This is a genomic window from Halorhodospira abdelmalekii (assembly GCF_016583625.1).
Classification (GTDB): domain Bacteria; phylum Pseudomonadota; class Gammaproteobacteria; order Nitrococcales; family Halorhodospiraceae; genus Halorhodospira; species Halorhodospira abdelmalekii.
In genome coordinates, this window is sequence record NZ_NRRN01000007.1 from 1 (window position 1) to 57,671 (window position 57,671).

The window sequence follows — 57,671 nt, forward strand, 5'->3', positions numbered from 1 at the left end:
ATACATGCCAAAGACAGGAGACAAATGGATGCCTTGCAGCCTGCTTGAGCCGTGTGCGGGGAAACTCGCACGCACGGTTCTGAGGGGGCGGGGAACCAGCGATGGTTCCCTGCTACCCGGCGGTGCTTGGGCGGTGGAGGCCCCGACGCGGCAGATCAAGCCCTCACAGACCTGCCACGCCTGCGGGCAGCAGGAGAAGAAACCGCTCAGCCAGCGCTGGCACAGCTGCCCTTGCGGCGCGTCCTGTTCACGGGACGAGAACGCCGCTCGGGTGCTGTTGGCTTGGCTGGAGCGGAGTTTATCCGGTCGGGAACCGGCCGATGCGTGGAGGGAGGTCAGACCGGGTCATCCTCTGGATGAATCGGCACTCCCGTCGAAGCGCGAAACTCACGCCATAGCGTAAGCTTGGCGGGAGTAGTTCATGCCGGCAGCGAGGCGCGTGAGCAGCGGGGGATCCGCATCCAGCCGTGGCGCTCGGCGATGCTCGAGGCGTAGCCCATCACCGCTGGCTCCGTAGCAGTCGCAGGCCGAGAGACCGAGAGACCGAGAGACCGAGAAGCGCTACTCGTGCAGGACAGCTCCGCGGAGCTGCGCAACCTGGTCCATGCCCCCAAGAGAGGTGCGTCTGGTACACGGCGAACCAGGGGCGCAAGCGGAACTGAAGGCGGCGCTGCTGCAGGCGCTGCCAGCGGTGGGGTTTTGATTTGCCGCTAGTAACTCTGAAAGAAACCAAAAATACGCCAGATTCAGAATTTTCCCACTTCAATTCAGGAACTTTCCCTATAGGCAACACCCGGGTGTGCGCGTAACCTCGCACTTGCATTCGGGGCATGGAAGCCACCCCACTGCAGCAGCAACAAGCGCCGGAGTGCGCAACAGCCAGCAACGCTACATGGAGGTAGCGGGCACGGCTAGTTCAAGGGCAAGGAAGCCTACGGCACGGAAGCCGGCTGCAGCGGGGAGCCGACAGACAGGGACAAGGCCAGGGACAAGGCCAGGGACAAGGCCAGGGAAGGTTGGAATGGCCAAGGAAGGACTGAGCCGCCAAGGAAGGCCCAGACGGCCACGGAGGGCCTGAACGCCAAGGATGGCAAACGGCTACGGAAGGCCCAGATGGCCATGGAGGGCCTGAACGCCAAGGATGGCAAACGGCCACGGAAGGCCCAGATGGCCATGGAGGGCCTGAACGTCAAGGATGGCAAACGGCCACGGAAGGCCCAGATGGCCATGGAGGGCCTGAACGCCAAGGATGGCAAACGGCCACGGAAAGGCCAGCTGCCATGGAAGGTCCAAACGGCCATGGAAAGGCCGAAGTCACGGCACGAATGCAGTGCAGTACCGCGATACCGGAGTACAGTAGCGTGGGGGGTGGGCTTAGATCCGCCCCCCTTTCTCTTATCTGCCCGTTAAGCCATAGCAGCGGACTGGGAGAGCGGACTGAGAAGCGGACTGGGGACAGGCACTTTTTCCTCTTTTTCCTCCCCTTTTTCCTGGCCGGGCACTGTTCCTGTTTTCCTCGAACGGACTCAGACCGCTTAGGGACAGATTTGAAATCTGTCACCAAACTCACGAACGCTCTCCTCGCGGCTCATGCTAGATTGACAAACACCGTTGATGAACACCGTTGATGAACACCGTTGATGAACCCAGTCGCTAGCTGTACGGAGTCTTGTGATGCCCGCGCGAACCATTGAGCGCTTCTTTAACAACGCCGGTCCGACCAAACCGGAGGATCACTATCACATCGATCCACTGGCGAGGGTCGATTGGGACGAGATTCAGCGGTTGATCGATCAGAAGCGCTACTTCGTACTCCACGCCCCGCGCCAGACCGGCAAGACGACCACACTGCTGGCGATGATGAAGACGCTCAACGAGCAGGGGCACTACGTCTGCGCCTACGCCAACATCGAGGGGGCGCAGGCGGCCCGGGGGGATGAGACGAAGGGGATTCCGGCGGCTTGTAGCGTCATCGCCCGCAGCATCGAAGACTACGCAGGCGACCCTCGAATGACTGCCTGGTGGCGCAGTGAGGGGCGTTCTGGAGAGCCGCAGGATCAGCTCACTCAGATGCTGCGGTTGTGGAGCAAGCAAAATGATCGCCCTACCGTTCTCTTCCTCGACGAGGTCGATGCCTTAGTCGGCGATACCCTGATCTCGCTGCTGCGCCAGATCCGCGCCGGCTACGCGCAGCGCCCCGAAGCCTTCCCGCAGTCGATTGTGCTGTGCGGGGTCCGTGACGTCCGCGACTACCGGATGCACCAAGAGGGAAGTGAGGTGATCACCGGCGGCAGCGCCTTCAACATCAAGGCCGAGTCGCTGCGGATGGGCAACTTTTCCCAAGCGGAGTGCGAGGCGCTGTGGCGGCAGCACAGCGAGGCGACCGGGCAGCCGTTCGATCCCGCCATCTTTCCCGAGCTATGGGAAGATACCCGCGGTCAGCCGTGGCTGGTCAATGCGCTGGGCTATGAGCTGACGTGGCGCCACAAGCCGGCCCGCGACCGCTCACAGCTGCTGACTCTGGAGGCGTACCGCGCCGCCCGTGAGCGGTTGATCCAGTCGCGGGCGACCCACCTCGACCAACTCACCGACAAGCTGCGCGAGCCACGCGTCTGCCGGGTGATCAAGCTGCTGCTGGCGAGCGAGGAGAGCGCGCAGCGGCTGCCAGTCGATGACTTACAGTACGTCGAAGATCTTGGCCTGATTGAACGCACCCCAACGCTGCGCATCAGCAACCGCATCTACCAAGAGGTGATCCCGCGCGATCTGACGTGGACGACGCAGGCGACGATGGTCGAGGAGCCGGCGTGGTACATCACCGCTGAGCACCGCCTCGACATGGCGAAGCTGCTGGCCGCCTTCCAGCAGTTCTTTCGCGAGCACGCCGAGAGCTGGCTGGAGCGGTTTGCCTATAAAGAAGCGGGGCCGCAGCTGCTCATGCAGGCCTTCCTACAGCGCATTGTCAATGGCGGTGGCCGTCTCAGCCGCGAGTACGGCCTCGGACGCAAGCGCACCGATCTGCTGATCGAGTGGCCGCTCGACGAGGCGCAGGGCTTTAACGGCCCGCTGCAGCGGGTCGTCATTGAGCTGAAGATCCAGCACCAGGGCCGGACGGCGACGGTGGCTAAGGGGCTGGAGCAGACCGCCGACTACGCCGACCGGGTCGGGGCCGACGAGGCCCACTTGGTGCTCTTCGACCGCCGCCCCGAGGTGAGCTGGGAGGAGAAGATCTGGCAGGGGGAGGAGCAGTACGGCGGGTGGCGCATCACCACTTGGGGGGCGTAGTGGCGTATTGAAACAATGGGGGAGCAGATTATGCCGGTGAATATGCGGCATCAGGGCAGCGCTGTTTAGCTGCGTGCAAGCAGAAGCTGACTGTCCTCACGCTCGTGCCCTCACGCCCGTGCCGCAGTTCCCCCATGTTGCGCTTGCGGCGACTGCTCTGAGGATCGCTCATGCACAAGCTCCCCGCCCGCGCGCGGTTAGGAGACGTAGTGGAGGAATCAGAGATGTACACCTTTTCACAGTCGGCTGCGTTCGGAAAACTAGAACGAGACTCCAGCGGGCAGATCCAAGCTTGGCATCCGCTGCTCGATCACCTCATTGACGTAGCGTTTTGTTTCGTGCGCCTGTGCCAGTGTCGCGGCATCCGCCGAGCGCTCGAGCGCACCGCCGGTCGCCGCTTGAGCGCTCAGGACTTGGAGCGACTGGCTGTGCTGGTGTTTCTGCACGATCTCGGCAAAGCCAGCAGCGGCTTTCAGGCCAAACGCTGGCTGGCGGAGCAGACACCCACCGGTTGGCCGCACCCCACCGGACACGGCCGCGAGGCGATGCGGCTGTTCGAGAATGAGCCTTTCCTGCAGGCGCTGGTGTCAACGTTGCCCGTTGACGAAATCATGACCTGGGGCGAAGCCGTAGAGCCGTTGCTCAAGGCCAGCATCAGCCATCACGGTCGCCCGATTATTGAGGACTCGCACGATTGGGTGCGCGCCATCTGGCGACCCGTGTGCGGATCTGACGGCGGGGTACGCTACGACCCGCAACCGGTGCTGGCGCAGATCGGCCAAGCGGCGCGCGATCTCTTTCCGCTCGCCGTCGCCAGTGGCGGAGAACCGCTGCCCACTGCCGCGCCGTTCGGCCATCTCTTCGCCGGCCTAGTGCAACTGGCTGACTGGCTCGGCTCCGATACCCGATTTTTCCCGTTCTCCCTCCCCGGTGAGGTGCGCGCTACCACCGCTCCAGCATGTGCCGAACGGGCCGTGCACGCTCTAGGGCTGGATGCCGAAGCGGCACGCGCCCCGATTACGCGCGAGCCGCCGGCGTTTGCTGCGATATTCGACAACCCGCCCTACCCGAACCAGGCCGCGATGGGGGATGTGGTGCTGGGGCCGCTGGTGATTCTGGAATCGGAGACCGGCAGCGGCAAGACCGAGGCAGCGCTGTGGCGCTTCGCACAGCTGTTCGCTCAAGGTGCGGTCGATAGCCTCTATTTCGCCCTACCGACGCGCGTCTCCGCCTCTCAACTCTACGAGCGCTTGCGGATCGCAGTAGACCGTCTCTGGCCCGGTGATCCGCCGCTGACGGTTCGCGCACTGCCCGGCTATGCCAGCGCCGATGGCCATGAACCTCGAGCGCTGCCCGATTTCCGGGTGCTCTGGCCAGATGAGCCGGAGGATGCGCAGGCCCATCGCCGCTGGGCGGCGGAATCGACTAAGCGGTTTCTGGCTGCACCGCTCGCGGTTGGCACCATTGACCAAGCACTGCTGGCGGCGCTGCAGGTGCGTCACGCCCATCTGCGCCACGCGCTGCTAGCGCGCAGTCTGCTAGTGGTTGATGAAGTGCACGCCTCAGACCCATACATGACGGTACTGCTGGAGCGGTTGTTGCAGATGCACCTTGGTAGCGGCGGACAGGCGCTGCTGCTGTCGGCAACCTTGGGTTCGCGAGCACGGGAGCGGTATCGGGCGTTGTGTGCGGATGGACCCTTCGCGCCGCCTGACTTCGCTACCGCCTGCGCCCTGCCTTACCCGGCTTTCTGTGACGGGTCGAAGCTACACGGCCTAGCCTCAACCATGCCGCCCAAAAACCTGTCATGGACGCTGCTCGACGCCATCGACGACCCTGAGCGCATTGCGCACTTAGCGTTGGAGGCTGCGGCAACCGGGGCAAAGGTGCTCATCGTGCGCAATACGGTGCCGGCGGCGCGAGCCGTGTTTCAAGCCGTGGAGGCACTGGAGCCTGAGCCCGACTGGCTCTTTTGCGTCAATGGGGTGAGCACGCTCCACCACAGCCGCTTCAGCCGCGAGGATCGCCCGCTTTTGGATGCAGCGATCCAAGCGCAGTTGGGGCGCGAGCGCCCGCGTGGGCCGCGGATTGTGATCGGCACCCAAACGCTGGAACAGAGCTTGGATTTAGATGCCGATCTGCTAATCACCGATCTCTGCCCGATGGACATACTGCTGCAGCGCATTGGGCGCCTACACCGCCACCCACGCAACCCGGCGCAACGACCTGAAGCGTACCGACATCCCCAAGCCTGGGTGCTGACGCCACCTGAGCATGACTTGACTCCACTGCTGAAACAATCCCGCCACGGGCTAGGACCCTTCAGAAAAGATGGCGACGGTATTTATCCCGATCTGCGCGTTATTGAGGCCACGCGCCGCCTGATCGTCGAACACCCTACACCAAGCATACCCGCCGACAATCGCCGACTGGTTGAGGGGGCAACCCATGAGGAGCGCCTGCGGGAGATCGAGGCACAGGGAACAGAGTGGTGCGCGCTCGGTCAACTCATTGAGGGCAACACCGGCGCGCAGCGTACCATAGCGCATCTGCACGTCTTGGACTTCGAGAAGCCCTTTGACGAACACCCTGCCTTCCCAACCGACCTAGACATCGCCACCCGTCTAGGCGAGCGTGATCGTCTGTTGACCTTCGACCCCGCACCGCCCGGCCCCTTTGGCGAGCCACTGCTGCACCTGCCGGTGCGGCACTTTCTGGTCGCGGGGATCGATCCGGAGACACAACCAACGGGGGTGACGCTGACAGAGGGTGCTGTGCAATTCGAACTGGGCGGAACACATTTCCGTTATGGCCGGGTTGGGCTAGAAAAAGTTTGATCGGCTTCCCGTCTCTGCTACCTTCCGTAAGCTCCCTGAACGCTGTCAGGATTCTAGGGCGCTCTCTCGACCAGCAACGCTCTCTTTTCCCCCGCAGCCCTGCGGGGATAGGCCCGTGAGGTGTTTGCTGTCCTAGCAAAGACAATTTTTTCCCCCGCGCTAGCGGGGACTTGCTGGCGTGCAGAGCGCTCTTCTCGGCTGCGACTTTTTGCCTACCTGCCGATCAGGAGAGCCAGGGGGCGCGCATGCTTGACATCACTCTTCATATACAAGCGGTCGATCACGGGGGGAAGCTCGGACTTGACAGCAGCAAGGAGATTGCCTAGCTTCATCGGCATACAAAATCTCTAAACGTGAGATGTTTTCAACATTGCAGGATGCAGAGCATGCCGTTAAGTCTCTCGATGCTTGATGAACCCCTTGTCGGTGCTCGCTTGGCCAGTGATCGCTCACATATGCTCTTTACCTTACCGGCCCTCTTTGCTGCACTCAGCGAGGACCGAGTTCTCGATTTTCCTGCGTTACGGCCACACCAGCGCCACCCTTGGCACGCCTTTCTGGTGCAGTTGGCTGCCATCGCCCTGCATCAAGCCGGCCACCGTCAACCCTTTAGCGATGCCGCCGAATGGAAAGCCGCACTGCTGGCGCTGACGCCGGAGGATCCCGACGGAGCGGCTTGGTGTCTGGTGTCTCCGCCGGATCGCCCAGCTCTGTTGCAGGCGCCAGTACCCGAGGGGAGCTTGACGGCGTGGAAAAACCAGCTACAGGCGCCCGATGAGCTGGACATGCTGGTGACCTCGAAGAACCACGACCTGAAAGCTGCACGCATGCGACAGGCGGCACCCGAGGACTGGCTCTTTGCGCTGATTAGTCTGCAAACACAGGAGGGTTTTCTTGGTGCGGGAAATTACGGCATCTCGCGGATGAATGGTGGCTTTGCCAGCCGCCCCGCGCTGGGTGCGGTTCCACTAGGTGGCTGGGGGCGGCGCTGGGCGCGCGACCTCAGCCGTCTGCTTGATTCGCGCGCGGAAATCGTCCGCGTCATGGAGTTGCGCGATCAAGGCGGCATCGCTTTAGTCTGGCTGTCGCCTTGGAGCGGCAACGAAAGTCTCGCCTTCTCCGCGCTCGACCCCTTCTACATCGAAATCTGTCGGCGTGTCCGCCTGACGGCTACGCCCTCGGGCTTGGTAGCTTTGGCGACTGGCAGCAAGGTAGCACGCATTGAGTCCAAGAGCCGCAACGGGATCACTGGCGATCCGTGGATGCCGATCGACCTCAGCGCCGGCAAGGCACTGACGATCACTGCCAAGGGCTTCGATTATAAGCTGGCCGCTGATTTGCTCTTTAATAAACAAAAGTACCGACCGTCGATTGCGCAAGCCTTGGCTGCCGAAGACGGCCAGCAAGGCATTGTGGTGCTCGCCCAGGGGGTCACACGCGGTCAGGGCAAGACCGAGGGCTACCACGAGCGACGCATTCCGCTGTCGCCGAAGGTACGACGCTTCATGAGCGAACAGCAGACCGACACCTTAGCTAAGATCGCCGCCGAACGGGTCTCCGCCATCAGCAAGATTCGCGGCGTCCTTTGGACGGCGCTGGCTACGCTGTTTGAAAACGGCGAGGCAAAGGAGAAGTTCAGCGACAGCGCCAAAGACAAAGCCAATCTGTTCAGCAAGCGCTTCGAACAGGATGAAGACCGCCGCTTTTTTGATGGCGCACTAGGGCTGAACGACGAGGTCGAGGCCGAGGACCACGAAGCGATTCGCCTGCAGTGGTACCTCGAAATGGTTGATCGCGCTGAGGCTATCCTAATCGACGCCTTTGAAACCGGGCCGCGCAGTGGTGAGCAGCGCTATCGTGCCCGCACCGCCGCGCTGCGTCGGCTGCACGGCGGACTGCGCAGCCCCAAGACCTTACCGACCCTGGCGCACCACTACAAAACCCAACAGAACCCCCAGGAGAGCCCCGATGTCCACCTCTGACGCCACCGCCGATTCAAAGCCGGAATCATCCGCCATCGGCAGGCTCGCCCACGTGATCGGCCAGGCCGCGCGCTTCGAGGGCGATCTCCACGGTCTAGGCAAAGGCGAGCGTGCCGCCTTAGCCCGTCTGGACCCCGAGGGCGAGCTGCGCCCGCACCAAATCGCCGCACTGGCGCGGGCGGTGGTGCAGGCTGGTCTCGAACCAGAGCACTGGGGGCCGGAGTGTTGGCGGCGCTGGGCACTGATCGCGCATGGTATGGCGCTCACCGGACAGGGCAAGGGCGCCTTAGGCGTGCAGCTGCATGCCGCCGGCGTCTCCGAGTCCCGCGTTACCAAACTCTTGACCGCACGGGGTCTGGCCTTCCGTCAGCTGTTGCCGCGTCTACTGCGCCTGCTCGCCTCTCGCGAGGTCGCCCCGAACTGGTATGAGCTCGGCGAGCTGATTCGCCATGAAAGCCGCAACGAGAAGAAAGCCGAAGAAATTCGGATGCGCATCGCCGCACGTTACTTCTCTGCCGCCGAGAAATCAGCCGCCGAGCCTGCCGCTTGAACCACCCACTAGGAAGCCGACCCATGCCCCATCAACCGCGTTTTATCCAGATTCACACCCTGCACAGCTATCCCGCCGCGCTGATCAATCGCGATGATGCTGGGTTAGCCAAGCGTTTGCCGCTGGGCAATGCCACACGCACCCGAATCTCTTCGCAATGCTTGAAGCGACATTGGCGCACTGCCGAGGATCGCTTCGCCCTGTCGGAGCTCCAAGTGCCGATGGCGGTGCGCTCGCGCGGCACCCTAGAGCTGATCCGTAAGCGGCTGGTCGAGGCTGGCACTACTGAGGCGCTGGCCCTAGCGGCAGCGGAGGCGCTGCGCGATGGCGGACTGGTCGATAAAGCAGGCAAAGACAAGAAAGGCGAAGAGGCGCTCAAGACCGGCCAAGCGGTGCTGATGGGATACGCTGAGATTGATTACTTGGTACGTCGCTGTGGCGAATTGGCCAGCGAGGCCCCGGAAGAGAAGGCGCTCCGCGCTGCGGTGGCCAAGATGCTCAAAGCCGAGAAGAAGAATATTGAGGCCCTTAAGCTCGGTTCCGGTCTGGAATCGGCCCTGTTCGGGCGGATGGTCACCTCCGATGTGCTGGCCGGTCGGGATGCCGCCGTCTATGTCGCGCATGCCTTCACCGTGCATGCCGCCCAAGTCGAGAACGACTATTTCACCGTCGTCGATGATCTGCTCCAAGAAAGCGGAGAGCTGGGTTCAGCGGGAATCTTCGACACCGAACTGGCCTCCGGGCTGTATTACGGTTACGTGGTGGTCGATGTTCCGCAACTGGTCGAGAATCTAGAGGCGATTGAGCGGGAGAATTGCTTTGCTGCTGAGACCTCCCCGGAGCAGCGGGCACTGGCCGCTCAGGTGGTCGAGCATCTGCTGCATCTGATCGCTACCGTCAGCCCCGGGGCCAAGCGCGGCTCGACCGCTCCGTTCGATTGGGCATCGTTCCTCCTGGTGGAGGCCGGCGACTGGCAGCCACGCAGCCTAGCCGGCGCCTTTCACGACGCATTGCCCACAGTGACCTCTGGAAGTGAGACTACGCCCTTGCGCCAGCGCGCTGTGCAGCGCCTCGGCGAAGAGATCGGCCAGCTGGATGCCGCCTACGGGGCGAGCTTGGCGCGTCGATTCATGTCACTCGATGCGGTGAACATTCCCCAAGCTGAGCGTCTTGATCTGGGCGCACTGGCGAGTTGGACAGCGGACGGCATCAAAGCGGGAGCCTGCTGAGATGACGCGTCACCTGCTACTGCAGCTACAAGCGCCGCTGATGGCGTTCGGCGGAGAGACCATCGACAACTTTGGGGTCATTCGCGAGTTTCCGGCACTGTCGATGGTTGTGGGTTTACTGGCTAACGCGCTCGGTTGGGGGCGTGAAGAGAGCGCCCGGCATGATCGACTCCAGGAACGGCTGGTACTGGGGGCGCGCATTGACCGCCCGGGGCGGCGGATCCAAGACAATCAAAACGCTCGCTTGGCAAAAGAGGACAAAGGCTGGACGACTTGGGGGCAACCCGAAGAGCGCGCCGGCGGTGCCGCCACCTATGACAGCCCGCACCGGCGTTTTCGCGACTACCACGCTGATCGAGCGGTGCTGATCGCGCTGCGTCTGGAACCGACCGACGAAGCGCCGACGCTCGACGAGCTGGCGGCCGCACTCGACCGCCCTGCCCGCCCGCTTTTTCTTGGGCGCAAGCCCTGCTTACCCAGTGCGCGTCTCTTTGCCGGCTGGCAGCCGGGGGAGAGCGTTCTGGCGGCGCTCCAAGCCGCACCTAGCCCCTCAGAGGCACTCCAAGCTGGACCCAACCCCGGAGAGGTATACCCGGAGGAGCCTCATGTGCTCCTGCAGTGGCCCGATGGCGAGGGCACCTTGCCGGGAGATCGGCTCCTTGAGCTGTGCGACGAGAGACGGTGGAGCAGCGGTGTGCATGGCGGCTGGCGAGGGGTTCGCGAAGGGCGACTGCCGAGGGAGGGGAGCACGATATGAACACACTGTCGTTGCTGCATTGCGCCCCAGATGGACAGGCGCTCGCTACTTGGGCGACCCGGCATCGCCTGCTCTCTCCCGATGGTGATTTTGGCTATGCCCTACATGCGCTGCTGGCGGCAGCCTTTGGCGAACTCGCACCCACCCCGTTTCGCTATCTGGATGCGCGCCAAGGGCTGCTGGCCTACTCTGATCAGCCACCGGAACGCCTACGCGAGCAGGCGGCGCTGGCCACACCGGATGTAGCACAAGCCTTAGGCCTCGACCATTTCGCGGCGCGGGCATTTCCGAGTACTTGGCGCACCGGGCAAGAGTTGAGCTTCGAGGTTCGGGTGCGTCCGGTGCTGCGTACCAAGGATGGGCGCGAGCGCGATCTCTTTTTGCATGCGGTTGAAACACGTTCAGAACCGGATACGCGCCTTCAGCGCGAGACACTGTACGCCGAGTGGCTACGCGCGCGTATGGCCAATCCACAGGCGGCGGAGTTGATACAGGTGGGTCTTACAGCATTTCGCCTCAGCCGCGTAATTCGGCGCACGGGTCCTGATGCCGAGGGTCAGCGCAAGCGCCGGGTGGTCTCGGGACCGGACGCAATCTTCAAAGGCCAGCTTCGGGTTCGCGATGGCGAAGCTTTCAGCGGTCTGCTCTCGCGGGGTATCGGCCGACACCGTGCATTTGGTTTTGGAATGCTACTGCTCAGACCGGTGCGCGCATGCTAAAAGGACGCTTGGGCCTTGAACACTCGCGGATGCCACATGCGGATCGCCATGGGTTGATCTGGTTTGAGCGCGGCGAGCTGTGCGTGATTGATGGGTGTCTGCACTTTTTTCAGGGCAAGGACTCCCCTACACCCTACTCAGTCCAAGTCCCGCATCAAAGCGTTTCAATGATTCTACTTGGCCCGGGCAGTACCGTGACGCACGACGCGCTGCGTCTTCTGGCGCGTCACGGTACCCTGATGGCCGCTGTCGGCGCAGACGGTGTCCGCTGCTACACCGCACCGCCACTGCTGCCAGACCGCTCTGACATTGCACGCCGACAGGCGGAGCTCTGGGGGAATCCGCGGCGGCGTATCAGCGTAGCACGCAAAATGTATGCGCTGCGACTCGGTGAAGTGCTACCGCATCGCGACCTAGACACCCTGAGAGGGATTGAGGGCTCCCGGGTCAAGGCAACTTATAAGCTAATGGCGCAGCGCTACAAGATTGAGTGGAAAGGGCGTCACTACGACCGCAACGATCCCAGCGCGGCAGACCTTCCCAATCAGGCCATCAATCACGCCGCCACCGCCGTGCAAGCAGCCGCCGTCATTGCTGTACAGGCCGTAGGAGCGATCCCTCAGCTGGGCTTTATTCACGAGGATTCGGGGCAAGCCTTCGTCCTCGATATTGCAGACCTGTTCCGCGACACAGTGACGTTGCAAATCGCCTTCACTGTCGCCAAGCGAGCCGAAACCGATGGGCAGACGATCGATCGGCTGGTCCGACGCGAGGCCGCCCAAGTATTCCGCAAGCAGGACGTTATCCCTACAATGATCGACCGCATCAAGCATGTGATTCGAATGGAGGAAGCCCATGCCGCTGGTCATGATCGTGACACGTGATGTAGCGGATCGATATCGCGGCTACCTAGGGTCGATCATGCTGGAAGTTGCCCCTGCTGTCTATATCTCGCCGAGGATGAGCCAAGGTGTTCGTTCGCGTACTTGGACTGTTCTGTCGCATTGGCATCAGACCGAACCTAGTGGAAGCGTGGTGATGGTGTGGCGCGATGCAAACGCTACAGGTGGTATTGGAATTGCCACACTTGGCACGCCCCCGCGTGAGCTCGTCGATGTGGATGGATTGTGGCTGGTAAAGAAGCCCCTCTCACCTGATCTTTAACAATCGATTGTTCACTTTTCCCTTGTAGGTGATGGCCTTAACCACAAGGGGTTCCCCCGCGCTCGCGGGGATAGGCCCTCACCACCACCGATAGCAAGAAGTTCGCCTCCGGTTCCCCCGCGCTCGCGGGGATAGGCCCTGCAGCGGCATGTCGGGCTCGTCGTTGTTCTCGGTTCCCCCGCGCTCGCGGGGATAGGCCCTACAAGAGACACCAGATTCAGCTTAACCGGGTGGTTCCCCCGCGCTCGCGGGGATAGGCCCTCACCACCACCGATAGCAAGAAGTTCGCCTCCGGTTCCCCCGCGCTCGCGGGGATAGGCCCCATCGTCATCGACACGGGTGGCCGGGCGCTCGGGTTCCCCCGCGCTCGCGGGGATAGGCCCAATGGCTGATCTGAGTCGCACCGTCGCAATCAGGTTCCCCCGCGCTCGCGGGGATAGGCCCTCGACTTGGCTAATCCTGTCCGCCCAGCGATCGGTTCCCCCGCGCTCGCGGGGATAGGCCATCCTGATCATCCCGCGGGTCAAGGTTCAGCCCGGTTCCCCCGCGCTCGCGGGGATAGGCCCATGACGGTCACGTTGCGGATGCCTCGCACGATGGTTCCCCCGCGCTCGCGGGGATAGGCCCCGAATCACCCGAGGCCGTTGCCGTCGCCTATGGGTTCCCCCGCGCTCGCGGGGATAGGCCCTGGCGCGCGCATCCCAAGGTGTCCTAACCCATGGTTCCCCCGCGCTCGCGGGGATAGGCCCAAGCCGATCAAAAGCGTTATTTTTCTGTTCACGGTTCCCCCGCGCTCGCGGGGATAGGCCCGACACAGCCAAGCAGCTTACCGTGCTGAAAAAGGTTCCCCCGCGCTCGCGGGGATAGGCCCTACCGTGGGGCGCACGGGAGGTTAAGCCTGTGGGTTCCCCCGCGCTCGCGGGGATAGGCCCTTGGTTATCCGTTGCACAGGGCTCAATCTCATGGTTCCCCCGCGCTCGCGGGGATAGGCCCAGGATCGCTCACTGCGGTTGTCGCGGTGGCGAGGTTCCCCCGCGCTCGCGGGGATAGGCCCCTTCTTGCGGGCGCTTTCGGCTCGCTTTTGGGGGTTCCCCCGCGCTCGCGGGGATAGGCCCTCGCTTGCACCAGGCCTCAGCGCCGCCGTGGTGGTTCCCCCGCGCTCGCGGGGATAGGCCCTGCGGACCCAGGTCCGCAGTTTCCACCCACCCGGTTCCCCCGCGCTCGCGGGGATAGGCCGCGGACATCTCGAGCGGAGTTGCTGCGCATGAAGGTTCCCCCGCGCTCGCGGGGATAGGCCGCGATCACCTGATTGGCGATGCGGTTTGAGCCGGGTTCCCCCGCGCTCGCGGGGATAGGCCCTCCAGCGTAGGCTGATACTCAGCCACGTTAGGGGTTCCCCCGCGCTCGCGGGGATAGGCCTCGCTCACCGCGTCCACATCCGCCGGCTGTAGAGGTTCCCCCGCGCTCGCGGGGATAGGCCCGGGCTGTCAATCCCGGCGCTGGACTGTGCCAGGGTTCCCCCGCGCTCGCGGGGATAGGCCCAGCCCTTGTTCCATCTGGATTCGGTAGAGCTCGGTTCCCCCGCGCTCGCGGGGATAGGCCCTCGCGCGGCTGTCCGGGCAGCCAATCCTCTCTGGTTCCCCCGCGCTCGCGGGGATAGGCCGTCGGAGCCCTTCGGCGGCACCGGCCCATACCTGGTTCCCCCGCGCTCGCGGGGATAGGCCCATCGTGCCCGCTCTCGTGAAGGCGCAGCGTGAGGTTCCCCCGCGCTCGCGGGGATAGGCCCTCCTGCGTGATGACGAAAGACGAGCGCCGCGCGGTTCCCCCGCGCTCGCGGGGATAGGCCCAGAGTCCGAGTGGGCTGGACGCTCAACACTTCGGTTCCCCCGCGCTCGCGGGGATAGGCCGTACGCGCAAGAGTCGGCCAAAGCGAAGGATGAGGTTCCCCCGCGCTCGCGGGGATAGGCCCCCGCACTTCCGATCTGACTACGCGAGTCTGCAGGTTCCCCCGCGCTCGCGGGGATAGGCCCAGGCCATCGAAGAGATTGAAGCCGATCTTGCCGGTTCCCCCGCGCTCGCGGGGATAGGCCCCTTATGGCCTATCCTAGCAATGACATCAGCAAGGTTCCCCCGCGCTCGCGGGGATAGGCCCTCGATGCCGCGTTTGTCCCATTTGCTCATGCCGGTTCCCCCGCGCTCGCGGGGATAGGCCGCTGTCGGCGGTACTCGATCTGCGTCTTCTCTGGGTTCCCCCGCGCTCGCGGGGATAGGCCCCATGTCTGCGGCACATTCCCCTTCTTGAACTGGGTTCCCCCGCGCTCGCGGGGATAGGCCGCGATTCATCGCCGAGACGCTCAAGCTGTGCAAGGTTCCCCCGCGCTCGCGGGGATAGGCCCGAGAGCGGCGCAGCGAGCGACATCGACGGTGCGGGTTCCCCCGCGCTCGCGGGGATAGGCCTCCGAAGGCCGAATGAGCCTCCCGACTTTCCGAGGTTCCCCCGCGCTCGCGGGGATAGGCCCGCACGAACCCGCTCGCCGCGGTCGACGCATTTGGTTCCCCCGCGCTCGCGGGGATAGGCCCTAATGGCGGCCGCTCCACGCGCACGCAGCAAAGGTTCCCCCGCGCTCGCGGGGATAGGCCCAGCTCGGCGTACCGCAAAACACCGTTCGCGACTGGTGTGTGGTTCCCCCGCGCTCGCGGGGATAGGCCCGGCGATCTGAGGCACGGCAGGCGCACTCACGGGGTTCCCCCGCGCTCGCGGGGATAGGCCCTTGCTCGCACCAGGTCTCAGCGCCGCCGTGGTGGTTCCCCCGCGCTCGCGGGGATAGGCCCCGCGTGCGGCCCAGAATCGCCTCGGCTGATACGGTTCCCCCGCGCTCGCGGGGATAGGCCCCCCCTTGGCGCCCCCCTCCGGCGGTCATTTTCGGTTCCCCCGCGCTCGCGGGGATAGGCCCCTCAGATCGGTTGCCGCGCTCATGGCGACACGGGTTCCCCCGCGCTCGCGGGGATAGGCCTACCTGCTCTGGGAGCGGCGGTCGGCACCGACGGGTTCCCCCGCGCTCGCGGGGATAGGCCCTGCGCATCAAAATCGCCGGCCATCTTGATCGCGGTTCCCCCGCGCTCGCGGGGATAGGCCATACCGCGCGATCACCGCAGCAAAGAAGGGTGCGGTTCCCCCGCGCTCGCGGGGATAGGCCGTTTCTATCGCACCCGCCGCCGCCGCCGGCAATGGTTCCCCCGCGCTCGCGGGGATAGGCCTCAAGAGAGGGCCGCATCATGAATATCACCCCGGGTTCCCCCGCGCTCGCGGGGATAGGCCCATTCACGTTCGATAAGAGGTAGACGCAATGGGGGTTCCCCCGCGCTCGCGGGGATAGGCCCCTTCCGCGTGCGCTGGCAGCCTGCCCTTGGGCGGTTCCCCCGCGCTCGCGGGGATAGGCCCTACGATGGCCCTTTTCAGCATCCACTTACCCCGTTTCCCCCGCGCCTGCGGGGATAGGCCCTCGGTTGACGCGGTCACCACTAATGTCGACCTGTTTCCCCCGCGCCTGCGAGGATAGGCCCACAGTGGACGATGCAATCAGCACCGTCGAAACGTTTCCCCCGCACCCGCGGAGATAGGCCCCCGACACGGAGCCACTTCACGGACTGGGGACAGGCACTTTTCCTCTGTGCTTTTCCTCTTTCCTCGCCTGGTAACAGGTTCAGCGCTCTCCTCCCGCTCCTCCCGGCTCATGCTAGATTGACAAACACCGTTGATGAACCCAGCCGCTAGCTGTACGGAGTCCTATGATGCCCGCGCGAACCATAGAGCGCTTCTTTAACAACGCCGGTCCGACCAAACCGGAGAATCACTACTACATCAACCCATTGGAGCGGGTCGATTGGGACGAGATCCAGCGGCTGATCGACCAAGAGCGCTACTTCGTTCTCCACGCCCCGCGCCAGACCGGCAAGACGACCACACTGCTGGCGATGATGAAGGCGCTCAACGAGCAGGGGCGCTACGTCTGCGCCTACGCCAACATCGAGGGGGCGCAGGCGGCCCGGGGGGATGAGACGAAAGGGATGCCGGCGATTTGCGATGCACTGATCGACGGTATTGCGCGGAGCGTGGAGGTGGCAGCACTCAGGGTTTGGTATCGCGAGATACGCCGTGAGGTGGCACCGCACCATCTACTCTCAAGCCTGCTGGCCCGGTGGGCGGAGACAAGCGACCGCCCCACCGTCCTCTTTCTTGACGAGGTCGATGCCTTAGTCGGCGACACCCTGATCTCGCTGCTGCGCCAGATCCGCGCCGGCTACGCTCAGCGCCCCGAGGCCTTCCCGCAGTCGATTGTGCTGTGCGGGGTGCGTGATGTCCGCGACTACCGGATGCACCAAGAGGGCGCTGAAGTGATTACCGGCGGTAGCGCCTTCAACATCAAGGCCAAGTCGCTGCGAATGGGTAACTTTTCCCAAGCGGAGTGCGAGGCGCTGTGGCGGCAGCACAGCGAGGCGACCGGGCAGCCGTTCGATCCCGCCATCTTTCCCGAGCTATGGGAAGATACCCGAGGTCAGCCGTGGCTGGTGAATGCGCTGGGCTACGAACTCACATGGGAGACTAAATCTGCCCGCGACCGCTCACAGCTGCTGACTCTGGAGGCGTACCGCGCCGCTCGCGAGCAGCTGATCCAGTCGCGGGCGACCCACCTCGACCAACTCACCGACAAGCTGCGCGAGCCGCGCGTCTGCCGAGTGATCAAGCTGCTGCTGGCAAGCGAGGAGAGCGCGCAGCGGCTGCCAGTCGATGACTTACAGTACGTCGAAGATCTTGGCCTGATTGAACGCACCCCGATGCTCCGCATCAGCAACCGCATCTACCAAGAGGTGATCCCGCGCGATCTGACGTGGACGACGCAGGCGACGATGGTCGAGGAGCCGGCGTGGTACATCACCGCTGAGCACCGCCTCGACATGGCGAAGCTGCTGGCCGCCTTCCAGCAGTTCTTTCGCGAGCACGCCGAGAGCTGGCTGGAGCGGTTTGCCTATAAAGAAGCGGGGCCGCAGCTGCTCATGCAGGCCTTCCTACAGCGCATTGTCAATGGCGGTGGCCGTCTCAGCCGCGAGTACGGCCTCGGACGCAAGCGCACCGATCTGCTGATCGAGTGGCCGCTCGACGAGGCGCAGGGCTTTAACGGCCCGCTGCAGCGGGTCGTGATTGAGCTGAAGATCCAGCACCAGAGCCGGGCGGCGACGGTGGCTAAGGGGCTCGAGCAGACCGCCGACTACGCCGACCGGGTCGGGGCCGACGAGGCCCACTTAGTGCTCTTCGACCGCCGCCCCGAGGTGAGCTGGGAGGAGAAGATCTGGCAGGAGGAGGAGCAGTACGGCGAGTGGCGCATCACCACCTGGGGGGTGTAGCGAAATAAGAATCGGCGACGACCGATTGGGGACAGATGTCAAATCTGTCCCCGGGCGCACTACACAACACACCTAATCGAACTGCTCTAGGCCTCCTTTGGCCCGCAGTACGCGCAGGATTGCCTCAACCGACTCCTCGACCCCTTGGTGTGCGGTGTCGATGTGGACCTCGGGGTGCTCGGGCGCCTCGTACTCGATGTCGATCCCGGGGAGTCCGCTGATCTCGCCGGCGGCAGCACGCGCGTAGATCCCGTCGGAGTCGCGCTGCTGGCACAGCGCCAGGGGGGCATCGACGTGGACTTCGATGAATTCGCCGGGCTCAAGGCGCTCACGCACCATGGCGCGATCGTCGCGATAGGGCGAGAGGGCGGCGCAGACGACAATCAGGCCGGCATCGACGAACATCGTCGCCGTCTCGGCGATGCGGCGAACGTTCTCGGCGCGGGCGTCGCGACTGAAATCGAGATCGTGGCTTAAACCGTGCCGCACGTTGCCGGCGTCGATCAGGTAGCTGTGGTAGCCCTGCCGAAAGAGGGCTTGCTCTAGGGCGTTGGCCAGCGTCGACTTGCCGGAGCCCGACAGCCCGGTCAGCCAGACCACGCAGGGGCGCTGCCCCTTTTGCGCCGCCCGCTGCGCCTTGCTGAGCAGGGGCTGACGGCGCGGGACCTCGGTATCGGCGCCGGCACGCTCAGTCGCCGCCCGGGTGATCATTCCGGCCCCGACCGTATGGTGGCTCATCCGATCGATGACGATAAAAGCGCCCGTACCGGGGATCTCTTCATACGGGTCGAAGGCGACCGGGGCGGTAAACTGCACGCGACACAGACCGATCTCATTCAGCGCCAAGGTCTCGGTCGGGTGGTGCTCAAGGCTGTTGACGTCGATGCGGTGGTAGACCCGCTCGACGACCGCCGGGAGCGTAGTCGTAGCCAGTTTGACGTCGTAGCGCCGCCCGGGCTGCAGCGGCCGCTCGGCCATCCAGACCAATCGGGCATCGACGGCGTCGGCGACGGTCGCCGGGTGCTGCGGATCGCAGAGCAGATCACCGCGCGAGATGTCGATCTCATCGCTCAAGGTCAGCGTCACCGCCTGCGGCGGAAAGGCCTGCTGCAGATCGCCCTCGTAGGTCACGATCCGGGCGATGTGACTGCGCTGCCCCCGCGGCAAGACCACCACCGGATCACCTGGACGGGCCACCCCAGCCGCCAAGGTCCCGGCGAAACCGCGGAAGTCGTGACGCGGGCGCAGTACGGTCTGCACCGGGAGGCGCAGGTCGCGCAAATTCCGCTCCGCCTTGACCTCGACGGTCTCGAGCAGCTCCATCAAGGTAGGGCCGTCGTACCAAGGCATGCGCTCACTCGGGCGCACGACGTTATCCCCCTGCAGCGCCGAGAGCGGCACGCAGCGCACGTGCGGGATGCCGAGACGATTGGCGAAGGTCGTGTATTCGGTGCGAATCGCCTCGTAGGTCGCCTCGTCCCAGTCCACCAGGTCCATCTTGTTGACCGCCAACAGCATGTGGCGAATGCCGAGCAACGAGCAGATGTAGCTGTGCCGACGCGTCTGCACCTGCACGCCGTTGCGCGCATCGACCAAGATCACCGCCAGCTGTGCGGTCGAGGCCCCGGTCGCCATGTTGCGGGTGTACTGCTCGTGGCCGGGGGTGTCGGCGATGATGAACTTGCGCCGCTCGGTGGAGAAGTAACGGTAGGCGACATCGATGGTGATGCCCTGTTCGCGCTCCGATTGCAAGCCGTCGACGAGCAGTGCCAGATCGATCTCATCGCCGGTGGTGCCGTAGCGGGTCGAATCCCGCCGCACGGCGGCGAGTTGATCCTCGTAGACGAGGGCGGAGTCGTGGAGCAGACGACCGATAAAGGTACTCTTGCCATCATCGACCGAGCCGCAGGTGATAAAGCGCAGCAGATCTTTGTGCTCGTGCTGCTTGAGGTAGGACTCGATATCGCTCTCGATCAGCGTGGAGGCGTGTGACATCGCTAGAAGTACCCCTCTTTCTTCTTCTCTTCCATGGAGCCGGCGGCGTCGTGGTCGATTACGCGGCCCTGCCGCTCGGAGGTCCGCGTCAGCAGCATCTCTTGAATGATCTGCGGGAGCGTAACCGCATTAGACCGGACCGCCCCGGTCAGCGGGTAGCAACCGAGTGTCCGAAAGCGCACTTGCTCAAGCCGCGGTGACTCGCCGTCGTCGAGCGGCATGCGCTCATCGTCGACCATGATCAGGGTACCGTCCCGCTCCACCACCGGGCGCTCAGCGGCGAAGTAGAGCGGCACGATCGGGATCCCTTCTAGGTAGATGTACTGCCAGATATCGAGCTCGGTCCAGTTCGACAGCGGGAAGATCCGCATGCTCTCGCCCTTGTGCACACGGCCGTTGTAGAGGCTCCAGAGCTCGGGGCGCTGCCCCTTCGGGTCCCAGCGGTGGTGGCGATCACGAAACGAGTAGACACGCTCCTTCGCGCGCGATTTCTCCTCATCCCGCCGCGCCCCACCAAAGGCGGCATCGAACCGATAGCGCTCCATCGCCTGCTTGAGCGCCTGCGTCTTCATCACATCGGTATGCACCCGCGAGCCGTGGGTAAAGGGCGAGACCCCCTGCTCGACCCCCTCCTGATTGATGTGAACGATCAGCTCCATTCCGACCTCGCGCGCCGTGCGCTCGCGAAACTCGATCATCTCGCGAAACTTCCACGTTGTATCGACGTGCAGCAGCGGGAAGGGCGGCTTTCCGGGGGAGAACGCCTTGAGGGCCAGGCGCAGCATCACCGATGAGTCTTTACCGATCGAGTAGAGCATGACCGGGTTTTCAAACTCGGCCGCCACCTCGCGGATGATGTAGATGCTCTCGGCCTCAAGCTCTTTGAGGTGGGTCAGTTTGGCTGCACTGATTTGCATGGTAGCGTGGCTCCCTGTATGACTCGCCGCGCGGCGGCGCCACCCGTGATTCCGATCAATTGTACGAGTTGTGCCGGGATGCTGCTAGAATCGAAACGGTCCGCGTTTGGTCACGCAGAGGGGCACCGCCGCCATGAGCCACAAGATGCTCGCACGCAAGACGGATTGGAACGAGGTCCAGCTGCCACCGGAGATTGCCGGTCGCTACTCGAACATCGACTACTTTGAGGTCGTGCTGACGCACAAAGGCAGGCTGCTGCTTGCACCAGTTCCGCCCGAGCGGAAGCAGCAGCGAGTCAAGGAGGAGATTCGCGAACTCGGGATTGAAGAGGACGACATCCGCGCTGCCGCCCGGGCGCTGCTTGCCCAGCGCTGAGGCCATCTTTACCCGCCTCCGACCGCCGCGAGTTCACAGGCCCGGCTAAAACCCCCAGATCCACGGGATCAGCACCAAGGCTAGAACTCCGGTAACGATGTTCAGGGGCAGGCCGGCGCGCAGATAGTCGACGAAGTGGTAGCCACCGGGGCCGTAGACCATCAGGTTGGTCTGATAGCCCATCGGTGTGGCGAAGCTCGCCGACGCCGCCATCATGATGGCAACCGCGAAGGGAATCAGGCTAGCCCCGAGATCACCCGCCACCGAGGCCGCGATCGGCAGCATCAGCAGTGCCGCGGCGTTGTTGGTGATCAGCGCGGTGAAGAGTGCCGTGATGAAGTAGATCACCGCCAAGTTCAACCACGGACTGTTGCCCGCTAAGCCGAGCAGCGCCCCGGCGATGGAGTGCGCCAAGCCGCTCTGCTCCATCGCGGCACCGATCCCAAACGCCGCTGCGATGGTCAAGATCACCGACCAGTCGACGGCGTGACGCGCGGTGTTCGCCGTCATGCAACGCCCGACGATCATGGCCGCACCGGCCAATAACGCCCCTTCCAGCATCGACAGCCAACCGAGGCCTACAGTTAGCAACATGCCGCCCAGGATGCTCAACGCCAACCAGGCGCGATCGTGGCGCGGCGCCGCCGCCCCCTCGATACCGCGCACTAGGAGGAAATCGCGGACGTTGCGCTGCCGCTCGGCGAACTCCTCGCCAGCCTCCAGTAGCAGCGTATCTCCGGGGCGCAGCGAGATATCACCGATCTTGCCGCTGACCCGTTCGCCGTTGCGTGCTACGGCGATGACCACGGCATTGTAGCGGGTCCGAAACCGCCCATCGCGCACCGTCCGATTGACCACTGGCGCCGTCTCGGCGAGCACCACTTCGACCAGACGCCGCTCGGCCCGCCGGCCATCGAGCTTAAAGACCTGCTCGGTCGCCGGGGTCAGTCCACGAATCTGCTGCAGCTCGATCACCGAATCGACGATCCCGACGAAGACCAGCCGATCGCCGCCGTAGAGCTTCTCGCGCGGCGAGACTGCCGGCAGCAGATCGCCCGCCCGTTCGATCTCCATCAAGTAGCAGCCCGGCAGGTGGCGCAGTCCGGCCGCCTCGATGGTGCGCCCGACCAACGGCCCGTCGTGCTCAACAAGCATCTCGACGGTGTACTCACGCGGGTCATCAATGGTCTCAACCGCCGGTCGGCGATCAGGCAGCAGCCAGCGGCTCGTGACGAAGATAAACCCGAGCCCCACCAACAAGACCGGCACCCCAACCCACGCCAACTCAAAGAGCATCAACCCCTCGCCGAGGCGCTCTACCATGGCGCCGTTAACGACCAAGTTGGTGCTCGTTCCAATCAAGGTGCAGGTTCCGCCGAGCATTGCGGCGTAGGAAAGCGGCAACAGCAGCTTCGACTCGGCCAGTTGATGCTTGCGCGCCCAGTCGCTCACCGCCGGTATCAACATGGCGACCACCGGGGTGTTATTGAGAAAGGCAGAAAAGCCCGCCACCGGCAGCATCAAGCGGCGCTGGGCATCGAAGAGCGAGCGCGGCCGCCCGAGGAGGCGCTGACTGACCCACTGCACCCCGCCCGTTTCGCGAATGCCGGCCACCACCACGTAGAGTGCGGCGACCGTCAACACCCCCGGGTTGGCCAGGCCGGCGAAGACTTCGCCGGGGCTGAGCACCCCAGCGACCAACAGCGCCGTCACTCCAGCGATGAAGACCATATCAGGAGGGGCGCGGGTGCCGATCAACAGCGCCAAAATCGCCAGGACAACCACCGCTGTGAGCCACGCTTCCCAGGGCATATACGTTCGCCGTACCGATATAGTGATCAGTGAGAGTGTGAGCGTGTATCGTACTACGCCTACTACGCCCATGGTTCGCACATCAGCGAGACTGGGGTTATGGTAGGAAGTTTTAGAGGATCCCAAAGGGGGAGACGATCAGAATTGACTCCAACGACCGATTCGTTTTTTTGGCATGAGACGCACGTCACTGCTGCGGCCCGCGCCTCCGCCTTAGGGCAGACCCCGCGCGTAATCTGGTTGACCGGGCTCTCCGGTGCTGGCAAGTCGACCCTGGCCAACGCCCTAGAGTGGGCACTCTTACAGCGTGGTCGCCACACCTTCCTGCTCGATGGCGACAATCTCCGCTACGGCCTCAACCGCGACCTCGATCTTTCGCCGAGCGGGCGCAGCGAGAACATTCGCCGCGTCGGTGAGGTTTGTAAGCTCTTCACCGAAGCCGGACTGATCGTCATCGCCGCCTTGGTCTCGCCGTATCGCAGCGATCGTGATCAGGTCCGCACCCTCATTGGCGAAGAGCGCTTCATTGAGGTCTACGTGCGCGCCTCGCTGGAGAGCTGCGCCGCCCGCGACCCTAAAGGCCTCTATGCGCGGGCCCGCCGCGGTGAACTGCGCGGTCTGACCGGAGTGGATGAGCCGTACGAGCCGCCGCTCGCCGCGGCGCTGACTCTCGATACCGATCGCGAAGAGCTTGAGCGCTGTACGGCGCGGTTGCTGGAGCACCTGGAGCACCTGGAGCACCTGGAGCACCTGGAGCACCCGGAGCACCCGGAGCACCCGGAGCACCCGGAGCGATGAGACAGCGGGAGGACTTCACGGGAACGGCAGGAAGAACGGTGGCAGCGGCAGACGGTGCTGCCGCACCAGCGGCCGGCACCCCGGCGGCAACACAGCCTCCAGTCCCTGATCGCACCTGGCCGACACTCATTCGCCTCTTCCGCGACTACGTCCTGCCACACTGGCGCGTCGGTGTGGTCGCCATTCTGGCCATGCTGCTCTTTAGCGCCACACAGGTCGGTGTCGTGGCAGCCATTCAGCCCCTGTTCGACCGGGGGCTTGCCGAGCACGATACCGCTACGATTCGCCTCTATGCGCTGCTCTTTTTGCTCTTGTTGGTGCTCCAGGGGATTGCCTTCTTCTTCGCCCATTATCTAAGCCACTGGATCGGCAGGCGGCTGATTAAGCAGCTGCGCCTTGATGTCCACGATCGCCTGCTGATCATGCCCAACTCGGCTTTCGATCAGCTCTCTTCCGGGCAGTTGATCTCCAAGCTGACTTATGAGGCCGAACAGACGGCAAACGCCGTCACCGAGGGCACCCTGACCCTATTTAAGGACGCTGTAAGGGTGATTGGGCTGCTCGGCTACATGCTCTTCCTCTCGCCGTGGTTGATGCTGATCGTGGCGTTTATCCTACCCATCGTCGGCGGCCTGATCGCCTATATCAACAAGCGCTTTCGGAAACTCAGCAAACGCATTCACCGCGCTGTCGGCGGTGTTGGCACAATCGCCGAGGAGAGCGTTCACGCCCATCAGGAGATCAAGCTCTTCGGTCAAAGCGACCGGGAGCGGCAGCGTTTCGAGCACTTTAATGAGCGCAACCGCCGAGAGTTCATGCGCTTCTCCGCGACCAAATACGCCACGGTACCGTTGGTGCGTCTGATCGTCGCCATCGCTATGGCGCTCGTCATTGCGCTGATCACGGTCGATACCATCGTCGAGACGATCTCGGTCGGCACGATCGCCGCCTTCGCCGCTGCCATGGCGATGCTCAATGAACCTCTTAAACATCTTGTTAAGCTCAACGCCACCCTACAAAAGGGATTGACCGCGGCGCGCAGTATCTTCTCGGTCATTGATGCCGAACCGGAGCCTGATCACGGCACCCGCTCACTCACTCGCGCTGCCGGTCATATCGAATTTCGCTCCGTCTGCTTCTCCTACGACGGCGAACGTGAAGTGCTGCACAAGATCGATCTGGAGATCCTCCCGGGGGAGACCATCGCCCTTACGGGGCCTTCCGGTAGCGGCAAAACCACCTTAGTCAATCTACTGCCACGCTTCTACGAGCCGAGCAGCGGCGCCCTCCACCTCGACGGCCTACCGTTGACCGACTACCGCATGGCCGACTTGCGTCGCCAGATCGCGCTCGTCGGTCAAGACGTGTTGCTGTTCAATACGACCGTAGCCGGAAATATCGCCTACGGCTGCGAACACGAGGTCTCTCTAGAGGCGCTGCGACAGGCAGCGGCCACTGCCAATGCCTTAGAGCTCATCGAAAGTCTACCGCAAGGCTTTGATACCCCGGTCGGAGAGGATGGCGTTTTACTCTCTGGCGGGCAACGGCAACGCCTCGCTATTGCCCGTGCTGTACTCAAAGACGCCCCGATCCTGATCCTCGACGAGGCGACCTCGGCGCTCGATACCGAATCGGAGCAAGCGATCCAGACAGCCCTGGAACGGCTGATGGAGGGACGAACCAGCTTAGTCATCGCACATCGACTCTCGACCGTGGAGAACGCTGATCGCATCCTCTTCCTTGAAGATGGCCAGATCGTCGAACAGGGCACCCACCGCGAACTGCTCGCTCATGGCGGCCGCTTCGCCGCACTCCATCAAATGCAGTTCGCCGGACAGAGGCGCTAGGCTTATGGGCTCAGGTAGCGGAACGGGTGCGGTGCAAGCGCGGCCCCATTGGTTGATGCTCGCAGTGGTACCAAGCACCACCCCGTGCCCCCACCCTAGAGAGCTTGCCCGCCACACCGCTGCTGCCCTACTGCTATGGCTCGCAGTCTGTATCCCGCTTGGGGCGGCCCAGGGGAAGGCAGCAGAGCCGGAACCAGAATCGACACCACTACCGACGCCGGAACCGACCTACAGCCAAGTGCTGGAAGAGAACTGGCGCGTCGGGGTCGGTATCGCAAGCGTCGGACTGGAAGATGGACAACGCCGCGGCCAGGGCAACCGCCTGAGCATCGGACGCGGCGCTGTTGTGGTCGACGACCGCGGTCGCTACTGGGATTTCGAGGTCGGCCTCAGCCACATTGAGAACCACACCCCGATGCGCGGTAAACAGGGACAAGAGCTTCAGTTTCATCGCACTGATCTCTACTACCGTGCCCGCTACCTGTTCACCCCGGATCGCCTCTTTATCGGCTCGCGGGCCGCGCTCTCGCGCTTAACGCAGCGGCCGCAGGGGGCCAGCAGCAACCGCGATCTGGAGATCACTCTCGGGGTGGTGGGCGGCTGGATGCCGTGGCACAACTTTGTCTTGGAGGTCGAAAGTTCGGCGGCAAGCCCCTCGGTCAGCTCCAGTGGCCTAGAGTACGCGACGCAGGAGTACTTGCTGCGCATGGAGATTCGCTTCGACTAACAGCGTCCTCTAGCGTCCTCTTACGCCGCAGCACAGACCGCAGTGAAGGCGTTAGCGAGGCGCTGTTAGCGAGGCCGTTAGCGAAACCGTTAGCGAAGCCGTTAGCGAAGCCGTTAAAGCCGCCCCTCGAAGCCGAGCCGCACCCCCTCCTCGCCGCGCGGCCCGAGCATTCCGAGCGTTCGAGTGAGCGACTCAGCTGCCCCTTCGCGGGTGTCGGCTAGCGCATCCAGCGTATACTCACCCTGTGCTGAGAGCTGCCACTCGCCGGTGAGCACCAGCGGGCCTCCAGTATCGGAGAGCGTGCCGACCACTCCCCCCGCCGCGACCTCAACGGTACTGCTTAAGCCGCCGAGCGCGACCCGATGATCGACGGCGACCGCGGCATCGTGCCACGCCAAGCGACCCTCGCCAGCAATCAGTCGCCCGTCGTAGCCGAGCTCCCAGTGAGGGACGAAGAAGGCGAAATCGCCGCCTAACGCAACCTCTTGACTGACCCATTCGGTGATCGGGCTGCCCCACGGTGCTGCTGGCAAGCGCCCTTGCAGCTCGACGATGTTCACCTGTCGTGGCGTAAGCTGCAGACGGCCCTCGGCAAAGCCATCCGGCAGCGCCGCTGCCAGTTCCACCTCGAGCCCGCCGTGGCTCAGCAGGCCGGATGGTGACAGTTGCCAACTGACGCGCTCGGCGTAAAAGCCGTAGGCGCCTACGTGCTCAGCCTCGCCCTGCCAAATCGTCCCACGCAGGCCGCCGACGTGTAGCTCCGCCGGCAGCACCACATGGCGCTGGAGCTGATCCCAAACCACGGTAGCCGGTAGGCCAGCCGCCAAAAAAACGACATAGGCGACCAGCCCAAAGCCGATCCAGGCGCCGGTTCGCCAGCGGCTCAAGAGTCGACCTCCAGCGTCAAGCGGGCATTAACCAACCCCTCTTCGCGGGTCCGCTCGACAGTCAAAGCGCTGACCGAGACCCCGGCTGCCGCCTCCAACCCATCGAGCCACTGCACCAAATCGTTAAAGGGGGCCCGTTCGAGCCAAACGCGGACGCGCCCTCCTCCCTCGGGCTGGACGCGCGTGACCCGCTCTTCGAGCCCTGCTGCGCGCGCACTACGATCGACCAGCCCGAGCAGTGAGCGATCGTCGGTCACCGGCTCTCCGGCCCCTCCGCTGCGCTCGGCAGCAGCAACGACCTCGGCGGCACCGCGCATCCACGCCAGATCGCGCCGCTGCTCGGCCACACTCGCCTCCAGCTGTTCGGCTCGCTCCACCAGCGGCTCCCAAATCCAGACATAGGGCAACACGAGCAGGACGACTACGGCGGCACTCACTACCAGCCAGCGCTCGCGCACCTCGCGCCCCGCCCACCACCGCAGCAGCGGTTCGCGCCACTCTGCCCACAGTGTCGCTAGGTTCATGAGGTCGCCTCGCGAATCACCAGCCGACCGGCGACTCGCCCCTCACGCGCCGTCGCCGAACGGATCTCGACCTGCAGCCCATCGCGGGACTCCAACGCCGCGCGCAGCTGCTCCAGTGACTCGATATCGGCCGTATCGAGATCGACCTCCAGGGCTTGATCCTGCAGTCGCAGGTTGCGCAGATCGAGCCCTTCGGCGGCGAGCGCCGGCGCCGCTGCCGCCAGCAACCACGTCAGCGGTCGCCCCTCGTCCTCTCGCGCGCTGCGCTGAATCGTGCGTAGATACTGCTCCATCTGCACCCGCGGATTGACAATCCGCCCGTCGGGAAAGACGCCCTGATAGACCGCCGCGATCTCTTCGCGCAGCGCCTCCTGTTCAGCCTCCAGGCGCTGCACTTCGACAATCAACAACACCCCCTGCACCAACAGCCACGCCGCCAGGAGTGCGGCGGCCGGCTGCAGCGGACGCCACACCCAACCCCAGCGCTCACCCTGTGCATACGGCCCCTGCAACAAGTTGACCGCTTTCGCCAAGTCGAACTGCTCGGCAAGCCGTAACAACAAGGGGCGATCGTCGTCGGTGACACTGACCTCGGGCGGCTCCTCAAGCACCGTCGCCGCCACCTCCAGACGTTCGCGCACTCCAGCCGGGGCGGCGATCTTGAGCCGCTGTGGTACCTCTGGGGTCTCCGCCAGGGCCGCCTCAAGCACCAGCGGAGCGGTGGCCGCCTCCAGGGCCGCGCCCTCGGCCCCGAGCGCCATCACCGCCCACTGTGCATCGGCAATCACCTGCCAACACTGCGTATCGGCTGGCAGTAGCGCGCTCTCGGGCACCATCGCAAGCGGCTCAATACCGAGCCCTTGCAACTCGCTCTGCCACTGCTGCATCGCCGTATGCTCAACCACCGCCACATGCACGCCGCCATCACCATCGACCCGGCGGATGGCAAAGTGCAGCGCCTCGACATCGCTCGTTAGCTGCTCTTCGAGGGCATAGGGCAGGGCCTGGACGATGCGCGAGCGCCGCCGCGTCGGCAGCCGGACGCGCGTCACCAGGGCCTCGTAACCCGGCACCACGACGATGCAGCGGCGCGCGGTGCCCAAAGCACGAAGCTCCTCGGCACTTCCGGTCGCGCACTGCCCCGGCACACCGCCAGCAGGGGCCGTCAAGGCGTACTCGTAACGCCCATCGGCAGAGGCAGGCAACCGCAGAAAGAGATACTCGGGCATGACCCCAGCTTACTCGTTTTGCCAATGCCAGCGCCATGGGGGCGCCGCAATCCTCGGTGCCTTTATTGTGTCGAGTGTGTAACAGGAACGAGGGCCGCGACCGAGTCAGTAAGCCATACAGGGGTGTAAGCGGCGCATGACCACTGCACCGCTCGGGACGTGGATGACGCTGCACTGCTGAAAGAGCCGCTCATCTTGCTCAATAAGCACCGCCAATTGGACGTAATCGCCCAAACCCTGTGCGTTATCGGCGTCCATATCGTCGACATCCGGCAGCCGGTAGACCTCACGGATCAGCGCCGGCGCCCGCAACTCATTGAGTGGTGTGCCGCGCTCGGGTAGGGCGGTGACGTAGCGGGCTAGCCGTCGAAACGACTCGCTGTCGACGCCGCGGATCATCACCAGCTCACCAGCACTTATTAGGTCACGATTCGCCGCTCGGTAAGGCGGCTCCTGCCGGGTATACCAGTCGTCCTCGACATCCGGGTCGATCCAGTCGCGCACCGCGGCAACCACCCCTTCGGGATCGAACGCCACCTCCTGATAGGAGCGATTCAGGTGTTCAAGCAAAGCCACGAAGGCAGCCTCTGTCTCTTGATCTTCGCGATCGGCCAGATTGTTGAGATTGATGCGACAGTGCAGGTCTTCGAGCCGGGCGCGCACTACAGCCCCTTCGAGCTCCATGACCAACGGCGGAGTCCGGCACTCTTCATCTAGCAACTCCAGTGCTACGGCCCGGTTTTGTCCGAGTTCGGCCATCAGTTCAGTCGCCAAAGCCTCCAAGCTGCGAGCGTGCAGCTGCGCCTGCCCTACACTCTGGGCCGTCTGCGCCCGCCGTAGATCGAGCTGATGGCTCATGCTCAGCGAGACGGCTGCCACGGTGGCCAACGCCACCACCAGCAGAGCGGTGATTAGCGCCACTCCGCGCTGCCGCCCCCCCTGGTAAGCTATGTTAGGCTGAGCCGCTGATGATTCCATCGCCTGCCTGTTTTGCACATCTACGCCTGCTGGACCTAGGCTTACGGATGACCCGTTTGCACCCCGCCTCGTCATAGGGACCATATCGGATGCCGCGACCCCAGCGCCGCCACCTCCTCTCTTTCGCACTTGCCGGCCATTGGCTCCTTGCGAGCATAGCCTACAGCATGGCGGCAGCAAGCCCGCTGCCACCAGCGCTGACCCTTGAGGCGCAACTCTGGCTCGGTGTTTCCCACGCCAGCTTAGAGTGGCGCAACCCGGAACCGGCAGTCGATGAGCGCTGGCACGATCTAGCCGGACTCGCTGGCGGCGGCCTCGGCCTGCGCTGGGCGGCGAGTGATCGGCTCGATCTGCTCCTGCGCCACACCGCCTGGGCCAGTGCCACGGAGATCACCGACAGCGCACATGGCTATACCTTCACGGCCACGACGCCGTACGGCGGTGACTTCATGGCCATGCTCGCCTGGTCCCTACTCCCCGGAGTGAGCATCGAGCTCGGCGCCGGCATCAGCGGCACCCGCCTGGAGTTGACGACTGCTTATCAAGAGACGCCGCGACTCGATTCCAGCCACACCGCTCAAGGGGTCGTCTACGGTGCCGGATTGCTCGGGCGACTGGACGACTCTTGGGCCGTACACTTCGACCTACGGCTGCTGAGACTGGAGCGTCTCTACTGGGATGATGGTCAAGAGCTTGAACTCGACCTATGGTCGACACGCTGGGGAATCCAATACCTCTGGTGATGACCGTCCGCACTCATTCCCAGCCGCCGACGATGTCGGAAAGAGCCGCTCCAAAACAGGCACCAAGCGCTCAAAGAGCGACCGCGCAACAGCCTGACGCTGCGCATCGGCAGCAATCCAATGCGCCAGCGGCGGGCTAAACCGGTAGTAGAGACCGACCAACGCATAACCAAGGGGACGCGCCATCAGCCTCTCGTCGCGAAATGCGCGCAGTCGTTCAAGCTCTTGCGCATTGGGCGACCCGTAGGCCGCCGAAGCGATCCAGCACCGTATATCGGTCTCTGCCTCCTCCAAGGGGCGCAGTTCGCGTGCCAGGTGACCAGCCGGCGCCAATCCGACGACGGCCTCGGCCGCCTCGGACCACGGCGAACAGCCGCTTAGATCACCGCTGCGGCAATCGCCGCAGGCCCGCAGCCGGTAAGCGTAGCGACCCGGCGCCACCGCGCGATCGGTGTAGCTCGCCTCATCAATCGAGAGGCGCCAGCGCTGCTCGCTCTCACCATCTTCAGCCTTCTCGCCTTCCGCTCGTCCCTCGCGCCAAAGCTCCAAACACGGCTCCTGGGCACCCGCCAGCTCCTCTACAGCGGGCCACGTCAGTTCAACTCCATCGCCAACTGGCCGTGCCTGCAAACCATCGGGAGGCGCATACACACTTGCGACGAGCCAGCGCGAGGTCAGGCCACTCGCACTCACCGCACGAATGCGATAGAGCCCAGCCGCCGATGGCTCGGCCGAGCCATCGACAAAACGCTGTGCGCCCGGCTCCATGAGGCCGCTCTCACCGGTGTAGCGAACCACCTCCTCGAAATCGTCCCGCTCGCTCGACCACCGCTCGATCAGATAGTGATCGGCGCGAGGACTTGAGCTCAGCCAGCGCAGCTCGATTCCCTCATCCTCCTGCTGTCGGGCGCTGACGTGGCTCGGCGCCACCGGGGGAATCTCTTCACGATCGCGCAGCCACGCCGCTGCTGCATCCAATCGCCCACCGGCCAACGTCTTCGCCGCCAACTCTTGTCCGGCCTCCTCGCTGCCCAGGGCACCGCCCAGACAGGCGTGACCGATCCTCTCTGCGCTTTGCTCGTCGCAAGCGACGGTCCCCAAGATACGCTCGCGCACCGCCAGTGCTACAGTCGGAGTGGTTTCAAGGGCAGCCTCGGCCTGGATCTCGCGCGCCATGAGCAGTGCCACGAGCCCGGAGACCTGTGGCGCACTAGCCGAAGTGCCCTCTAGAAGACCGTAGTGGTGCGTCTGTCGGCCACTTGGATGGTAGTCTACATACTGCGTGCCCAAAACCGCACTCCCGGGTGCCGCCAGGTGCGTCGTCCGGTGGCCGTAGTTGGAAAAATCGGTCAGCCGATCAGCAGCGCGCCCATCTTCCGACTCACTGCGCGTCGAGGCCGCTACGGCGATCACATTGGGCAGCGGCAGAGCCGCCGGCACCGTCATCCGCTGAGCGAAATCGTTATCGGCACCGCTATTGCCTGCCGCCGCTACGACCACGATCCCCTGTTCGCCTGCCTCCTGGACAGCCCGGCACTCAAGACGCCCATCGGCAAAGTCATCGCACCGTGTCGGAAGATGCTCACTCTGTAGTCGAACGCGGCTGGCGTAGCTGGCGTTGATGACCTGAGCGCCGGACTGCTGGGCATGTTCGATGCCTCTGATGGCATCAGCGACACTGCCTTGGTCTTCCCGCATGAAGCGCACCGGCAGCAGCTCGACGTGCCAACTCACACCGGCCATGCCACGCTCATTATCGCCCCGGGCTGCGGCAATACCGGCAACCATGGTGCCGTGTCGTTTCTTTGAGCGATCGTAGGGCGCATAGCCACCATCGATCAGATCGAAACCCTGCCGTCCATCCGGACCCCGCCATATGTTATCGATCAGATCCTCGTGTTCGAGTTCCGCGCCGGTATCGAGCACAGCGATCACGATGCCGCTGGCATCGGCGACGGCCCGCTCACCCTCGGCCCGCATTGCCCCCCAGAGCTCAGGCATACCGATACGCTGCAGTGCCCACTGCTCCTCTTCCCGCCATTTGGGATCGTTCGGCAGGTAGGTAGCGGCCTCCGCCGCGGTGGGAATCGTGCTCACTCGACCCGCCGTCTCGACACGACGATTGCGCTCGACGTGCGCAACGTGAGGGTCTTGCTGATACCGCTGCAACAGCTCTTCGCGATCGGCATAGGGCGGGAGCTGCACCAACTGCCAACCACCGGCCGTTGCCCCCTGAGCCACGACGCTCGCACCGTAAGCACGGTGCGTGGCCGATTGAGTGTGGGCATCGGCGCGTTCAACGAACTGCACGATGAGCTCGTGTGGCTCGTCACCGGAGCCCCCTTGCTCGGGCGCCAGCGTAGCACTCAGCGGCGCCTGAACAAGCACCGGGAACAGTGCAGCGGCAAGCGCAAAGCCGACGCGGGCAACACTCTCGGGGTATAGTGCCATGTTGGCATTCCCTTTGTTCGGGTGGATAATACTGCCCTTTTTCCGCTCCGAGTCAACAGCGGACCACTCTCCCTACCGCGCAGACCCATACTGCCGGATAGGGCTTCTCGCGGAGGTAGTGATGAAGCGACACGTGGCGAGCCTGATCACTCAGGCGCTGCAGAGCATGCGCGCAGCGGGTGACTTGACACAGGAGATCGAACTGCCACCCGTTTTGGTCGAACGTGCCCGTGATCGCAGCCACGGGGACTACGCCGCCAACACCGCAATGCTGCTGGCCAAATCGGCCAAGCGCAACCCGCGCGAACTCGCCGAGTCGATTCGCAGCCATCTGCCCGACTCATCGGTGATCGCTGAAGTTGCCGTGGCCGGACCCGGTTTTCTCAACTTCACGCTCACTGCGCAAGCGCGTCACGCTGCACTGCTTGAGGCCCTAGAGCAGGGCGAAGGGTACGGACGCAGCAAGATCGGGGCCGGTGAGCCGGTGCATATCGAGTTCGTCTCGGCCAACCCGACTGGACCACTACACGTCGGCCACGGCCGCGGGGCCGCCTTTGGCGATGCCCTCGCCAGCCTGCTCGAAGCGACCGGCTACGCGGTCCACCGCGAATACTACGTCAATGACGCCGGACGGCAGATGGATATCCTGGCGCTGTCGCTGTGGCTCCGCTACCTCGCTGCCGCCGGTGAGTCGATCGCCTTCCCGAGCCAGGGCTACCGCGGCGACTACATCGTTGCCCACGCCGAGGCCCTGTTGGCACGCGATGGCACAATCTACGTCCGCCCACCCGCCGAGCTCTACGCCGACCTCCCAGCGGACGGACAACCGCCACACGGCGATGCCGAAGCGCACCTTGATGCGCTGATTGCGCGCGCCCGCGAATTGCTCGGCGAAGCGGCGTACCGCAACCTCCTCGACTTCGCTCTTGATGCCATTTTGGGCGAAATCCAGGCCGACCTTGCCGCCTTCGGTGTGCGCTACCACCACTACTTCTCCGAGCGCACTCTGCGCGATGGCGGCCACATTGATAAGGCTATCGAGGCGCTACACAACGCTGGGCAGACCTACGAGGCCGAGGGTGCGCTGTGGTTCCGAGCGACCGCCTTTGGCGACGATAAAGACCGTGTGCTGCGGCGAGAAAACGGCTTAACGACCTACTTCGCCGCCGATGTCGCTTACCACCTCGATAAGGTGGAACGCGGCTACCACACCCTGATCAACGTCTGGGGAGCTGATCACCACGGCTACGTCCCGCGCGTCAAGGCCGCTCTGCAGGCCCTCGGTATCGACCCCGCGCGTCTCGATGTGCGCCTGGTGCAGTTCGCCGTGCTCTACCGCGGCGGCGAGAAACTGCCGATGTCGACCCGATCGGGCGAGTTCGTCACCCTGCGTGAGCTGCGTGAGGAGGTCGGTAAAGATGCTGCGCGCTTCTTCTATGCGATGCGCCGCAGCGAGCAGCATATGGATTTCGACCTCGATTTAGCCAAATCGGAGTCCTCGGATAATCCAGTCTACTACTGTCAGTACGCCCACGCGCGCGTCTGCAGCGTCTTTCGGCAACTCGCCGAGCGCGGCCTGCAACACGACCATATGCGCGCCGCCAACGCCCTGACACGACTCGATGCCGAACATGAACAGATTCTGCTTGATCTGATCGGCCGTTATCCGGAGGTGCTTGAGGCGGCCGCTCTTGCCCGCGAACCCCATCAGCTGATTAACTATCTGCGTGAGTTGGCCGCCGCTTTCCATACTTACTACAACGCCGTACCCTTTATCATCGACGACGATGCCTTACGCGATGCCCGTTTGACCCTGATCGCAGCCACCCGGCAGGTTCTGGCCAATGCACTCAGGCTACTCGGCGTCGAGTCCCCTCGCAGCATGTAGGTGAGCAGCCATGGCTCAGCCACGCAGTAGACAGCGCACGCGCAGCAGCCCCCGGAGCAGTTCCGGAGGCTCAGGCAGACGGGGCGCCACCACCACGGCGCGTGCCCGCGGTGGTGGCGACAGCACGCTCCCTTCCGTACCCGGCTGGCTCTGGTTGCTCGGGGGCGGCCTAGTCGGGGTGGCGACCTTTTTCGTCTTGCAAAATATGCACGGTGAAGGCGCAGAACGGGGACCAGCGGAACCGCGCGAGGTCTCCTTGGCACCGCCTGCGGAGGAGGCGTCGACGGAACGAGCACAGGCCGCCGAGGCGAACGATGAGCCGGACACCGCTGAGGAGAGCCGCGAACGCTCCTACGACTTTTACGAACTGCTTATGCAGGATGAGGTCGTCATTCCCGAAGATGAGCCGCCGCCGAGCGCACCCCGAACCCCGCGCCGCGATGAGACCGCGAGCCGTGCCCCTACCGTCGAGGCGGGCTACGACTACCTGCTACAGGCCGGCTCCTTCCGCAGTGCTGAGGACGCCGACCGGCTCCGTGCCATGCTCACCCTGACCGGCCTACCGGCGCAGATCCACACCGTCGAGCTCGACGACGGCCAGCGTTGGCACCGAGTGCGGGTCGGCCCCTTCAACGAGGCGGAAGAGATCGAACAAGCGCGCGGGCGCATGAAAGAGAACAACATCGAACCCCTATTGCTGCGCCAAGGCGGCTAGCTCGTCGCGGCGCAGACGGTAGAGGGCAGAGATGTCCTCATCGGCGTAGCCCTGCTCGATCAGCGCATCGTAGTCGGCCAACGTGCGTTCGATCAGCTCAAGAGCGCAGCCACGGGCGCGCAGGGCAGCACGCACAATCTCCAGATCCTTGCGGTGCAGCTGCAGCTTGAACCCGGGCGGAAAGTGCTCCTGTGCCACGTTCGGGCCGCGCTGAACGAGCTGCCAGCTGCTCGCCGCCCCACCCCCGATGACCTCAACCACTTGTCCGACATCGAGCCCCTGCTGCCGAGCGTAGGCCAAACCGGCGGCAACGCCCTGCATCACCCCCGCGACCGCAATCTGATTGACCGCCTTCGTCGCCTGACCCGTCCCAACCGGCCCCATGTGGTACACCGCACGGCTGATCGGATCGAGCAGCGGGCGAATCCGCTCCAGGACCTCCGCCTCCCCTCCAACCATCATCACCAAGCTCCCCTGGCAAGCCCCCTCCGGGCCACCGGAGACCGGCGCATCGAGCAGTTCACCGCCCCCACTGCGCAACCGCTCAGCGGCGCGGACCGCGGTCTCGGGGGCAACGGTCGAGGTGTCGACGACGACCGTACCCGGGCTCAGTGCTCCGTGCAGCGACTCGATGACCTCAAGCAGATCGGCATCGGCCGAGACGCTGGTGATTACGACATCGACGGCTGCAGCGAGTGCAGCCGGATCGGCGAAGTGGGTCACGCCGTGCTCGGCGGCGAAGGCTGCGGCCTTACTCTGCGTTCGGTTCCACACCCCAGCCAGCAAGCCGGCAGCGGCCAGGTTCGCTGCCATGCCGTTACCCATCGCCCCAAGTCCAATCACCCCAACCTGCATCGCGACCTCCTTAAGAACATGCCCCATACTCCACTGATGATCTCGAACCCGATTGACAGCCGCCAACAACGCTGCCGGTGCTCAGCGCGCGCCTACGGAGCAGCACCACTCTCCAGATAGGTGCTGCCCAGCAGCCCTGCCTCCAGATCGGCCAGGCAGGCACGGCGCGCGGCGGCATCGAGCACGCTCTTTGCCAACCGCCGCCGAAAGGCCGCACTGAGTTCACGCTCATCGAAACCGACCGAGCGCAGCACCGTAGAGACGCTATCCCCTCGCCGCAACGCGGCAAAATGGTAACCGTCACCATCGACCTCGACATTCACCGCATCGGTGCGCCCGAACAGATTGTGCCGATCGCCCAGAATCTCCTGATAGGCCCCAACCATAAAGATCCCGAGCCACAAAGCCGCCCCCGGCTCGGGGGCCGGCAACGGCAGTGTGCTCTCCACCCCCTCGCCGTCGACATAGAGCGAGACGGTGCCGTCCGAATCACACGTCAGATCTTGCACCACGCCGCGGCGCTGCACCGGGTGGTGCAGTCCGGCGAGTGGCACGATCGGAAAGACTTGATCGATCCCCCAGACATCGGGGACCGACTGGAAGAGGGAGAAGTTGGCGAAGAGCTTCGTTGCTAAACGCTGGTGCAGCTCGGTTAGCAGCTCTCGTTGGTGGGGTCGGCGTGGGTCGAGACGCGGCAGCAGTTGTGCGGCGATCGCCTCAAAGCAGCGCTCGGCGTAGGCCCGCTCAGCGAGCCCGAGCACCCCGTGCAGGTAGAGCCCCTGCACCTCCTCCAGGTAGTAGCGGGCGTCGTGATAGACCTCGGTCGGCGGACGCTGCTGCTGCTCATGAAGGGAGCGGTAGAGCTCGCCTAAAGCCATCGCCGCGCCCTCTCCAGGCGGCGACGGCACGCTCCCCGGCGGCGGGCCGTCGGTATCGATTACCGGCGTCAGCAAAACGGCGTGATGCGCCGTCATCGCCCGGCCGCTCTCGGTGATCACGGTCGGATGCGGCAACCCGTGTTCGTCACACACCCCTGCAAGTGCGCCGACCACGTTATGCGCGTACTCGCGCACACTGTAGTTCATCGAACAAAAGGAGCGCGACCGTGTCCCCTCGTAGTCGACCCCGAGACCGCCGCCGACATCGACCTTATCGACTGGCACCCCCAAGCGCCGCAGCTCGGCGTAGCAGCGCGCGCCCTCGGTCAAACCACGGCGTATATCGCGGACGTTAGCGATCTGCGAGCCGAGATGAAAGTGCAGCAGCTCAAGCTGATCGAGCAGTTCAGCCGCACGCAGCTCTTCGATCACAGCAAGGACATCGGCTACGCTCAAACCAAACTTCGAACGTTCGCCGCCGGTGTTTTGCCACTTCCCAGCTCCGATCGAGGCCAACCGGATGCGCACCCCTAAGCGGGGGCGAATCCCGAGTCGCCGCGCCTCACGGATCACCAGCCGCGCCTCGGAACGCTTCTCAAGGACTAAGTAGACCTGCAGCCCAAGCTGTAACCCGCGCAGTGCCAGGCGAATATACTCCGGATCCTTATAGCCGTTGCAGACGACAATCCCCTGTGCCGGAGCCAACGCCAGTACGGCAAGCAGCTCCGGCTTGCTCCCCGCCTCCAGTCCGACCCGGCCGTCAGCGACGATCTCCTCGACCACCGCCCGGTGCTGGTTGACCTTAATCGGATAGACCGGTCGGTAGTCGCCCTGATACGACGCGCTCGCCATCGCCTCACCGAAGGCTTGGCACAGGGTCTCCACCCGATCACGCAAGATGGCCGGGAAGCGCATCAGCACCGGTGGGGCCAGCCCCTGTGCGGCGAGTTGGCCGACGAGCTCACGCAGCTCGACAGCGGGACCTTGGCCACGGTGCGGCAACACACAAAGCCGCCCCTCGGCGTTCACATCGAAATAGCCTTCGCTCCACAGCGGGACGTTGTAGACGGCGCTCGCTGGGCGCTGCTCTGCCTCATTTGCCATATTGGAATGGTACCATTCGGCGGCCTGCACATACGGAGAAGAGAGATTATGGGCGAGAAGTGGTTTATCGAGAAGATCGAGCACGACGGCGTGGCCTTCTCTTTGGCCGTGACTGAGAAGCTTCACGAGGAGCAGAGTGCCTACCAGCGCATTGAGGTCTACCAGACCCGCGAGTGGGGACGTCTACTGGTCCTCGACGGCTGCGTGATGCTCACCGAACGGGATGAGTTCTTCTACCACGAGATGATGTCCCACCCGGCACTGTTCGCGCACCGTGACCCGCGCCGGGTTGCCATTATTGGCGGCGGTGACTGCGGCATCTTGCGTGAGGTGCTGCGCCATGAACAGGTCGAGCACGCCATCCAGGTCGAGATCGACGAACGGGTCACCCGCGTTAGCGAGCGCTTTTTCCCGGAATTGTGTAACGCCAACAACGATGCCCGCGCCGAACTGCGCTTTACTGATGGTGTCGAGTGGATCGGTGCCATCCCCCCCGAGTCGCTCGATCTGCTGATTGTCGACAGCACCGATCCGGTCGGGCCGGCCGCCGATCTCTTCACCTGCAATTTCCTGCGCGCTGCCAGACAAGCACTCACCCCCGGCGGGATTGTGGTCCAGCAGAGCGAATCGCCGCTGCTGCATCGCGACTCGGTCATTGCGCCGCTGCAGCGAGCCGCCAGTGAGGCCGGTTTCGATGGCGTCCACACGCTCACCTTCCCGATGCCGAGCTACCCTTCCGGTTGGTGGTCGGCCACCCTCATAGTCAACGGCGGCGATCCGCGCAACTTTCGCGAAAGCGATGCCGCCGCCAAAGCCTTCCCGACTCGCTACTACAACGCCGAGATCCACCGCGCCGCACTCGCCACCCCGGAACTGCTCAAACCACTCTAGAAGTGCCAGCGCACATCGGCCCCGAGCGAGACGGCAGGGCTGGCATCATAGACTCCGATCCCGAGCCGTGGGCGCACCAGCGCCCCCTCGAGATCGAATCCGGCTCCGATGAGCAGCTGCATATGGTTGTTCCCGGTCGGGTTTTCATCGCCAAAGAGCTCGACGTTGAACTGCGTCCCGGGCTGGAAGGGGTGAGCGTAGCCAATACCCCAGTTGAGATAGGCCGGGGAGGTGCCATCGATCTCATCTTGCACCATCAGACCGATCTCACCGTAGAGCCGACCGTCGCCCAGGCCACGCTGTAGCGGCAGATTGACATAAAAGTCGATCCCGTCACTCGGGTAGGGGAAGATCCGATCGTCGCCTAGCACCCTCGCCCCAAGCTCCAGCGCCAGCGCCTCACTCACTGCGAGCTTTCCGTAAACGGTTGCCCCTTCTAACCCGGAACGATCAGGCGCACCATCATCATCCTTGCGGTTATTCACGAAGACAAAAGAGGCACCATATTCAAAGTTTTCAAAAAGACCGTGGCGCGCCCCAACGGGACCGAGCCGAAAGCTGTCGTAGCTCAGCTCACCCTCCGTCTCGCGCGCCAACTCGTAGTCGGCAGCGGCAAAGAGTTCAGTGGCGTGGGTGGGGAGCACACTCGCACTACTGATGCGCATAGGCGAGAACTCGCCCAGTACAACGCTCGGCCAAAATAGAACCGCAGCGGCAACCGTCGCGGCAACACAACCCGCACACTGGACTCGCCTCATCGTCGCACCACCTCCATGACGGAATGATCCACGGGATCTTTCAGTGATCGGAGCATGGTAAACGATAGCCACTCCGATGCCAGCAGCCAAACGAAAAAGGCGGGCGCCGTAGCGCCCGCAATCGATACCCCACGAAGGAAGGAGTCTCTACTCTGTGCCTGTCGGCTATGGTGTGGCTATGGTGGATGGCCGGGCAGGCCTCAGCACGCCTTTATTGATCACGTAGCCCCTGCCCGGCTATCCATGCGCACTCTCGATCGCCTGCGCTACTTCGCCCTTGCCCCGGTAAAGTCGGGGTAGGCCTCCATACCGCACTCGCTGACATCGAGCCCGTTGCGTTCGTCCTCTTCGCTCGCGCGAATCCCGATCGTGATCTTGAGCACTCCCCAGACGATCAGACTGCTGATGAAGACGAAACCAAAGATGGCCCCGAGACCGGCGAGCTGTCCGGTCACCGTCGCCTCGTCATTCGAGAGCAAGACGGCCAAGACACCCCAGATACCGGCGGTACCGTGCGCCGAGATGGCGCCGACCGGGTCGTCGATGCGCAGCTTATCCAGGGCGACAATGGAGAAGACCACCAGGACACCACCGATGCCGCCGATGGTCGCCGCGAGCAGCGGTGACGGGGTATCGGGACCGGCCGTAATCGAGACCAGACCGGCGATCGCACCATTCAGCGCCATGGTCAGGTCGGCCTTGCCAAAGAGCGCCCGGGCTAGCAGCAGCGAGGCGATCACGCCACCGGCAGCCGCTAAGTTCGTATTCATGAAGACCGTCGCAACGGCATTCGCAGCATCGGCCGAGGAGACCGAGAGCTCGGAGCCGCCGTTGAAGCCGAACCAACCCAGCCACAGGATAAAGGTACCGAGTGCTGCCAGCGGCAGGTTGGCACCGGGAATCGCCCGCACCTGTCCGCCGGGGCCGTATTTGCCCTTACGAGCGCCGAGCAGCAACACACCAGCAAGCGCCGCCGAGGCACCAGCCATGTGCACAATCCCGGAGCCAGCGTAGTCGCTGTACCCGAGCTCATCGAGGAAGCCACCGCCCCAGCTCCAGAGCCCTTGAATCGGGTAGATCAGACCGGTGAGGACCACCGCGAAGATCAGAAAGGCCCAGAGCTTCATGCGCTCGGCGACGGCACCCGAGACGATCGACATCGCGGTTGCGACAAAGACCACCTGGAAGAAGAAGTCGGAGAAGTAAGAGGCGTCGACCTCACCGGCGCGCGCCATCTCGGCGGTAAAGGGCTCAGAGGCCGGAAGCAGGAAGCTAAACGACGGCAACAACCCGAAGAGCCCGCCGTCGCTCTCGTACATAAGGTTCCAGCCGATGAGCATGTACATAATGACCGCGATGGAGTACAACCCGACATTCTTCGTCAGGATCTCGGTCGTGTTCTTCGAACGCACCATGCCCGCCTCGAGCATGGTGAAACCGGCAGCCATCCACATCACGAGGGCGCCGGATAGCAAAAAATAGAAGGTATCTAAGGCATACGCCAGTTCGATGACGTCTTCCATTGGTCACTCTCCTCTAACAGATCAATCGGAGCGGCCGCGCGCTAGAGCGCATCGGTGCCGGTGTCGCCGGTACGGATGCGCACCGCCTGTTCAACGTTGAAGACGAAGATCTTGCCGTCACCGATCTTCCCGCTATTGGCGGCATTGGTGATCGCATCGCAGGCGCGTTCAACAAGACTGTCATCGATGGCGACTTCGATTTTCATTTTAGGGAGAAAGTCAACGACATATTCGGCCCCTCGATAGAGCTCTGTATGGCCCTTCTGCCGCCCGAACCCCTTCACTTCAGTCACCGTGATCCCCTGCACACCGATGGCAGACAGGGCCTCACGGACGTCGTCAAGCTTGAAAGGCTTGATAATCGCCGTCACTAATTTCATAGCGGATGTCCTCATTCAACGCAGTCAACGCATAGAGCAGAACCGCAGCGAAGCGTATAGCCAGGGCTGAGGTGAAGAGGGTTTTGCATAAGCCGTGCCACCCCCTGCTCCCTGGGGCTGGCAAGGCGCCTCGTGCGCGTCTGCAGCCTGACTCGCCTTGGCTCCGAGACGGCGATCTAAACCGAACCCATACAACGGACACGATGCCTAATACCCAGGCAAGCGTGGTGATCGCGGGCGGCTTCGCAAGGGGGCAACACACGGTGAGGTCGCACGGCATGGCCACGGCATGGCCAGAAGCGACAAAATGCCTGTAAGATGGTTGGGGCGCAGTGCGGAGTGGGCGGGGGCGATCACGGGCGCAACGAATGTGTCGCAAGGTGCCTACGCGAGCCGGGCTCGACGTTAGCGGGCGGTGGCGGTGGTAACGGTAGCAACGATGAACAGCCGCCAGCAGGGTCGGGGCGCGGCTGGGCAAAGCGGTTTGCGGGGTCACGTCGCAGTCGGTTGCACCATTATGGCTGGACAGCACCACCTCGCCGCACACCCAGCGCACCACATGAGTGCAGACGGTCGTTATGAGGAGCGCAGCTATGCTCGACAACAAGACCATCGATGAATTGGCCCAAAAGCTGACGGCGAACCTGCCGGCAGGCGTGCGTGAGTTCCACGAAGAGGTGGAGAAGAACGTTCGCGCCTCCCTGCAGGCTGGGTTTTCTCGGCTTGATCTGGTTACCCGGGAGGAGTTCGATGCGCAGGCCAAAGTGCTAGCACGCACCCGTGCCCAACTCGATGAACTGAGCCGGCGTATTGCCCAGCTCGAGAGCCAGCGGCAACAGGGCGACAAGAGCAACGCCGCGGGCAACGCCCCTGGAGGCGGTGCGGAGTCTTAGCCGCCTCCGGCCGCTGCGACAAACTCCGAGCGTTATCGAGTTGCCGAAGACCCCCAGCCTTTGCGGGCTGGGGACGGTGTTGGTTGGTGTGTAAGGAAGAGCCATGGATGCCTGTTACGACCTGATTGTCATCGGCGGCGGCAGCGGCGGAGTCGCGACCGCGCGTCGTGCCGCAGAGTACGGCGCACGCGTTGCGCTGATTGAACGCGAGCGCCTCGGCGGCACCTGTGTCAACCTCGGCTGTGTGCCGAAGAAGATCATGTGGTACGCCAGCGAGACGGCATCGTCGCTGGAGCACGCTGCGGAGTTCGGCTTCAGCGTGGCCCCGCACGCCTTCGATTGGACCACCCTGAAGACGCGGCGTGACGCCTTCGTAGCCCGCCTCAACGAGATCCACAGCACCAATCTGGAACGCTCAGGCATCGATCTCTATCGCGGGCACGGTCGCCTCGTCGGCGGCAACGCCGTTGCGGTCGGCGAACAGCAGCTGCGCGGTACGAACATTCTCTTAGCGCCGGGGGCACGTCCGCGCCGGCCGCAGATTCGCGGCGCCGAACACGGCATCGACTCCGATGGCTTTTTCCAGCTCGAGCAGCTGCCGCGGCGGGTCGCGGTCGTCGGCGCTGGCTACATCGCCCTGGAACTCGCCGGGGTGCTCCACCACTTAGGCGCCGATACCACCCTGGTGGTGCGTCACGACGGCCCCCTACGCACCTTCGATCCACTGCTGCGCGAAGCCCTCTTGGAGGCTCTGGCGGTGAGCGGACCGCGTCTGCAGACCGGTTTTACCAGTGCCGCCTGCGAGCCCGATCCGAGCGGGAACGGGCTCTGCTTGGTCAGCGCGAACAAGGAGCGGCTGAGCGGCTTTGATACCGTCATCTGGGCCATCGGCCGTGACCCGGCCACCGACGACCTCGGCCTCGCACGAGCCGGCGTCGATTGCCGCCCCGATGGGACCATACCAGTCGATGCTTATCAAACGACCTCGGTGCCGCACATCTTTGCCGTGGGTGATGCCATCAGCCCGGATCACCAGCTGACCCCGGTCGCCATTGCCGCGGGCCGGCGTTTGGCCGATCGCCTCTTCGGCGGCGCTGACAAGCGCCACTTGGAGTACCGCGACATCCCGACGGTGGTCTTCAGCCACCCCCCGCTCGGCACCGTCGGCTTGACCGAGCCGGAGGCCGTCGCCCACTACGGCGCCGACGCGGTGCGCTGCTATCAGACCCGTTTTGCCCCGATGCGCTACGCCCTCGCCCCGGCCGAGCACAAGATTCGCAGCGCTATGAAACTGGTGACCGTAGGCGCGGAGGAGAAGATCGTCGGCATCCATCTTTGTGGTGACGGCGCCGATGAGATGTTGCAGGGCTTTGCGGTCGCGCTGCGAATGGGTGCAACGAAGCGCGATTTCGATGAGACAGTGGCCATCCACCCGACCAGCGCCGAGGAGCTGGTCACGCTGCGCTGACGAGAGCGGAGAGAGAGGGTGAGCGGACCCGAGCCAAACACTGCGGCCGAAGGAGGGGAGTGAGGAGATGGAGCGGGTGATGGGAATCGAACCCACATCGCCAGCGTGGGAAGCTGGAGCTCTACCATTGAGCTACACCCGCAGTGCCGTCGGGAGTGATCGTACCGCCAACCGCGGTCCGGTGCAAGCCCGTTATAGGCCCGCTGCCAGCCCGGCGAAGAGCTTGAAAAGGCTGCACTCCATACCTTCACGGGCCACCGGCCGCCTCGCTAAATCGTCGCGCGGTTCGAAGCGATTCAGTATGCACGACGGCTGCGCTCACTGTTCCGGCGCCAACGTGCGTAAAATCAACTGCTCGGTAGCGGCTGCGGGCGCTACCACCGCTTTTTGAACCCCCCACCAGTTTGAGAGGTCGTGATGTCAGAGAACACGATCGCTGTAGAGCGGATAGTGGTGTCAATCAACGGCGCGTCTTACGAACTGACCACCGGAGCCAATTGCACCGATGCGCTGGCTCAGCTTGGGCTGGAACCGACCCAGCGCCTTGCCGTCGAACTCAATGAAGAGATCGTCCCACGCAGTCAATTAGCAACGCATAGGCTGCAGGATGGCGACCGGATGGAGATCATTCAGGCCGTTGGTGGCGGCTGAAGGTCGGAACGAAGCTTATTCGACAACAACATAGGAGCGTACCCCTCTATGTCCGATTCCGATCCGCTGATCATTGCCGGACGCGAATACCACTCACGACTGCTCGTCGGTACCGGCAAGTATCGTGATATCGAGCAGACCCGCGATGCTATCGCCGCTAGTGGTGCGGAGATCGTCACCATCGCTCTGCGCCGCAGCAACATCGGCCAAGATCCGCACGAGCCGAACTTGCTCGATGCCGTCCCCCCCGATCGCTACACCATTTTGCCGAATACCGCCGGCTGCTACACCGTGAAGGACGCCGTGCGCACCTGCCGCTTGGCGCGCGAGCTGCTCGATGGCCACAACTTAGTCAAGCTAGAGGTCCTTGGCGATGAGCGGACCCTCTACCCGGACGTTCCAGCGACGCTAGAGGCCGCAGCGACGCTCGTCGCCGAAGGCTTCGAGGTGATGGCCTACACCAGCGACGACCCGATCGCCGCGCGGCGGCTCGAGGAGATCGGCTGTGTGGCCGTCATGCCGTTGGCCGCACCGATTGGCTCGGGGCTGGGGATTCAAAACCGCTACAATTTGTTGGAGATTGTCGAACAGCTCTCGGTCCCGGTGCTCGTCGATGCCGGCGTCGGCACCGCCTCCGACGTCGCCGTCGCGATGGAGCTCGGCTGCGATGCGGTGCTTCTCAATACGGCGATTGCCGGCGCCCAGGACCCGGTGCTGATGGCCTCAGCGATGCGCAAGGCCGTCGAAGCCGGACGTGAAGCCTTCCGCGCCGGACGGATTCCGAAGCGCCGCTACGCCTCGGCCTCCTCACCGCTGGACGGAACCTTCTTTTAACCCCTTTCTAACCGTAACCGCTTAGGTCATTCGAGTGCGTGCATGTCGAGTCCATCCGAGAACCCAGCGAACCGATCTGATCGGCCGAACACCCTCCTCCGCCCGACCCGCTCATTTGTCCGCCGCGAGGGCCGCCTGACCCGCGGTCAGGCCGCTGCCCTGGAGCGTTTATGGCCTCGCTACGGGGTCGAGTCCGAGGGCGTGATCGATCTTGATCAACTCTTTGGCCGAAACGCTGAGCGGGTGCTCGATATCGGCTTCGGCAATGGCGAGGCCTTAGTCGCCATGGCTGCAGCCGATCCGGCGCGCGACTACTTAGGGGTCGAGGTGCACCGCCCTGGTATCGGCCACTGTCTGCGCAGCGCCGAGCAACACGGACTCGGCAATCTGCGCCTCTTCGCCGGCGATGCCGTCGAGCTGCTGCGCGCTCACTTGCCGGAGCGCTCGCTGGCTGCGGTGCACCTCTTCTTTCCCGATCCGTGGCCGAAAAAGCGCCACCATAAGCGGCGACTGCTCCAGCCCGCCTTCCTCGATCTGCTCGTCCCGCGCCTAACACCGGGCGCGATTTTGCACCTCGCGACCGACTGGGAAGAGTACGCGCTGGCGATGTTAGCCTGCCTGGAGGCCGATGCGCGCTGGGTCAATCTCGCCGGTCGCGGCGCCTTTCTCCCGCCACCGCCGCCGCGCCCGCGCACCAAGTTCGAGCGTCGCGGGCTGCAGCGCGGTCATACCGTCTACGATCTGCGCTATCGATTGGTGTAGCCACGCGGCGGGCAGAGTCCTCGGCGCAACCCAACCGCTTCGGCGAGGTGATCGACCCCGATCGTCTCCTCAGCGGCCAGATCGGCGATGGCGCGCGCGACCCGCAGGAGTCGGTAGTGCCCGCGCGGCGAGAGGCCGAGCGTCGTGCTCGCTTGCGCGAGCAGCTCTTCGGCCGCATCGCTCAACGGCGCGATCGCCCGCAGCCCTTCGCCGTCGAGATCGGCGAGGATCGCTCCGTAGCGCTCGTTTGCATATTGGCGCGCGGCGGCAACGCGTGTGGCGACAACCGCAGTCGGCTCACCGTTGACGGCGGTACGCAGCTCTTGCGGTGTTAAGCGCGGCACTTCGATGGCCAGATCGAAGCGCTCAAGCAACGGCCCGGAGATGCGCCCTCGATAGCGCTGAACTTGCTCCGGCGAACAGCGACACGACCGTTCCGGATCGCCGTGGTAGCCGCACGGGCACGGATTCATCGCTGCGACCAGCTGAAATGCAGCAGGATAGGTCACCTGACCGCGGCTGCGCGAGACTGTTACCTGGCGCGTCTCGAGCGGTTCGCGCAGTGCCTCCAGGGCGTGGCGTGCCAGTTCCGGGAGCTCATCGAGAAAGAGGATACCGCGGTGGGCGAGCGAGACCTCTCCGGGGCGCGGGGGGTGATTGCCGCCACCGACTAGGGCCGCCGTCGAGAGGGTATGGTGGGGCGCCCGAAAGGGCGGTTGTCGCCACGTCGCCGGGGCAACGCCGGCGCCGCTGACTGAGCGCACGGCGGCGATCTCCAAGGCGTGCGTCTCATCAAGCGCCGGCAGTAGACCGGGCAGGCGGCCCGCGAGCATGCTCTTGCCGGTCCCCGGTGGGCCGCTCAGCAGTAGATTCAACCCACCGGCTGCGGCGATCTCCAAAGCGCGGCGAGCGGCGGCGTGGCCGCGCACATCGGCCAGGTCGGGGTAGGTCGCGAGCTCGTGGGGGTGGTTCGGTGCTCCGAGCGTCGGCAGCGGCGTTCGCTGCTCGATATGCTCGATCACATCGATCAAGCGCGCGGCCGCGTATGCTCCGTGCGGGTGGACCAAAGCCGCCTCGTCGCGATCGGCTGTCGGTATGATCAGCTGGCGCTCCGCTTCACGAACCGCTAACGCCGCCGGCAGCACCGCCCCGACCGCGCGAAGCTCGCCGGTCAAGGCAAGCTCACCGAGAAACTCAAGATTGCCGATCTCGCTGTTTAACTGGCCCGATGCGGCGAGAATCCCAACGGCGATCGCCAGATCGAAACGGCCACTGCTCTTGGGCAAATCGGCCGGTGCGAGATTGACGGTAATTCTGCCGAGCGGAAAGTCCAGTCCGCTGTTAGTGATGGCGCTAAAGACGCGATCACGCGACTCGCGCACTTCAGCGCGCGGCAGACCGACAAGAGAGAATGCGGGGAGCCCCGGCGCGAGGTGAACCTCGACGAAGACCTCGGGGGCGGCGACGCCGACGGCCGCTCGTGCCTGTGCTACGGCTAAAGACATTGTAATTGGCCCTCCATGGCCCCTTCGCTCTGACCTTCGCTGTCAGGGCGAAGGTCGGATTGCTGCTAAAGCTGCTCCTGTGCGACGGACACTCTACCACGTTATCGGCGTAGTGCAACGGCGAGAAAGAGCGCCCGCGGCGCCACCTCCCTGCGGCGTCTCGCGGGCATCAGCGCCATTGAGCTGGCGCGCTAGGCAAAGAGCAGCGGATTGCGCGTAACGCTGACCATGATGACGTAGAAGAAGATGGCGATGGCAGCGAAGAAGAAGCCCATCCGCACCGGGCGGGCCTTCTGACTGCCCAGGGCGATGGCACCGCAAACGATATAGGCGACCAGACCGATGACCTTGACCGTCAGCCAGTGATCGACAAAGGGGTACTGGCTGACCATAAACATCAAGATGAGCGCCGTTGTCAGCAAGATGGCGTCGACGGCCGAGGGGATCGCCTTCAGGGCGCGATGGTGAAACCACGCCGAATCACTAAAGAGCAGATAGCCGCGGGCGATGAATAATCCAATGCTCAGATAGGCCGCTAAGAGGTGGAAGAGGTAGAGCGTTTCGTGCATGCCTTCGATCCCTTCTGTTGCGATTCCAGATGGCGGGGCTATTCTTGCCTGCTCCTGCATTTGGCGGCAAGCCCCCTCGGCGCTGCACCGCAGCGGTGCGGTGGTGCATCACGGTGCCCGCGCACGGTGCAGCGGTGTGGCAACACCCCGGCCAGTGCTCTGTTAAAGCGATTTCGCGCAATTGGCACGATGTGTGCAGAAAGCCCTGCGCAGCGTGATAACGCCCTGCGCAGCGTGATCTTGTTCGCGCCTCTTTCGTAAGGAGCACAATAACTATGCACATTCGACATAAGAACCGCCTTCTGCTTGCCGCGTGCGGCCTCGCCGGCGTCAGCCTAGCCGGTCCACTCGCCGCTGAGGAGGAACTCGGGGCCGGTTTTAGCCTCTCATCGAACGTCGCCCTCACCTCGAACTACGTCTTCCGCGGTTGGTCCGAGAACGACGAGGAGCCCTCCATCCAGGGTGGTTTCGATATCGCCCACACCAGTGGCATCTACTTCGGCACGTGGGCAGCGGCGGCTGCAGCCGGGGCGCTGGAGCTGGATTACTTCATCGGCTATGGCCACGATCTGACCGATACCCTATCGCTTGATGTCGGGATGTACTACTACGGCTATCCCGACGCTGAAGGCGACCCCGATACGCTCGAGTTTTACGCCGGTCTCGGCTTGGCGCTCGCAGTAGCCGACGGCGACTTCTACGTCCACTACTCCGACGACTACTTCGGTCGCGAAGAGGCATCAATCTATCTAGAGACGAACTGGAGTATACCGATCGCTGCCGGTTTTTACGGCATAGTCCGAGCCGGTTATTTGATTACTGATGACCTAGAGGACGAAGAGAACGGCGTGGACTCCATCGAAGGCTTCGACTACGCCATCGGTCTCGGCTACGAGTACGGCACCCTCGATTTCAGCCTGATCTACGCCGACCACGAAGAGGATGACGACGATCAGGTCGCCTTTACGATCGCCCGCTCCTTCTAAGCGTATCCTGGCCGCGCTCCGGTCAGGCGAAAGCGCTCTGGCTCAATCGGTTCCAGAGCGCTTTTTTCGTGCTGGTGTGATCGTCGTCACCTATTGTTAACCCAGCACCCCGAGGGCATTGAGGAAGACCACCGCGATCGCCACCGGTACGACGTAGCGCACCGCGATCAGCCACGACCGGTAGAGCCACCGGTTGCCGAAGGCCAGCTCACCCTCGCTGACCTGCAACGGCATAACCCAGCCGACAAAGAGGGCGATCAGCAAGCCGCCTAAGGGCAGCATGATGCTCGTCGAGAGATACTCGGCAATCTCCATGAAGTTCAATTCGAAGAGGGTATAGCCCGACCAGGCGTTAAACGAGAGCAACGAGCCGATCCCCAGCAACCAGGCAGCCCCGGCGATCGTCGCCGTCGCCAGGGGGCGTTGCCAGCCGCGCGATTCGACCAGATAGGCCGTCGCCGGCTCCATGATCGAGATCGCCGAGGTCAACGCGGCAAAGGAGAGTAGAATGAAGAAGACCGTGCCAAAGAGCAGCCCGCCCGGCATCTGCCCAAAGCCGTAGGAGAGGGTCACGAAGACCAAGCCTGGTCCCTGTTGCATATCCAGGCCGGCGGCGAGAATGATCGGGAAGATGGCCAGCCCGGCAATCAGCGCAATCAGGGTATCGGCCCCGGCAATCGCCCCGCTATTGACCGGAATCGACGAGCGGCTTGAGAGGTAGGAGCCGTAGGCCATGATCGCCCCCAGGCCGAGGCTCAGGGTAAAGAAGGCCTGCCCCATCGCCACCAGCACTGCCTGCCCGGTCAGGGCGCTGAAATCGGGCGTAAACATGAACTCCAGCGCCTCGGTAAAGGCGCCCGCCCCCATGCCGTAGCCAACCATTACCAGTAGCAGGAAGAAGAGGATCGGCATCAACAACCGGACTGCCTTCTCCAGTCCCTGCTCGACTCCGCGCATCACGATCCAGGCGGTGAACGCCATAAAGAGTGTATGCCACAGCAGCAACCGGCCGGGGGAACCGAGCAAGGTGCTAAAGAACTCATCGACGGTGGCGGTGTCGGCGCCAGTAAACGCACCCGTCATCGTGTAGGGAACGTAGGCCAACGACCAGCCACCGACGACCGAGTAGAACGAGAGCACTAAGAAGCCGGCCACTACACCCAGCCAGCCGAGGATTTGCCACACCGGCTTCGCGCCGTAACGTGCCGGCAAGGTGCGCATCGTATTGATCGGACTTTGACGGCCGGTGCGCCCAATCAAGATCTCGGCGATCATCACCGGCAGCCCGATGAGCAGGATGCAGCCAAGATAGACGAGGATAAAGGCAGCCCCGCCGTACTCGCCGACTACGTACGGAAACCGCCAGATATTGCCCAGTCCGACCGCTGATCCGGTCGCGGCGAGCACAAAGGCCCATCGCGACCCCCACTCACCGTGTATGGACGCTTGCTGAGACCCACTCATGCCAGCCATCCCCCGTGGTATTGTCCGGAATTGGAAATCGGAGCGTAATACAGGATGCGGGTAGCGGAAACCCCTTCTCTACGCGGCATCTCGGACACATTGAGCACTGCACCGGCTTCGACAGGCCCACACGACTCGGCCCCGTACGGCTTATGCGGCCAAACGAACCGCACTCGGTAGCGCCACATCCATAGCAATCGGCAAATGGTCCGAGAGGGCGTGCTTGAGCACCCGCGCTCGCTCCACGAGCAGCGTCGGACTGACCAGGATATGGTCGATGTTGCGCTTAGGCCGCCAACTCGGGAAGGTATGCAGGCCGTGAATTGGCTCGGAGAGATCTGTGCGGCGCCGTAAGCGCGTCAGTTCCCGGCTCTGCGAACGGCAGTTGAGATCGCCCATGAAGATGACGTGGCGATGCTGCCGGATCAGCTCGACAAGAAAGTCGATTTGACGCAGTCGTGCGCGTCGGCTTAAAGCCATATGGACCAGGACGACATTCAACGCTTCATCGCCCATTCCAAACCGGATCTGCAACGCCCCGCGCCCCGGTATGATCCCCGGCAAACGGTGCTCAATGATCTCCGCCGGGCGATAGCGACTCAGCAAACCGTTGCTCTGCTGCGCCAAGTGTCCTATATCGCGATTGGTCTGGATGTACCAGTAGGGGAAGTCGCCTTTATAGGCGAGGTACTCGACTTGGTTCATAAAGCCGGTACGGAAACTGCCACCATCGACCTCCTGCAGCCCCACCAAATCGAAGGGCGCGATCCAGTCACCGATACGATCGAGATTGCCCTGCCGATGGGCGTCGGGAAGGAGATGCTTCCAGCCGCGGGTGAAGTAGTGGTGATAGCGCGAAGTCTCGATGCCGCCCTGGATGTTGTAGCTCAGCACCCGAATGGATGGGGGTGCGGCGACGGCCAGACTCGGGCGCAGCGTGCTGTAGACTCCCTCAGGGAGCCGATGCGAGAGATTGGTCATGGCCCAAGCGCGGCGCCCTCCGGCGGGAGGGCGCCAAATACCAACGCTTCAAATCCGTCTCTGCTACTTCTTAGCGGCATCCATGCTCGCAAGAAACGCGGCCACAGCCTCGATATCCTCAGCGGTCATCCGCTTCGCGATATCGCGCATTTCGCTGTTGCGATCGGAGGTGCGCTCGCCGCTTTGGTAGCCCTTCAAGGCCTCCACGGTGTAGGTCTGATCTTGACCGGCGACGAGGGGATAGAGCGCGCCCTGCACCCCCTGACCGCGCGGACCGTGACACCCGGTGCAGGAGGTCACGTTGCGGTCGCGTACACCGGCGAAGTAGATCTGCCGTCCCCGCTCGGCCAGCTCCTCGTCGACCTCTTGGGCCGGCGGCGGATTCAGCTGAGCGTAATAGGCCGCCAAGTTGCGGATATCAGCATCCGAGAGACCCAGCGACTCGGGAGTCATCAACCCCTGCGGGTCGTACCGCTCTTCGTCCCGGAAGAGCCGCAGGTGATGGCGGGTGTAGTCGGCTTGCTGACCGGCAACACTCGGCCAGCCAGGGACCTCACTCACCCCGGACCCACCGTGACAAGCCGCACAACTTTCCTGATGGAGCCGCTCGCCAGCCCCGATATCAACCTCGTCGGCACTCGCCACCCCGATACCCAGGGCAAGGATGGCGGCCATGGCGAAAATCTGCGTGCGATGGTACATAGTCTTCGTTCTGCTCCGCTGATGGAGTGGGCTCACTCGCGCGCGTCCGCGGACGCTAAACGGGGAACACTTATAGCAGCCGTTCCATGAGGCGTCAATTTACTTGTTTCGGAAGCCACTTAGCAAAGGCGAATCTACCATGCATACAGAACGCCAGGCCATCAACAAGCCTTATCGAGAGGCACGCTTCCGGTTGAGTGCGCCGACCCCGGCCGATCTCTGCCCTGATGAAGGGATCGAAGTCGCCTTTGCCGGCCGCTCCAACGTCGGCAAATCGAGCCTCCTCAACGCCTTGACTGAGCAACACAAGCTCGCTCGCACCAGCGGTACACCGGGGCGTACCCAGGCGATCAATGTCTTCGACCTCGACGACCAGCGCCGCCTCATCGACCTGCCCGGTTACGGCTACGCCAAGGTCCCAGTCGCCATCAAACGGCGCTGGGAGCGCGCCCTGCCTGAGTATTTCGGCAGCCGTCGTTCGCTGCGCGGAGTCGTCGTCATCATGGACATCCGCCACGCCCCAACACCGCTCGATATCCAGATGCTGCGCTGGTGTGCGGCCACCAAGTTGGCCGTTCACGGCGTCTTGACCAAGGCCGATAAGCTCAAGCGCGGCGCAGCTCAAGCGCGCCAGCGTGAATGTCTGAAGGCGCTTACCGAGGCCGACCTGAAACTGACGAGCATCCAGCGCTTTGCGGCCCCGCAGCGCGACGGGGTCGCCGCACTTGCCGAGGTGCTCAATATCTGGTTCGGCTGGGCCGAAGAGCCGCCACCCCCCCCCACCCCGAGTGCGGGCACGGCCGATCGGGAACCTTCGAGCGCGACTTATGGTCGCACCTATTAGAGGCGGCTATAATAGGTCCGTAGCGTAACCTCCCTTCAAGCGTTCTGGCGTGGCGCTGGAGACCCCCGGCCCTCCCCCAGGGTCGGGGGCGCACTTGGCCCCGGTACTCCGACCCCCAGGAGCCGGGGTCCTTTCTTTTTGGCGTCCTTGCGCATCTAAACGCCGGAGGATTCCTACCAAACCGCGCCGCAGTGCTCCGCCTATAGCGGCGCGGCGGCCGATCCGCGCTGTAGCGTCTCGAAGGCGAGGCGGCGCTGATGCGCCGGCGCCGCCTCGGGAGCGTGACTGACGATAAGGACGGTACGCCCCTGCAGCCAAGGCTCTAAGCGGTGGCAAACCGTCGCGGCAGTCTCATCATCAAGCCCACGAAACGGCTCATCGAGCAACACCACCGGGGCATCGGTTAGCACCACCCGAGCCAGCGCTAAGCGCCGTGCCTCGCCGCCGGAGAGCTGTGCCCCCCCTTCCCCGACCCACGCCTCTAGTCCCGCGGCGTTTGCCGCGATGCGCTGATCGAGCGCGACACGCTGCAGGGCCGCCCAAAGGGCCTGATCATCGGCCTGCGGGGCGGCGAGACGTAGGTTAGCCGCCACCGTATCGGCGAAGAGTTCAGTGCGCTGCGTCAGGTAGCCCAACGCGCCAAAGCGCTCGGCCTCGGGCCACGCCGTGCTCGCTCGCTCGCCCAGGTAGACGGTACCACCCTGCGGCACGATAAAACCGGCGATCAGATCAAGGAGGGTCGACTTTCCACTCCCCGAGGGGCCGTAGACAACCACCTGCTCACCCGCTGCGATGTGCAGATCGACCTGCTCCAGGATCGGCTCAGCGTAGGTATGGTGGCGAAAATCGACTTTATCGAAGCGGATCGGGAGCGCGGTCTGCGGCGCAGCGGCAGCGGCGGGCTCGCGCGGACCCGCTTCTGCGCCAGCAGCCGGAGCTGTGCTCGGAGCCGGGGTCGCCGTTGCATCTGGCCCGACCGCTTCAGTTCCAGTTGGCCCAGTGCGTACCGTTGGCCCCGACGCCGCTCCAAGCGCTCCAGCACTCGTAGCGGCCTCATCGACGACCTCGCCCCTTTGTAGCTCAAGCAGCCGCCGGGCCGCGGCCCGGGTCCGCCCGAGCTGCTGCCACGCCCCCGGCAAGGCACTCAGCGCCTCACCGGCTGCCAGCGCCGCCAGTGCCGCCAGCGCCAAGATCGGGCCGCTGATCTCACCCGCCTGATAGAGCGGGATGCCGCTGAGCAGAGCTGCGAGCAACGCGGCGTGCCCGAGCAGACCGACTGCGGCATCGCCGAGCCCGGTCAGGCGCTGCGCCCGCGCCCGGGCCTGCGCCAAGCCGTGCGCAGCCCTCATCAAAACCCGCTCTTGACGTTCCAGAGCGCCGCCGGCACGCAGCTCGGCCAGCCCCTGTACGGCATCGACCCCAGCACCCCGCAGCGCCGGCAGATGACGATCAATCGCCTCGCCATGGGGGAAACCGAGCCGCCATGCAGTGGCGGGCAGCAGCACCCCCCCGATGGCGAGGACGGCCCCCACCGTCCACCCCAGCGGGCCGGTCAGCACAATCAGCACACCGACGGTCAGCACGATCGTCACCGCCGCCGCCAGCGTCGGTCCGACGATGCGCAGATAGAGGTTATCGAGCGCCTCGACATCGGCCGTCATGCGATTGAGCAGCTCGCTACGACGCAGCCGTGCTAAGCGTGGCAACGGCACCGGTGCCAGTGCCCGAAAGAGTTGCCCGCGCAGTCGGGCCAGCGCCCGCAACACCGCATCGTGGTGAACCAAGCGCTCGAAGTAGCGGGCTACGGTCCGGGCGATGGCGAAGAAGCGAATCCCGGCACTCGGGCGATAGACCTCCAGGGCCAGCCCGCTTAACCCCGCCACGGCGGCGGCGGTGATGAGCCAGCCTGAGAGCCCCAGCAAGCCGATCGCCGCCAGCAGGCTGACGATCAACAGCGTGGTGCCGAGCGCTAAGCGCCCGCGCTCTGCCTTCAGGTCTTTAAGAAAGGGCAGCAACTCACGCACGTCGATCCTCCACCAAGCGGCCGTGCTCGATCACCACGATGCGCTCCCCCCAAGCGTGCACGGCGGCGTCGTGGGCCACCATTAAGATCGTTCGCCGGCCATCCGCTAAGCGTGCCAGTGCCTTGAGCACCCGCTCGGCGCTCGCCGGATCGAGCCCGGCGGTCGGCTCATCGAGCAGCAGCAACGGGGCCCCGGATAAGACGGCACGGGCCAGCGCTAAACGGCTCGCCTGCCCACCGGAGAGGCCGTAGCCCCCCTCGCCCAGGGGGGTATCCAGCCCCTGTGGGAGGGCCTGCACGACGGCCTCCAGATCGGCCTCACGCAGTGCCGCCCACAGTCGCTGCTCGTCCTCACCCCCGTGAGCTTCGCTTAACGGCGCGGCGGCAGCCAGCGGATCAGCGAGCAGTAGATTCTCGCGGATGGTGCCGTGGAAGAGCCACGGCTGCTGTCCAACCCAAGCCACGCCCGCGCCTCCGGGCGGTAGGGCATCACCGATGCGCACCTCGCCGCGGGTCGGCTCTAAAAAGCCCGCGGCCAAGTGCAGCAGCGTCGACTTGCCAGCCCCACTCGGACCGCGAATCACCACCCGCTCGCCGGCCTCGATGCGCAGATCGAGATCGCGTAACCCCACCATCGCTGTAGACGCCTGCCCCTCCGCAGGCCGGTCAGCCGGCTCAGTCGCCTCGGCGGGCGCCGTCGGGAAGGTCACACTCACACCGCGAAAGGCCACAGCGACCGGGTTCGGGATGGGCAAACCACTCTCCGGCTCGCGAATAGCAACGGCCTGAGCGCACCACTCGGCTGCGCTCAGCTCACGCGGCACGGGTTCGGCAAGCAGTTGAGTGATCTCTTTGGCAGCACCGACAGCCGTCGCCTTATCGTGGTAACAAACGGCGAAGCGGCGCAGTGGTAAAAAGATTTCAGGCGCTAAGATCAGGATCGCCAGCCCACTAAAGAGACCGAGCTGCGGCCCGGGACCAAACTCCAGGAAGCCAAGCAGGGAGAAGCCAACATAGATCGCCACCAGGGCGATTGAGAGGGCGCTGATCAACTCTAAGGCCGCCGAGGAGAGAAAGGCGACCTTAAGCACCTCCATACTGCGCGCCCGATAGTGGTCGGCGGCTCGCTCGACATCGGCAGCGGCCCGCTCACCGGCGCGGAACAGGCGCAGCGTCGCGAGACCCCGGAGACGATCGAGGAAGTGGGCGCTGATGCGATTGATCGCCTGCTGCTGGGCTTGCGCACGCCGCTCGGCCCGCATCCCGATCAAGGCCATAAAGAGCGGCACCAACGGCACCGCCAACAGCAACAGCGCCCCGGCCAGCGGATCGAGGACAAAGACGACCACGATCAGCGCCAACGGCACCAGACTCGCCAAGACCATCTGCGGCAGGTAGTGCGCATAGTACCCCTCAAGCGCCTCGACCTGCTCGACCAAGGTGCTCGCCACACTGCCGCTGTGATAGCGCTGCAAGCGCGAAGGCCCAAGCGCCGCAACGTGTCGATAGAGACGCTGACGAATAGAAGCGGTGATCGCCTGCGCACTCCAAGCCCCCGCCGCGCCGCGCGCCCAGGTGCAGAGAGCACGCCCGATAAAGACCCCGGCGAGCGCGACCGCGTACGGCATCAATGCACTCAGGGGCGTCTTCTCGATAATGGCGGCATGGACGATCCAGGCGATTAGCAGCGCCTGGGCAACAATCAGCGCCGCATCAAACAGCCCGACGCCGATATGGGCCGTGACCGCAGTGCGGGCCGGGGCAATCTGCGCCCGCAGCCAGCGGCT

Annotated in this window: 46 protein-coding genes, 1 tRNA gene and 1 CRISPR repeat array (1 of these 48 running past the window's edge); of the genes, 26 read left to right on the forward strand and 21 right to left on the reverse strand. The window is 64.1% G+C overall.

Annotated elements, in window-relative coordinates:
* Window positions 1–28: 28 nt before the first annotated feature.
* From CKO15_RS14645 to CKO15_RS02560, 11 genes are all read left to right on the forward strand, one after another.
* On the forward strand, window positions 29–403 hold the full coding sequence (locus tag CKO15_RS14645) for a zinc ribbon domain-containing protein (protein WP_420842109.1): 375 nt from the start codon (window positions 29–31) through the stop codon (window positions 401–403).
* Window positions 404–1,674: 1,271 nt separating this feature from the next.
* Window positions 1,675–3,285, forward strand: a complete 1,611-nt coding sequence (locus CKO15_RS02515) for an AAA family ATPase (RefSeq protein WP_200192183.1) — start codon at window positions 1,675–1,677, stop codon at window positions 3,283–3,285.
* 224 nt (window positions 3,286–3,509) lie between these two features.
* Window positions 3,510–6,122 carry a CRISPR-associated helicase Cas3' gene (gene cas3, locus CKO15_RS02520; protein ID WP_200192300.1) on the forward strand — a complete coding sequence of 871 codons (2,613 nt, stop codon included), beginning with the start codon at window positions 3,510–3,512 and terminating at the stop codon, window positions 6,120–6,122.
* Window positions 6,123–6,508: 386 nt separating this feature from the next.
* A complete protein-coding gene (gene casA / locus CKO15_RS02525) occupies window positions 6,509–8,104 on the forward strand; it encodes a type I-E CRISPR-associated protein Cse1/CasA (protein ID WP_200192185.1) in 1,596 nt (531 codons plus the stop codon).
* On the forward strand, window positions 8,091–8,654 hold the full coding sequence (casB, locus tag CKO15_RS02530) for a type I-E CRISPR-associated protein Cse2/CasB (RefSeq protein WP_200192187.1): 564 nt from the start codon (window positions 8,091–8,093) through the stop codon (window positions 8,652–8,654). Before casA ends, casB begins: the two co-directional genes overlap by 14 nt.
* Window positions 8,655–8,677: 23 nt before the next feature.
* Window positions 8,678–9,883: a type I-E CRISPR-associated protein Cas7/Cse4/CasC gene (gene cas7e, locus CKO15_RS02535; RefSeq protein ID WP_200192189.1), complete on the forward strand. Its 1,206-nt coding sequence runs from the start codon at window positions 8,678–8,680 to the stop codon at window positions 9,881–9,883.
* A 1-nt stretch (window position 9,884) separates the two neighbouring features.
* Window positions 9,885–10,640, forward strand: coding sequence for a type I-E CRISPR-associated protein Cas5/CasD (cas5e, locus tag CKO15_RS02540; protein ID WP_200192191.1), 756 nt, complete (start codon window positions 9,885–9,887; stop codon window positions 10,638–10,640).
* Window positions 10,637–11,359, forward strand: a complete 723-nt coding sequence (cas6e, locus tag CKO15_RS02545) for a type I-E CRISPR-associated protein Cas6/Cse3/CasE (protein ID WP_200192193.1) — start codon at window positions 10,637–10,639, stop codon at window positions 11,357–11,359. Before cas5e ends, cas6e begins: the two co-directional genes overlap by 4 nt.
* A complete protein-coding gene (gene cas1e, locus CKO15_RS02550) occupies window positions 11,353–12,243 on the forward strand; it encodes a type I-E CRISPR-associated endonuclease Cas1e (RefSeq protein ID WP_200192195.1) in 891 nt (296 codons plus the stop codon). Before cas6e ends, cas1e begins: the two co-directional genes overlap by 7 nt.
* Window positions 12,215–12,523 (forward strand): type I-E CRISPR-associated endoribonuclease Cas2e, encoded by a 309-nt coding sequence (cas2e, locus tag CKO15_RS02555; protein WP_200192197.1) that lies wholly within the window; start codon window positions 12,215–12,217, stop codon window positions 12,521–12,523. Before cas1e ends, cas2e begins: the two co-directional genes overlap by 29 nt.
* Before the next feature lie 49 nt (window positions 12,524–12,572).
* Window positions 12,573–16,148: a CRISPR direct-repeat array (repeat unit 29 nt; unit sequence GGTTCCCCCGCGCTCGCGGGGATAGGCCC).
* A gap of 164 nt (window positions 16,149–16,312) precedes the next feature.
* Complete coding sequence (locus tag CKO15_RS02560; protein ID WP_200192199.1) at window positions 16,313–17,926, forward strand: ATP-binding protein; 1,614 nt, start codon at window positions 16,313–16,315, stop codon at window positions 17,924–17,926.
* 72 nt (window positions 17,927–17,998) lie between these two features.
* Here the strand turns inward: CKO15_RS02560 and cysN are convergent, their stop codons facing one another.
* Window positions 17,999–19,921, reverse strand: coding sequence for a sulfate adenylyltransferase subunit CysN (gene cysN / locus CKO15_RS02565; RefSeq protein WP_200192201.1), 1,923 nt, complete (start codon window positions 19,919–19,921; stop codon window positions 17,999–18,001).
* 2 nt (window positions 19,922–19,923) lie between these two features.
* Window positions 19,924–20,838, reverse strand: a complete 915-nt coding sequence (gene cysD, locus CKO15_RS02570; protein ID WP_207123804.1) for a sulfate adenylyltransferase subunit CysD — start codon at window positions 20,836–20,838, stop codon at window positions 19,924–19,926.
* A 133-nt stretch (window positions 20,839–20,971) separates the two neighbouring features.
* Here cysD and CKO15_RS02575 point away from each other — a divergent pair, with 133 nt between their 5' ends.
* The gene (locus CKO15_RS02575) at window positions 20,972–21,214 is read left to right on the forward strand and encodes a hypothetical protein (RefSeq protein WP_200192203.1); all 243 of its coding nucleotides are present in this window, start codon (window positions 20,972–20,974) and stop codon (window positions 21,212–21,214) included.
* A gap of 45 nt (window positions 21,215–21,259) precedes the next feature.
* Here the strand turns inward: CKO15_RS02575 and CKO15_RS02580 are convergent, their stop codons facing one another.
* Window positions 21,260–23,026 carry an SLC13 family permease gene (locus CKO15_RS02580; RefSeq protein WP_200192205.1) on the reverse strand — a complete coding sequence of 589 codons (1,767 nt, stop codon included), beginning with the start codon at window positions 23,024–23,026 and terminating at the stop codon, window positions 21,260–21,262.
* A gap of 144 nt (window positions 23,027–23,170) precedes the next feature.
* Between CKO15_RS02580 and cysC the strand changes: the two genes are divergently transcribed.
* From cysC to CKO15_RS02595, 3 genes are read left to right on the forward strand one after another with little or no spacing between them, the layout of a single operon-like run.
* Entirely contained in the window at window positions 23,171–23,824 is a 654-nt protein-coding gene (gene cysC, locus CKO15_RS02585) for an adenylyl-sulfate kinase (RefSeq protein ID WP_242464509.1), read from the forward strand.
* Window positions 23,821–25,671 carry a lipid A export permease/ATP-binding protein MsbA gene (msbA, locus tag CKO15_RS02590; RefSeq protein ID WP_200192209.1) on the forward strand — a complete coding sequence of 617 codons (1,851 nt, stop codon included), beginning with the start codon at window positions 23,821–23,823 and terminating at the stop codon, window positions 25,669–25,671. Before cysC ends, msbA begins: the two co-directional genes overlap by 4 nt.
* A gap of 4 nt (window positions 25,672–25,675) precedes the next feature.
* Window positions 25,676–26,398, forward strand: coding sequence for a hypothetical protein (locus CKO15_RS02595; RefSeq protein ID WP_200192211.1), 723 nt, complete (start codon window positions 25,676–25,678; stop codon window positions 26,396–26,398).
* A 113-nt stretch (window positions 26,399–26,511) separates the two neighbouring features.
* Here CKO15_RS02595 and CKO15_RS02600 read toward each other — a convergent pair whose 3' ends face one another.
* From CKO15_RS02600 to gspK, 4 genes are all read right to left on the reverse strand, one after another.
* Complete coding sequence (locus tag CKO15_RS02600) at window positions 26,512–27,285, reverse strand: type II secretion system protein N (RefSeq protein ID WP_200192213.1); 774 nt, start codon at window positions 27,283–27,285, stop codon at window positions 26,512–26,514.
* The gene (gspM, locus tag CKO15_RS02605) at window positions 27,282–27,809 is read right to left on the reverse strand and encodes a type II secretion system protein GspM (RefSeq protein ID WP_200192215.1); all 528 of its coding nucleotides are present in this window, start codon (window positions 27,807–27,809) and stop codon (window positions 27,282–27,284) included. Before gspM ends, CKO15_RS02600 begins: the two co-directional genes overlap by 4 nt.
* Window positions 27,806–29,038: a type II secretion system protein GspL gene (gene gspL / locus CKO15_RS02610; protein ID WP_200192217.1), complete on the reverse strand. Its 1,233-nt coding sequence runs from the start codon at window positions 29,036–29,038 to the stop codon at window positions 27,806–27,808. The genes gspM and gspL overlap by 4 nt, the downstream gene beginning before the upstream one ends.
* A 105-nt stretch (window positions 29,039–29,143) precedes the next feature.
* Complete coding sequence (gspK, locus tag CKO15_RS02615) at window positions 29,144–30,016, reverse strand: type II secretion system minor pseudopilin GspK (protein ID WP_200192219.1); 873 nt, start codon at window positions 30,014–30,016, stop codon at window positions 29,144–29,146.
* A 167-nt stretch (window positions 30,017–30,183) separates the two neighbouring features.
* Between gspK and CKO15_RS02620 the strand changes: the two genes are divergently transcribed.
* Window positions 30,184–30,759, forward strand: a complete 576-nt coding sequence (locus CKO15_RS02620) for an outer membrane protein (protein WP_200192221.1) — start codon at window positions 30,184–30,186, stop codon at window positions 30,757–30,759.
* Here CKO15_RS02620 and CKO15_RS02625 read toward each other — a convergent pair.
* Window positions 30,721–33,210 (reverse strand): S8 family serine peptidase, encoded by a 2,490-nt coding sequence (locus CKO15_RS02625; RefSeq protein WP_200192223.1) that lies wholly within the window; start codon window positions 33,208–33,210, stop codon window positions 30,721–30,723. The two genes, CKO15_RS02620 and CKO15_RS02625, sit on opposite strands and share 39 nt — an antisense overlap.
* A gap of 121 nt (window positions 33,211–33,331) precedes the next feature.
* Here CKO15_RS02625 and argS point away from each other — a divergent pair, with 121 nt between their 5' ends.
* Complete coding sequence (argS, locus tag CKO15_RS02630) at window positions 33,332–35,098, forward strand: arginine--tRNA ligase (RefSeq protein WP_200192225.1); 1,767 nt, start codon at window positions 33,332–33,334, stop codon at window positions 35,096–35,098.
* Between the two features lie 10 nt (window positions 35,099–35,108).
* Window positions 35,109–35,813: an SPOR domain-containing protein gene (locus CKO15_RS02635; RefSeq protein ID WP_200192227.1), complete on the forward strand. Its 705-nt coding sequence runs from the start codon at window positions 35,109–35,111 to the stop codon at window positions 35,811–35,813.
* On the opposite strand, the gene CKO15_RS02640 is transcribed toward CKO15_RS02635, so the two are convergent.
* Both CKO15_RS02640 and speA read right to left on the reverse strand, forming a co-directional pair.
* Window positions 35,790–36,737: an NAD(P)-dependent oxidoreductase gene (locus CKO15_RS02640; RefSeq protein WP_338035979.1), complete on the reverse strand. Its 948-nt coding sequence runs from the start codon at window positions 36,735–36,737 to the stop codon at window positions 35,790–35,792. The genes CKO15_RS02635 and CKO15_RS02640 overlap by 24 nt on opposite strands.
* A 23-nt stretch (window positions 36,738–36,760) precedes the next feature.
* Window positions 36,761–38,650 carry a biosynthetic arginine decarboxylase gene (gene speA, locus CKO15_RS02645; protein WP_200192231.1) on the reverse strand — a complete coding sequence of 630 codons (1,890 nt, stop codon included), beginning with the start codon at window positions 38,648–38,650 and terminating at the stop codon, window positions 36,761–36,763.
* A gap of 48 nt (window positions 38,651–38,698) precedes the next feature.
* On the opposite strand from speA, the gene speE reads away from it, so the two are divergent.
* Complete coding sequence (gene speE / locus CKO15_RS02650; RefSeq protein WP_200192233.1) at window positions 38,699–39,541, forward strand: polyamine aminopropyltransferase; 843 nt, start codon at window positions 38,699–38,701, stop codon at window positions 39,539–39,541.
* Here the strand turns inward: speE and CKO15_RS02655 are convergent.
* The 3 genes from CKO15_RS02655 to CKO15_RS02665 form a co-directional block, all read right to left on the reverse strand.
* Window positions 39,538–40,206, reverse strand: coding sequence for a hypothetical protein (locus CKO15_RS02655; RefSeq protein WP_200192235.1), 669 nt, complete (start codon window positions 40,204–40,206; stop codon window positions 39,538–39,540). The genes speE and CKO15_RS02655 overlap by 4 nt on opposite strands.
* A gap of 359 nt (window positions 40,207–40,565) precedes the next feature.
* Window positions 40,566–41,822, reverse strand: coding sequence for an ammonium transporter (locus tag CKO15_RS02660; protein WP_200192237.1), 1,257 nt, complete (start codon window positions 41,820–41,822; stop codon window positions 40,566–40,568).
* Window positions 41,823–41,863: 41 nt separating this feature from the next.
* A complete protein-coding gene (locus CKO15_RS02665) occupies window positions 41,864–42,202 on the reverse strand; it encodes a P-II family nitrogen regulator (protein ID WP_200192239.1) in 339 nt (112 codons plus the stop codon).
* 593 nt (window positions 42,203–42,795) lie between these two features.
* Here CKO15_RS02665 and ubiK point away from each other — a divergent pair.
* Both ubiK and gorA read left to right on the forward strand, forming a co-directional pair.
* Window positions 42,796–43,095: a ubiquinone biosynthesis accessory factor UbiK gene (gene ubiK / locus CKO15_RS02670; protein ID WP_200192241.1), complete on the forward strand. Its 300-nt coding sequence runs from the start codon at window positions 42,796–42,798 to the stop codon at window positions 43,093–43,095.
* A 103-nt stretch (window positions 43,096–43,198) separates the two neighbouring features.
* A complete protein-coding gene (gene gorA, locus CKO15_RS02675; RefSeq protein WP_200192243.1) occupies window positions 43,199–44,563 on the forward strand; it encodes a glutathione-disulfide reductase in 1,365 nt (454 codons plus the stop codon).
* A 68-nt stretch (window positions 44,564–44,631) separates the two neighbouring features.
* On the opposite strand, the gene CKO15_RS02680 is transcribed toward gorA, so the two are convergent.
* Window positions 44,632–44,705, reverse strand: a tRNA-Gly gene (locus CKO15_RS02680).
* Window positions 44,706–44,980: 275 nt separating this feature from the next.
* Here CKO15_RS02680 and thiS point away from each other — a divergent pair.
* Genes thiS through trmB form a run of 3 tightly spaced genes read left to right on the forward strand, consistent with a single transcriptional unit; the run spans window position 44,981 to window position 46,810 of the window.
* On the forward strand, window positions 44,981–45,214 hold the full coding sequence (gene thiS, locus CKO15_RS02685; protein ID WP_200192245.1) for a sulfur carrier protein ThiS: 234 nt from the start codon (window positions 44,981–44,983) through the stop codon (window positions 45,212–45,214).
* Window positions 45,215–45,262: 48 nt separating this feature from the next.
* Window positions 45,263–46,048 (forward strand): thiazole synthase, encoded by a 786-nt coding sequence (locus CKO15_RS02690; protein WP_200192247.1) that lies wholly within the window; start codon window positions 45,263–45,265, stop codon window positions 46,046–46,048.
* A 42-nt stretch (window positions 46,049–46,090) separates the two neighbouring features.
* Window positions 46,091–46,810 (forward strand): tRNA (guanosine(46)-N7)-methyltransferase TrmB, encoded by a 720-nt coding sequence (trmB, locus tag CKO15_RS02695; RefSeq protein WP_200192249.1) that lies wholly within the window; start codon window positions 46,091–46,093, stop codon window positions 46,808–46,810.
* Here the strand turns inward: trmB and CKO15_RS02700 are convergent.
* Both CKO15_RS02700 and CKO15_RS02705 read right to left on the reverse strand, forming a co-directional pair.
* Window positions 46,795–48,315 (reverse strand): YifB family Mg chelatase-like AAA ATPase, encoded by a 1,521-nt coding sequence (locus CKO15_RS02700; RefSeq protein ID WP_200192251.1) that lies wholly within the window; start codon window positions 48,313–48,315, stop codon window positions 46,795–46,797. The genes trmB and CKO15_RS02700 overlap by 16 nt on opposite strands.
* Before the next feature lie 191 nt (window positions 48,316–48,506).
* A complete protein-coding gene (locus CKO15_RS02705) occupies window positions 48,507–48,884 on the reverse strand; it encodes a SirB2 family protein (protein ID WP_200192252.1) in 378 nt (125 codons plus the stop codon).
* Window positions 48,885–49,159: 275 nt separating this feature from the next.
* Here CKO15_RS02705 and CKO15_RS02710 point away from each other — a divergent pair, with 275 nt between their 5' ends.
* Window positions 49,160–49,870 carry a TorF family putative porin gene (locus CKO15_RS02710; RefSeq protein WP_200192254.1) on the forward strand — a complete coding sequence of 237 codons (711 nt, stop codon included), beginning with the start codon at window positions 49,160–49,162 and terminating at the stop codon, window positions 49,868–49,870.
* A gap of 96 nt (window positions 49,871–49,966) precedes the next feature.
* Here the strand turns inward: CKO15_RS02710 and CKO15_RS02715 are convergent, their stop codons facing one another.
* The 3 genes from CKO15_RS02715 to CKO15_RS02725 all read right to left on the reverse strand — a co-directional run bounded on the left by CKO15_RS02715 (window position 49,967) and on the right by CKO15_RS02725 (window position 53,017).
* Complete coding sequence (locus CKO15_RS02715; RefSeq protein ID WP_200192256.1) at window positions 49,967–51,334, reverse strand: sodium-dependent transporter; 1,368 nt, start codon at window positions 51,332–51,334, stop codon at window positions 49,967–49,969.
* Between the two features lie 150 nt (window positions 51,335–51,484).
* Complete coding sequence (locus tag CKO15_RS02720) at window positions 51,485–52,315, reverse strand: endonuclease/exonuclease/phosphatase family protein (protein ID WP_200192258.1); 831 nt, start codon at window positions 52,313–52,315, stop codon at window positions 51,485–51,487.
* Between the two features lie 63 nt (window positions 52,316–52,378).
* Window positions 52,379–53,017, reverse strand: a complete 639-nt coding sequence (locus CKO15_RS02725) for a c-type cytochrome (RefSeq protein ID WP_200192260.1) — start codon at window positions 53,015–53,017, stop codon at window positions 52,379–52,381.
* Between the two features lie 160 nt (window positions 53,018–53,177).
* Between CKO15_RS02725 and yihA the strand changes: the two genes are divergently transcribed.
* On the forward strand, window positions 53,178–53,861 hold the full coding sequence (yihA, locus tag CKO15_RS02730) for a ribosome biogenesis GTP-binding protein YihA/YsxC (protein WP_200192304.1): 684 nt from the start codon (window positions 53,178–53,180) through the stop codon (window positions 53,859–53,861).
* Window positions 53,862–54,061: 200 nt separating this feature from the next.
* Here yihA and CKO15_RS02735 read toward each other — a convergent pair whose 3' ends face one another.
* Both CKO15_RS02735 and cydD read right to left on the reverse strand, forming a co-directional pair.
* Window positions 54,062–55,885: an ATP-binding cassette domain-containing protein gene (locus CKO15_RS02735; protein WP_200192262.1), complete on the reverse strand. Its 1,824-nt coding sequence runs from the start codon at window positions 55,883–55,885 to the stop codon at window positions 54,062–54,064.
* Window positions 55,878–57,671 carry the 3' portion of a thiol reductant ABC exporter subunit CydD gene (cydD, locus tag CKO15_RS02740; protein WP_242464511.1) on the reverse strand. The gene runs 24 nt beyond the window's last position, so only the last 1,794 of its 1,818 coding nucleotides appear in the window; its start codon lies beyond the right edge, outside the window — the gene reads right to left on this strand; its stop codon occupies window positions 55,878–55,880. The genes CKO15_RS02735 and cydD overlap by 8 nt, the downstream gene beginning before the upstream one ends.

Bases quoted from the DNA above. Each gene is read 5' to 3' on its own strand.
- CKO15_RS02655 (WP_200192235.1), bottom strand. From the start codon at position 40,206: ATGCGCATCAGTAGTGCGAGTGTGCTCCCCACCCACGCCACTGAACTC.
- CKO15_RS02720 (WP_200192258.1), bottom strand. From the start codon at position 52,315: ATGACCAATCTCTCGCATCGGCTCCCTGAGGGAGTCTACAGCACGCTG.
- CKO15_RS02625 (WP_200192223.1), bottom strand. From the start codon at position 33,210: ATGGCACTATACCCCGAGAGTGTTGCCCGCGTCGGCTTTGCGCTTGCC.
- cysD (WP_207123804.1), bottom strand. From the start codon at position 20,838: ATGCAAATCAGTGCAGCCAAACTGACCCACCTCAAAGAGCTTGAGGCC.
- CKO15_RS02700 (WP_200192251.1), bottom strand. From the start codon at position 48,315: ATGTCTTTAGCCGTAGCACAGGCACGAGCGGCCGTCGGCGTCGCCGCC.
- CKO15_RS02715 (WP_200192256.1), bottom strand. From the start codon at position 51,334: ATGAGTGGGTCTCAGCAAGCGTCCATACACGGTGAGTGGGGGTCGCGA.
- CKO15_RS02575 (WP_200192203.1), top strand. From the start codon at position 20,972: ATGAGCCACAAGATGCTCGCACGCAAGACGGATTGGAACGAGGTCCAG.
- CKO15_RS02620 (WP_200192221.1), top strand. From the start codon at position 30,184: ATGGCGGCAGCAAGCCCGCTGCCACCAGCGCTGACCCTTGAGGCGCAA.
- cas5e (WP_200192191.1), top strand. From the start codon at position 9,885: ATGACGCGTCACCTGCTACTGCAGCTACAAGCGCCGCTGATGGCGTTC.
- gspL (WP_200192217.1), bottom strand. From the start codon at position 29,038: ATGCCCGAGTATCTCTTTCTGCGGTTGCCTGCCTCTGCCGATGGGCGT.
- CKO15_RS02705 (WP_200192252.1), bottom strand. From the start codon at position 48,884: ATGCACGAAACGCTCTACCTCTTCCACCTCTTAGCGGCCTATCTGAGC.
- CKO15_RS02595 (WP_200192211.1), top strand. From the start codon at position 25,676: ATGGGCTCAGGTAGCGGAACGGGTGCGGTGCAAGCGCGGCCCCATTGG.
- gspM (WP_200192215.1), bottom strand. From the start codon at position 27,809: ATGAACCTAGCGACACTGTGGGCAGAGTGGCGCGAACCGCTGCTGCGG.
- cas7e (WP_200192189.1), top strand. From the start codon at position 8,678: ATGCCCCATCAACCGCGTTTTATCCAGATTCACACCCTGCACAGCTAT.
- argS (WP_200192225.1), top strand. From the start codon at position 33,332: ATGAAGCGACACGTGGCGAGCCTGATCACTCAGGCGCTGCAGAGCATG.
- CKO15_RS02690 (WP_200192247.1), top strand. From the start codon at position 45,263: ATGTCCGATTCCGATCCGCTGATCATTGCCGGACGCGAATACCACTCA.
- speE (WP_200192233.1), top strand. From the start codon at position 38,699: ATGGGCGAGAAGTGGTTTATCGAGAAGATCGAGCACGACGGCGTGGCC.
- cas3 (WP_200192300.1), top strand. From the start codon at position 3,510: ATGTACACCTTTTCACAGTCGGCTGCGTTCGGAAAACTAGAACGAGAC.
- speA (WP_200192231.1), bottom strand. From the start codon at position 38,650: ATGGCAAATGAGGCAGAGCAGCGCCCAGCGAGCGCCGTCTACAACGTC.
- casA (WP_200192185.1), top strand. From the start codon at position 6,509: ATGCCGTTAAGTCTCTCGATGCTTGATGAACCCCTTGTCGGTGCTCGC.
- CKO15_RS02665 (WP_200192239.1), bottom strand. From the start codon at position 42,202: ATGAAATTAGTGACGGCGATTATCAAGCCTTTCAAGCTTGACGACGTC.
- gorA (WP_200192243.1), top strand. From the start codon at position 43,199: ATGGATGCCTGTTACGACCTGATTGTCATCGGCGGCGGCAGCGGCGGA.
- casB (WP_200192187.1), top strand. From the start codon at position 8,091: ATGTCCACCTCTGACGCCACCGCCGATTCAAAGCCGGAATCATCCGCC.
- CKO15_RS02660 (WP_200192237.1), bottom strand. From the start codon at position 41,822: ATGGAAGACGTCATCGAACTGGCGTATGCCTTAGATACCTTCTATTTT.
- CKO15_RS02560 (WP_200192199.1), top strand. From the start codon at position 16,313: ATGATGCCCGCGCGAACCATAGAGCGCTTCTTTAACAACGCCGGTCCG.
- CKO15_RS02580 (WP_200192205.1), bottom strand. From the start codon at position 23,026: ATGCCCTGGGAAGCGTGGCTCACAGCGGTGGTTGTCCTGGCGATTTTG.
- cas6e (WP_200192193.1), top strand. From the start codon at position 10,637: ATGAACACACTGTCGTTGCTGCATTGCGCCCCAGATGGACAGGCGCTC.
- cas2e (WP_200192197.1), top strand. From the start codon at position 12,215: ATGCCGCTGGTCATGATCGTGACACGTGATGTAGCGGATCGATATCGC.
- CKO15_RS02725 (WP_200192260.1), bottom strand. From the start codon at position 53,017: ATGTACCATCGCACGCAGATTTTCGCCATGGCCGCCATCCTTGCCCTG.
- trmB (WP_200192249.1), top strand. From the start codon at position 46,091: ATGTCGAGTCCATCCGAGAACCCAGCGAACCGATCTGATCGGCCGAAC.
- ubiK (WP_200192241.1), top strand. From the start codon at position 42,796: ATGCTCGACAACAAGACCATCGATGAATTGGCCCAAAAGCTGACGGCG.
- msbA (WP_200192209.1), top strand. From the start codon at position 23,821: ATGAGACAGCGGGAGGACTTCACGGGAACGGCAGGAAGAACGGTGGCA.
- cysN (WP_200192201.1), bottom strand. From the start codon at position 19,921: ATGTCACACGCCTCCACGCTGATCGAGAGCGATATCGAGTCCTACCTC.
- CKO15_RS02635 (WP_200192227.1), top strand. From the start codon at position 35,109: ATGGCTCAGCCACGCAGTAGACAGCGCACGCGCAGCAGCCCCCGGAGC.
- CKO15_RS14645 (WP_420842109.1), top strand. From the start codon at position 29: ATGCCTTGCAGCCTGCTTGAGCCGTGTGCGGGGAAACTCGCACGCACG.
- gspK (WP_200192219.1), bottom strand. From the start codon at position 30,016: ATGGAATCATCAGCGGCTCAGCCTAACATAGCTTACCAGGGGGGGCGG.
- CKO15_RS02710 (WP_200192254.1), top strand. From the start codon at position 49,160: ATGCACATTCGACATAAGAACCGCCTTCTGCTTGCCGCGTGCGGCCTC.
- thiS (WP_200192245.1), top strand. From the start codon at position 44,981: ATGTCAGAGAACACGATCGCTGTAGAGCGGATAGTGGTGTCAATCAAC.
- cas1e (WP_200192195.1), top strand. From the start codon at position 11,353: ATGCTAAAAGGACGCTTGGGCCTTGAACACTCGCGGATGCCACATGCG.
- CKO15_RS02515 (WP_200192183.1), top strand. From the start codon at position 1,675: ATGCCCGCGCGAACCATTGAGCGCTTCTTTAACAACGCCGGTCCGACC.